64 protein-coding genes (2 of these 64 cut by a window edge) are annotated in these 55,606 nt (G+C 45.9%); 28 read left to right on the top strand and 36 right to left on the bottom strand.

All coding sequences use genetic code 11. The annotated features are described in order from the left end of the window. Positions 1-531, bottom strand: the 5' portion of a protein-coding gene (locus FD963_RS02175) for an HAD-IA family hydrolase (RefSeq protein WP_215362748.1). Its footprint begins 144 nt before the window's first position; only the first 531 of its 675 coding nucleotides appear in the window; its start codon is at positions 529-531; its stop codon lies beyond the left edge, outside the window. 8 nt (positions 532-539) lie between these two features. Continuing rightward, positions 540-1,556 (bottom strand): RluA family pseudouridine synthase, encoded by a 1,017-nt coding sequence (locus FD963_RS02170; RefSeq protein ID WP_215362747.1) that lies wholly within the window; start codon positions 1,554-1,556, stop codon positions 540-542. A gap of 464 nt (positions 1,557-2,020) precedes the next feature. Here FD963_RS02170 and FD963_RS02165 point away from each other — a divergent pair, with 464 nt between their 5' ends. The 5 genes from FD963_RS02165 to FD963_RS02145 all read left to right on the top strand — a co-directional run bounded on the left by FD963_RS02165 (position 2,021) and on the right by FD963_RS02145 (position 8,078). Then, positions 2,021-4,645, top strand: a complete 2,625-nt coding sequence (locus FD963_RS02165; RefSeq protein WP_215362746.1) for an Rne/Rng family ribonuclease — start codon at positions 2,021-2,023, stop codon at positions 4,643-4,645. Positions 4,646-4,738: 93 nt separating this feature from the next. Next, entirely contained in the window at positions 4,739-5,854 is a 1,116-nt protein-coding gene (moaA, locus tag FD963_RS02160) for a GTP 3',8-cyclase MoaA (RefSeq protein WP_215362745.1), read from the top strand. Continuing rightward, positions 5,854-6,459, top strand: coding sequence for a molybdenum cofactor guanylyltransferase MobA (gene mobA / locus FD963_RS02155; RefSeq protein ID WP_215362744.1), 606 nt, complete (start codon positions 5,854-5,856; stop codon positions 6,457-6,459). The genes moaA and mobA overlap by 1 nt, the downstream gene beginning before the upstream one ends. After that, positions 6,456-7,772 (top strand): gephyrin-like molybdotransferase Glp, encoded by a 1,317-nt coding sequence (gene glp / locus FD963_RS02150; RefSeq protein WP_215362743.1) that lies wholly within the window; start codon positions 6,456-6,458, stop codon positions 7,770-7,772. The genes mobA and glp overlap by 4 nt, the downstream gene beginning before the upstream one ends. 12 nt (positions 7,773-7,784) lie before the next feature. Next, the gene (locus FD963_RS02145; protein WP_215348514.1) at positions 7,785-8,078 is read left to right on the top strand and encodes a hypothetical protein; all 294 of its coding nucleotides are present in this window, start codon (positions 7,785-7,787) and stop codon (positions 8,076-8,078) included. A 64-nt stretch (positions 8,079-8,142) separates the two neighbouring features. On the opposite strand, the gene FD963_RS02140 is transcribed toward FD963_RS02145, so the two are convergent. Then, positions 8,143-9,156, bottom strand: a complete 1,014-nt coding sequence (locus FD963_RS02140) for a D-glycerate dehydrogenase (RefSeq protein ID WP_215362742.1) — start codon at positions 9,154-9,156, stop codon at positions 8,143-8,145. 119 nt (positions 9,157-9,275) lie between these two features. Here FD963_RS02140 and fdxA point away from each other — a divergent pair, with 119 nt between their 5' ends. Genes fdxA through FD963_RS02120 form a run of 4 tightly spaced genes read left to right on the top strand, consistent with a single transcriptional unit; the run spans position 9,276 to position 12,006 of the window. Further along, positions 9,276-9,599, top strand: coding sequence for a ferredoxin FdxA (gene fdxA / locus FD963_RS02135; RefSeq protein WP_215362741.1), 324 nt, complete (start codon positions 9,276-9,278; stop codon positions 9,597-9,599). A gap of 20 nt (positions 9,600-9,619) precedes the next feature. Next, the gene (locus FD963_RS02130) at positions 9,620-10,666 is read left to right on the top strand and encodes an NAD(P)/FAD-dependent oxidoreductase (protein ID WP_215362740.1); all 1,047 of its coding nucleotides are present in this window, start codon (positions 9,620-9,622) and stop codon (positions 10,664-10,666) included. A 45-nt stretch (positions 10,667-10,711) separates the two neighbouring features. After that, a complete protein-coding gene (locus FD963_RS02125) occupies positions 10,712-11,506 on the top strand; it encodes a thymidylate synthase (RefSeq protein ID WP_215362739.1) in 795 nt (264 codons plus the stop codon). An 11-nt stretch (positions 11,507-11,517) separates the two neighbouring features. Further along, positions 11,518-12,006, top strand: coding sequence for a dihydrofolate reductase (locus tag FD963_RS02120; protein WP_215362738.1), 489 nt, complete (start codon positions 11,518-11,520; stop codon positions 12,004-12,006). Positions 12,007-12,053: 47 nt separating this feature from the next. Here FD963_RS02120 and FD963_RS02115 read toward each other — a convergent pair whose 3' ends face one another. Continuing rightward, positions 12,054-12,896, bottom strand: coding sequence for a peptidylprolyl isomerase (locus FD963_RS02115; protein WP_251367266.1), 843 nt, complete (start codon positions 12,894-12,896; stop codon positions 12,054-12,056). Positions 12,897-12,974: 78 nt separating this feature from the next. Between FD963_RS02115 and FD963_RS02110 the strand changes: the two genes are divergently transcribed. Further along, positions 12,975-13,601, top strand: coding sequence for an SOS response-associated peptidase (locus FD963_RS02110; RefSeq protein ID WP_251367265.1), 627 nt, complete (start codon positions 12,975-12,977; stop codon positions 13,599-13,601). Here FD963_RS02110 and FD963_RS02105 read toward each other — a convergent pair. From FD963_RS02105 to FD963_RS02090, 4 genes are all read right to left on the bottom strand, one after another. Continuing rightward, positions 13,598-13,924 carry a hypothetical protein gene (locus tag FD963_RS02105; RefSeq protein ID WP_251367264.1) on the bottom strand — a complete coding sequence of 109 codons (327 nt, stop codon included), beginning with the start codon at positions 13,922-13,924 and terminating at the stop codon, positions 13,598-13,600. The genes FD963_RS02110 and FD963_RS02105 overlap by 4 nt on opposite strands. Positions 13,925-13,954: 30 nt before the next feature. Continuing rightward, positions 13,955-14,560 (bottom strand): protein-methionine-sulfoxide reductase heme-binding subunit MsrQ, encoded by a 606-nt coding sequence (gene msrQ, locus FD963_RS02100; protein WP_215362737.1) that lies wholly within the window; start codon positions 14,558-14,560, stop codon positions 13,955-13,957. Between the two features lie 70 nt (positions 14,561-14,630). Beyond that, the gene (locus tag FD963_RS02095; protein WP_215362736.1) at positions 14,631-16,862 is read right to left on the bottom strand and encodes a molybdopterin cofactor-binding domain-containing protein; all 2,232 of its coding nucleotides are present in this window, start codon (positions 16,860-16,862) and stop codon (positions 14,631-14,633) included. A gap of 10 nt (positions 16,863-16,872) precedes the next feature. Next, complete coding sequence (locus FD963_RS02090; RefSeq protein WP_215362735.1) at positions 16,873-17,370, bottom strand: (2Fe-2S)-binding protein; 498 nt, start codon at positions 17,368-17,370, stop codon at positions 16,873-16,875. 142 nt (positions 17,371-17,512) lie between these two features. On the opposite strand from FD963_RS02090, the gene FD963_RS02085 reads away from it, so the two are divergent. Then, positions 17,513-17,728, top strand: coding sequence for a hypothetical protein (locus FD963_RS02085; protein ID WP_068322043.1), 216 nt, complete (start codon positions 17,513-17,515; stop codon positions 17,726-17,728). Here the strand turns inward: FD963_RS02085 and FD963_RS02080 are convergent, their stop codons facing one another. Continuing rightward, a complete protein-coding gene (locus FD963_RS02080) occupies positions 17,729-17,980 on the bottom strand; it encodes a 4a-hydroxytetrahydrobiopterin dehydratase (RefSeq protein WP_251367263.1) in 252 nt (83 codons plus the stop codon). A 49-nt stretch (positions 17,981-18,029) separates the two neighbouring features. Then, complete coding sequence (locus tag FD963_RS02075; RefSeq protein WP_215362733.1) at positions 18,030-18,755, bottom strand: pseudouridine synthase; 726 nt, start codon at positions 18,753-18,755, stop codon at positions 18,030-18,032. A 100-nt stretch (positions 18,756-18,855) separates the two neighbouring features. On the opposite strand from FD963_RS02075, the gene FD963_RS02070 reads away from it, so the two are divergent. After that, positions 18,856-19,389 (top strand): DUF2889 domain-containing protein, encoded by a 534-nt coding sequence (locus FD963_RS02070; RefSeq protein ID WP_215362732.1) that lies wholly within the window; start codon positions 18,856-18,858, stop codon positions 19,387-19,389. Positions 19,390-19,392: 3 nt separating this feature from the next. Here FD963_RS02070 and FD963_RS02065 read toward each other — a convergent pair whose 3' ends face one another. Beyond that, positions 19,393-20,163, bottom strand: a complete 771-nt coding sequence (locus FD963_RS02065) for an SDR family NAD(P)-dependent oxidoreductase (protein ID WP_215362731.1) — start codon at positions 20,161-20,163, stop codon at positions 19,393-19,395. Between the two features lie 56 nt (positions 20,164-20,219). Between FD963_RS02065 and FD963_RS02060 the strand changes: the two genes are divergently transcribed. Beyond that, positions 20,220-21,017, top strand: coding sequence for a hypothetical protein (locus tag FD963_RS02060; RefSeq protein ID WP_251367262.1), 798 nt, complete (start codon positions 20,220-20,222; stop codon positions 21,015-21,017). Positions 21,018-21,046: 29 nt separating this feature from the next. Here the strand turns inward: FD963_RS02060 and FD963_RS02055 are convergent, their stop codons facing one another. From FD963_RS02055 to FD963_RS02035, 5 genes are all read right to left on the bottom strand, one after another. Further along, a complete protein-coding gene (locus tag FD963_RS02055) occupies positions 21,047-21,970 on the bottom strand; it encodes an MBL fold metallo-hydrolase (RefSeq protein WP_215362730.1) in 924 nt (307 codons plus the stop codon). 18 nt (positions 21,971-21,988) lie between these two features. Continuing rightward, positions 21,989-22,549 carry a lipocalin family protein gene (locus FD963_RS02050; RefSeq protein WP_215362729.1) on the bottom strand — a complete coding sequence of 187 codons (561 nt, stop codon included), beginning with the start codon at positions 22,547-22,549 and terminating at the stop codon, positions 21,989-21,991. A 2-nt stretch (positions 22,550-22,551) separates the two neighbouring features. After that, a complete protein-coding gene (gene msrP / locus FD963_RS02045; RefSeq protein WP_215362728.1) occupies positions 22,552-23,514 on the bottom strand; it encodes a protein-methionine-sulfoxide reductase catalytic subunit MsrP in 963 nt (320 codons plus the stop codon). Between the two features lie 55 nt (positions 23,515-23,569). Further along, the gene (locus tag FD963_RS02040) at positions 23,570-23,977 is read right to left on the bottom strand and encodes a BLUF domain-containing protein (protein ID WP_215362727.1); all 408 of its coding nucleotides are present in this window, start codon (positions 23,975-23,977) and stop codon (positions 23,570-23,572) included. 99 nt (positions 23,978-24,076) lie between these two features. Next, entirely contained in the window at positions 24,077-26,311 is a 2,235-nt protein-coding gene (locus tag FD963_RS02035; RefSeq protein ID WP_215362726.1) for an NADP-dependent isocitrate dehydrogenase, read from the bottom strand. 235 nt (positions 26,312-26,546) lie between these two features. Between FD963_RS02035 and FD963_RS02030 the strand changes: the two genes are divergently transcribed. Continuing rightward, positions 26,547-27,743, top strand: coding sequence for an MFS transporter (locus FD963_RS02030; protein ID WP_215362725.1), 1,197 nt, complete (start codon positions 26,547-26,549; stop codon positions 27,741-27,743). Here the strand turns inward: FD963_RS02030 and FD963_RS02025 are convergent. Next, positions 27,740-28,756 carry a DUF6352 family protein gene (locus FD963_RS02025; RefSeq protein ID WP_215362724.1) on the bottom strand — a complete coding sequence of 339 codons (1,017 nt, stop codon included), beginning with the start codon at positions 28,754-28,756 and terminating at the stop codon, positions 27,740-27,742. The two genes, FD963_RS02030 and FD963_RS02025, sit on opposite strands and share 4 nt — an antisense overlap. 87 nt (positions 28,757-28,843) lie before the next feature. Between FD963_RS02025 and FD963_RS02020 the strand changes: the two genes are divergently transcribed. After that, entirely contained in the window at positions 28,844-29,191 is a 348-nt protein-coding gene (locus FD963_RS02020; protein WP_215362723.1) for an FKBP-type peptidyl-prolyl cis-trans isomerase, read from the top strand. Positions 29,192-29,270: 79 nt separating this feature from the next. Here FD963_RS02020 and FD963_RS02015 read toward each other — a convergent pair whose 3' ends face one another. After that, a complete protein-coding gene (locus tag FD963_RS02015) occupies positions 29,271-30,263 on the bottom strand; it encodes a transglycosylase SLT domain-containing protein (protein WP_215362722.1) in 993 nt (330 codons plus the stop codon). Positions 30,264-30,771: 508 nt separating this feature from the next. Here FD963_RS02015 and FD963_RS02010 point away from each other — a divergent pair. After that, positions 30,772-31,794, top strand: coding sequence for a DNA/RNA non-specific endonuclease (locus FD963_RS02010; protein WP_215362721.1), 1,023 nt, complete (start codon positions 30,772-30,774; stop codon positions 31,792-31,794). Here the strand turns inward: FD963_RS02010 and FD963_RS02005 are convergent. Continuing rightward, positions 31,786-32,028, bottom strand: a complete 243-nt coding sequence (locus FD963_RS02005; protein WP_215362720.1) for a DUF3820 family protein — start codon at positions 32,026-32,028, stop codon at positions 31,786-31,788. The genes FD963_RS02010 and FD963_RS02005 overlap by 9 nt on opposite strands. A 151-nt stretch (positions 32,029-32,179) precedes the next feature. Between FD963_RS02005 and FD963_RS02000 the strand changes: the two genes are divergently transcribed. The 5 genes from FD963_RS02000 to FD963_RS01980 are packed head-to-tail and all read left to right on the top strand — an operon-like array spanning position 32,180 to position 35,114. After that, on the top strand, positions 32,180-33,094 hold the full coding sequence (locus FD963_RS02000) for a DUF6662 family protein (RefSeq protein WP_215362719.1): 915 nt from the start codon (positions 32,180-32,182) through the stop codon (positions 33,092-33,094). 12 nt (positions 33,095-33,106) lie between these two features. Then, positions 33,107-33,286: a hypothetical protein gene (locus FD963_RS01995; RefSeq protein WP_215362718.1), complete on the top strand. Its 180-nt coding sequence runs from the start codon at positions 33,107-33,109 to the stop codon at positions 33,284-33,286. Positions 33,287-33,316: 30 nt separating this feature from the next. Then, complete coding sequence (locus FD963_RS01990) at positions 33,317-33,874, top strand: FMN-binding protein (RefSeq protein WP_215362717.1); 558 nt, start codon at positions 33,317-33,319, stop codon at positions 33,872-33,874. Between the two features lie 2 nt (positions 33,875-33,876). After that, entirely contained in the window at positions 33,877-34,698 is an 822-nt protein-coding gene (locus FD963_RS01985; RefSeq protein ID WP_215362716.1) for an FAD:protein FMN transferase, read from the top strand. Continuing rightward, positions 34,695-35,114, top strand: a complete 420-nt coding sequence (locus FD963_RS01980; RefSeq protein WP_215362715.1) for a hypothetical protein — start codon at positions 34,695-34,697, stop codon at positions 35,112-35,114. The genes FD963_RS01985 and FD963_RS01980 overlap by 4 nt, the downstream gene beginning before the upstream one ends. Before the next feature lies 1 nt (position 35,115). On the opposite strand, the gene FD963_RS01975 is transcribed toward FD963_RS01980, so the two are convergent. Genes FD963_RS01975 through FD963_RS01960 form a run of 4 tightly spaced genes read right to left on the bottom strand, consistent with a single transcriptional unit; the run spans position 35,116 to position 37,103 of the window. Next, a complete protein-coding gene (locus FD963_RS01975) occupies positions 35,116-35,631 on the bottom strand; it encodes a DUF6803 family protein (protein WP_215362714.1) in 516 nt (171 codons plus the stop codon). 28 nt (positions 35,632-35,659) lie between these two features. Next, entirely contained in the window at positions 35,660-35,872 is a 213-nt protein-coding gene (locus FD963_RS01970; protein ID WP_215362713.1) for a DUF2892 domain-containing protein, read from the bottom strand. A gap of 45 nt (positions 35,873-35,917) precedes the next feature. Next, positions 35,918-36,229 (bottom strand): metalloregulator ArsR/SmtB family transcription factor, encoded by a 312-nt coding sequence (locus FD963_RS01965; RefSeq protein WP_215362712.1) that lies wholly within the window; start codon positions 36,227-36,229, stop codon positions 35,918-35,920. A 1-nt stretch (position 36,230) separates the two neighbouring features. Then, complete coding sequence (locus tag FD963_RS01960; RefSeq protein ID WP_215362711.1) at positions 36,231-37,103, bottom strand: MBL fold metallo-hydrolase; 873 nt, start codon at positions 37,101-37,103, stop codon at positions 36,231-36,233. Between the two features lie 90 nt (positions 37,104-37,193). Here FD963_RS01960 and FD963_RS01955 point away from each other — a divergent pair, with 90 nt between their 5' ends. Continuing rightward, positions 37,194-38,012: a sulfite exporter TauE/SafE family protein gene (locus tag FD963_RS01955; RefSeq protein WP_215362710.1), complete on the top strand. Its 819-nt coding sequence runs from the start codon at positions 37,194-37,196 to the stop codon at positions 38,010-38,012. A gap of 62 nt (positions 38,013-38,074) precedes the next feature. Beyond that, complete coding sequence (locus FD963_RS01950) at positions 38,075-38,575, top strand: hypothetical protein (RefSeq protein ID WP_215362709.1); 501 nt, start codon at positions 38,075-38,077, stop codon at positions 38,573-38,575. Between the two features lie 55 nt (positions 38,576-38,630). Here FD963_RS01950 and FD963_RS01945 read toward each other — a convergent pair whose 3' ends face one another. From FD963_RS01945 to FD963_RS01920, 6 genes are all read right to left on the bottom strand, one after another. Further along, positions 38,631-39,359, bottom strand: a complete 729-nt coding sequence (locus FD963_RS01945; RefSeq protein ID WP_215362708.1) for an ABC transporter ATP-binding protein — start codon at positions 39,357-39,359, stop codon at positions 38,631-38,633. Positions 39,360-39,389: 30 nt separating this feature from the next. Next, a complete protein-coding gene (locus FD963_RS01940; protein ID WP_215363772.1) occupies positions 39,390-41,318 on the bottom strand; it encodes an ATP-binding cassette domain-containing protein in 1,929 nt (642 codons plus the stop codon). Positions 41,319-41,320: 2 nt separating this feature from the next. Further along, positions 41,321-42,199, bottom strand: a complete 879-nt coding sequence (locus tag FD963_RS01935; RefSeq protein ID WP_072583996.1) for a branched-chain amino acid ABC transporter permease — start codon at positions 42,197-42,199, stop codon at positions 41,321-41,323. A 141-nt stretch (positions 42,200-42,340) separates the two neighbouring features. After that, positions 42,341-43,525, bottom strand: a complete 1,185-nt coding sequence (locus FD963_RS01930; protein ID WP_215362707.1) for an ABC transporter substrate-binding protein — start codon at positions 43,523-43,525, stop codon at positions 42,341-42,343. A 135-nt stretch (positions 43,526-43,660) separates the two neighbouring features. Beyond that, positions 43,661-44,581 (bottom strand): EamA family transporter, encoded by a 921-nt coding sequence (locus FD963_RS01925; RefSeq protein WP_215362706.1) that lies wholly within the window; start codon positions 44,579-44,581, stop codon positions 43,661-43,663. Next, entirely contained in the window at positions 44,574-46,199 is a 1,626-nt protein-coding gene (locus FD963_RS01920) for a GMC family oxidoreductase (RefSeq protein ID WP_215362705.1), read from the bottom strand. The genes FD963_RS01925 and FD963_RS01920 overlap by 8 nt, the downstream gene beginning before the upstream one ends. A gap of 114 nt (positions 46,200-46,313) precedes the next feature. On the opposite strand from FD963_RS01920, the gene FD963_RS01915 reads away from it, so the two are divergent. The 3 genes from FD963_RS01915 to yjgA are packed head-to-tail and all read left to right on the top strand — an operon-like array spanning position 46,314 to position 47,533. Next, entirely contained in the window at positions 46,314-46,616 is a 303-nt protein-coding gene (locus tag FD963_RS01915; protein ID WP_215362704.1) for a type II toxin-antitoxin system RelE/ParE family toxin, read from the top strand. A 52-nt stretch (positions 46,617-46,668) separates the two neighbouring features. Then, positions 46,669-46,974: a helix-turn-helix domain-containing protein gene (locus FD963_RS01910; protein WP_251367261.1), complete on the top strand. Its 306-nt coding sequence runs from the start codon at positions 46,669-46,671 to the stop codon at positions 46,972-46,974. 31 nt (positions 46,975-47,005) lie between these two features. Continuing rightward, positions 47,006-47,533 carry a ribosome biogenesis factor YjgA gene (gene yjgA, locus FD963_RS01905; RefSeq protein ID WP_215362702.1) on the top strand — a complete coding sequence of 176 codons (528 nt, stop codon included), beginning with the start codon at positions 47,006-47,008 and terminating at the stop codon, positions 47,531-47,533. Here the strand turns inward: yjgA and FD963_RS01900 are convergent. The 7 genes from FD963_RS01900 to pcaD all read right to left on the bottom strand — a co-directional run bounded on the left by FD963_RS01900 (position 47,530) and on the right by pcaD (position 54,457). Then, positions 47,530-48,618 carry an acyltransferase gene (locus tag FD963_RS01900; protein ID WP_215362701.1) on the bottom strand — a complete coding sequence of 363 codons (1,089 nt, stop codon included), beginning with the start codon at positions 48,616-48,618 and terminating at the stop codon, positions 47,530-47,532. The genes yjgA and FD963_RS01900 overlap by 4 nt on opposite strands. A 40-nt stretch (positions 48,619-48,658) precedes the next feature. Beyond that, positions 48,659-49,258, bottom strand: a complete 600-nt coding sequence (locus FD963_RS01895) for a cytochrome c (protein WP_215362700.1) — start codon at positions 49,256-49,258, stop codon at positions 48,659-48,661. Next, a complete protein-coding gene (locus FD963_RS01890) occupies positions 49,255-50,490 on the bottom strand; it encodes a sorbosone dehydrogenase family protein (RefSeq protein WP_251367260.1) in 1,236 nt (411 codons plus the stop codon). Before FD963_RS01890 ends, FD963_RS01895 begins: the two co-directional genes overlap by 4 nt. Positions 50,491-50,598: 108 nt before the next feature. After that, positions 50,599-52,731 carry a TonB-dependent receptor gene (locus FD963_RS01885; protein WP_215362699.1) on the bottom strand — a complete coding sequence of 711 codons (2,133 nt, stop codon included), beginning with the start codon at positions 52,729-52,731 and terminating at the stop codon, positions 50,599-50,601. Positions 52,732-52,792: 61 nt separating this feature from the next. Next, complete coding sequence (locus FD963_RS01880) at positions 52,793-52,969, bottom strand: hypothetical protein (protein WP_215362698.1); 177 nt, start codon at positions 52,967-52,969, stop codon at positions 52,793-52,795. Positions 52,970-53,004: 35 nt separating this feature from the next. Further along, complete coding sequence (locus tag FD963_RS01875; protein ID WP_215362697.1) at positions 53,005-53,583, bottom strand: HdeD family acid-resistance protein; 579 nt, start codon at positions 53,581-53,583, stop codon at positions 53,005-53,007. A gap of 58 nt (positions 53,584-53,641) precedes the next feature. Further along, the gene (pcaD, locus tag FD963_RS01870; protein ID WP_215362696.1) at positions 53,642-54,457 is read right to left on the bottom strand and encodes a 3-oxoadipate enol-lactonase; all 816 of its coding nucleotides are present in this window, start codon (positions 54,455-54,457) and stop codon (positions 53,642-53,644) included. A 112-nt stretch (positions 54,458-54,569) separates the two neighbouring features. Between pcaD and FD963_RS01865 the strand changes: the two genes are divergently transcribed. Then, positions 54,570-55,565 (top strand): tripartite tricarboxylate transporter substrate binding protein, encoded by a 996-nt coding sequence (locus tag FD963_RS01865; protein WP_215362695.1) that lies wholly within the window; start codon positions 54,570-54,572, stop codon positions 55,563-55,565. Continuing rightward, on the top strand, positions 55,552-55,606 hold the beginning of the coding sequence (locus FD963_RS01860) for an amidohydrolase (RefSeq protein ID WP_215362694.1). The gene runs 857 nt beyond the window's last position; 55 of the gene's 912 nt are visible here — the first part of the coding sequence; the start codon lies at positions 55,552-55,554; its stop codon lies beyond the right edge, outside the window. The genes FD963_RS01865 and FD963_RS01860 overlap by 14 nt, the downstream gene beginning before the upstream one ends.

Raw genomic sequence — 55,606 nt, 5'->3', positions numbered from 1 at the left:
GTCATGGGTAGTGTCGCCAATCATCAGCATGCGACGGGTCGGCACCTGGGTGACATCCGATAGTTCCAACAACATTCCTGGATGAGGCTTAGAAAAAGATTCGTCAGCTGTACGGGTCTCATGAAAGAGATGGCCGATCTGATGATGCCCAAGCGAGCGATCCAATCCGACGCGTGACTTTCCAGTGGCAACAGCTAGTAAATACTGTTTAGCATGCAACTCTTCTAAGAGCTCTCGAATGCCAACAAACAAATCGAGCTCATGATCTTTGGCTAAGTAGTGATAACGAAAACGCTCAGTCAGCTTTGGGAAATGGGCCGGCTCTATCCAAGGCACTGCTCTGCGCAATGAATCCTGAATTCCCAAACCAATGACTGAACTCGCTAATGTGTCGTCAGGCGCTTTAAAGCCTAAATCGCGACAGGCTTGCTGAATGCAATGCACGATGGTTGGCGTCGAATCCATGATGGTTCCATCCCAATCCCACACAATCAGGTCATAGGGACGATTCGATTTATTTGCTTGGGACATTCTGATATTTACTGCTCAAAGGTTTTCATCATGGCCGCAAATTCTGGGGGCAATGGCGACTCAATCCGCATCTTTTCACCAGTACGCGGATGAGTAAAACCAGCCAGATGAGCGTGTAAATATAAGCGTTTGGATTTAACTATCTTATCCAAATCTTCAAAGCCATATTTATCATCGCCCAAAATTGCATGGCCCAATTTTTGCAAATGCACCCGAATCTGATGAGTGCGTCCCGTCTTGAGTTGCGCCTCAGCAAGAGTGATTGAGGCACCCTCGCTCTTTAGCGCTTTAGTCACCCTTAAAGAGGTGTGACTTGGTATTCCATCTGGATCAACCCGAACACGGCGCTCGCCATTGGGCAGAAGATATTTATGCAGCGGATATTTGAGCTGCATGGTTTGAGCGCCCTGCACGATTTCACCATGTGCAAGCAAGTAATAGCGCTTATCAGTTTGACCCTCACGAATTTGACGATGCAGCTCCACCAAAGCGCTCCGCTTTTTAGCCAAGAGTAAAACGCCTGAGGTATCTCGGTCTAGGCGATGCACTAATTCCAGAAACTTAAGTTCTGGACGGGTAATACGCAGGGTCTCAATGACACCAAGGGCGATACCTGAGCCACCATGGACGGCTAAGCCCGCCGGCTTATTTACTATTAAGAGTGCTTCATCCTCAAAAAGAATCGGCATTTTGTCTGAGTAGCCATGCGCCCGAGATTTGGTTTGGGCGCTATTGACTGCAGCCATTTGGGCAGGCTCAGCAATTCGAACTGGGGGCAATCGCACCACATCCCCCTCAATCAGACGAGTTGTTGGCTCAGCCCGCTTTTTATTGACCCGGACCTCGCCAGATCGAATAATTCGATAAACATGGCTTTTGGGAACCCCCTTGGCCCAGCGCAATAGATAGTTATCTAGGCGTTGACCGGCTTCTTCGGGACCAATGGTCTGAAGGTGCACTGCAGCAGGGGCTGAAGTAGTGGACGTTTTTACCTTTAAAGGCTTGGAAATGGGTTCGGATTTCATGATTTATCTCTCTTGTGACCCCACCAGGGGATGACAAGGGACTCAACAATACCCCATTGTCACGCAACTTGTGCCGTATAATCAACGCTCTAGCCAATTTATTGGCCCGAGACCAGCCTGAAGTCAGGTTTGAATCGTGGAGCTTGGAGTCGCCCTTTAAAAGACTCCCGGGGTTGCCCCTCCCCCGTTGTAATGAGGCGCAGGGTTGGTGTGCCGTATGCCGCGACCCGCGATTAGAAGACAGTTTTCAGGCGCGCGCCTGCATTGATGACCTAAAGGAGGTCTCTGCGGCGATCGTCAAGTGTGGCACCAAATTAACCAACAGTTAAGCTGGTGAACTAGGCAAAAAATGCTTAGATTTGCATGATCCACACTCTTAAACCACCTTGGGCTTAGTCCCAAGCGGTATTTAACTTGTCCCCTAACGCAGCGCGCAGCGACGCCCTCCCCCATAGGAGAGTGTTATGAAACGCATGTTGTTTAATGCAACTCAACAAGAAGAGTTGCGAGTTGCCATCGTTGATGGTCAAAAACTTATTGATATCGATATCGAAGCTGCCGGTCGTGAACAACGCAAAGGCAATATCTACAAAGGTGTCATTACCCGTATTGAACCTTCCCTTGAGGCCTGCTTTGTCAATTACGGCGAAGAGCGCCATGGCTTCTTGCCATTCAAGGAAGTAGCTCGCAGTTACTTTAAAGAAGGTACCGACGTCCGCAACGCTTCCATTAAGGATGCCTTACGCGAAGGTCAAGAAATCATTGTTCAAGTAGAAAAAGAGGAGCGCGGCCAAAAAGGTGCAGCCCTCACATCCTTTATCTCCTTGGCAGGTCGTTATTTGGTTCTCATGCCGAATAACCCACGTGGAGGTGGCGTTTCCCGCCGTATTGAAGGTGAAGACCGTCAAGAACTCCGCGAAGCGATGGCTCAATTAGAAGTGGCAGATGGCATGAGCATCATTGCTCGTACCGCCGGTATTGGGCGCGACGCCACCGAATTGCAATGGGACTTAAGTTACCTCATGCAATTGTGGAAAGCGATTGATGAAGCTGCTAAAGGCAACTCCGCTCCATTACTGATCTATCTCGAATCTAGCTTAGTGATTCGCGCGATACGCGATTACTTCCAGCCTGATATTGGTGAGATCCTCATTGATACCGATGACATCTACGAACAAGCTGCAGCATTTATGTCTGTAGTAATGCCTGACAATTTGCCAAGAGTTAAGCGTTATCAAGACGATGTGCCTTTGTTCTCTCGCTTCCAAATTGAGCATCAAATTGAAACTGCCTACTCACGCACTGTGCCATTGCCATCTGGCGGCGCAATCGTGATCGACCATACTGAAGCTTTGGTTTCAGTCGACGTCAACTCAGCACGTGCAACCCGTGGCTCTGATATCGAAGAGACTGCAACTCGTACCAACTTAGAAGCTGCTGATGAAATCGCCCGTCAAGCACGTTTACGTGACTTGGGTGGCTTAATCGTGATCGACTTCATTGATATGGAATCGAGCAAGGCCCAGAAAGATGTTGAGAACCGCTTACGCGATGCTTTGCGTCATGACCGTGCTCGTGTTCAGATGGGCAAGATCTCCAAGTTTGGCTTGATGGAAATGTCACGTCAGCGTTTGCGCCCTGCACTGTCTGAAGGCAGCCATGTAACCTGCCCACGTTGTAACGGCACTGGCCACATTCGCGATACCGAATCTTCTGCATTACAAGTTCTGCGCATCATCCAAGAAGAAGCGATGAAGGAAAACACGGCAGCAATTCATACACAGGTACCAGTCGAAGTAGCTGCGTTCCTCCTGAATGAAAAACGTGCTGAAGTCATCAAGATCGAGACTCGCTTCAAAGTGAACGTCTTGATGGTTCCTAACAAGCATTTAGAAACTCCGCATTACAAACTAGAGCGTTTGCGTCATGACGACCCACGTCTTGACGACCAAAAGGCTAGCTATGTGATGGCGGAAGAAGCTGCTCGCGAACTCGAGACAGACACGACCGTTAGCAAAAAAGATGCGGATGTAAAAGTACGTCCGGAAGCAGCCGTTAAAGGCATCACTCCAACGCAACCTGCACCAGTAAGCCAGCCACGTCCTGTACGCACTGAAAAAGTGGCGACAGAAAGTTCTGGCGGCTTCTTTGGATTTATTAAAAAGCTTTTCTCCTCAGCTCCAGCAGTTGAAGAGAAGCCTGCAGCAAGCAACCCACGTGGCCGCAATCAAGGCCGTAATGGCAACGATCGCAATCGCGGTCGCAACCGTCGTGGCGAGCGTACTGAGCGCCCAGCAGTTGCCGCAACCGAAGGTACTCCAGTAGAAGGTACTAGCAACAACCGTAACCGCAACAACCGTAACGGCAATCGTAACCAAGGCAACCAAAATAGTCCGAAGCCAGAGCGCCAAGATGCAAACCGCAATCAAGCCAATCCAGCAGCAGTAACTCCTGCAACTGAAGCCGCTCCTGGTAGTGAAGCTACTCCTGGTGCCGATGGTGAAGAGCGTCGTGGTCGTGGTCGCAACCGTCGCGGTCGTGGTCGTGGTCAACGTGGTGAGCGCACAGAAGGCGGCAATGAAGTTGCCGGCGCACCAGTAACCGCTGTGTCCGCAAGTCCATTTGCAGGCCCTCCAGTAGGAATGGCTGGTGCATCTGCAAGCATGCCAATGCAGAACATTGCGAACAGCTTTGGCAACGCTAAACCTGTAGCAGAGAAACAAGAAAGACAAGAGCGCGCACCACGTGCTCCACGTCAATCCAATCGTCCTGCACAAAATTCTGCTCCAGCATCCACCCCAGCACCAGTTGCTGTTGCGGCTGCTACGTTAGAAGTAATCACCAAACCTGCACCAGAACTTCCTAAAGTTGCCTTCCAGCCGCTTGAAGAAACTCCGCTGCATAGCGTTGTGCAATCAGCTGGCATGATCTGGGTCGCTACCGACTCTTCAAAGCATGCTGATGCCCAAAGCCAGATTCAGGCAGAGCCTGTTGCCCATAACTTGGGCAGAGCGCCTAAACCGGCTGCGAGCCTTCCTGATGGTCCAATGGTTTTAGTAGAAACCGGCGGCCAAGAAAAAACGGTTTAACGCTTATTAAAGCTTTTCTCCAGACCGCCATTTATCTCAAAAGGATATTTGGCGGTTTGGCAGAAACCCCGTTTCACAGCCATAATTGAGTACATGGTTGAAAAAGTAATCCCCATCCGAATTGACGAAGGCAAAGGCCTAACGCCACCCATTGGTGCCGAACTCGTCACGCCTCATAGCCATACGAAAGACACTCGGGGACGCACCCTAAGAGATCTACGCATCTCTGTAACTGATCGCTGCAACTTCCGCTGCACCTATTGCATGCCTAAGGAAGTGTTTGATCAAAACTATCCTTACTTGGCCCACAAAGAATTACTGAGCTTTGAAGAAATTACTCGCCTCACTTCTATTTTCGCCACATTAGGCGTTGAAAAAATTAGATTAACTGGCGGCGAGCCTTTGTTGCGCAAAAACTTAGAAGTGCTGATTGAGATGTTGGCCAAAGTACGAACATTAGAAGATAAAGCGTTGGACCTCACTCTCACTACTAACGGCAGCATCTTACGCAAGAAAGCCGTGGCGCTAAAAGCAGCTGGTCTGCAAAGATTGACAGTGAGTCTTGATGGTTTGGATGACGCGATCTTCAAAAAAATGAATGATGTTGATTTCCCAGTTGCCGATGTACTTGATGGAATTGCCGCCGCACAAGAAGCAGGATTCCAGAACATCAAAGTCAATATGGTGGTGAAAAAAGGTACCAACGATCATGAGATTGTTGCAATGGCTAAGCACTTTAAAGGCAGTGGCGTCATACTGCGTTTTATTGAATTTATGGATGTGGGCAGCTCCAATGGCTGGAATATGGAGCAAGTACTTTCATCCAAAGAGGTCATTGCTAGAATTCATGAAGCTTTTCCTCTGGAGCCTGTTGAAGCTAACTACACCGGCGAAGTCGCACAGCGCTGGCGTTATGTGGATGGCTCAGGTGAGATTGGCGTGATCTCCAGTGTTACCCAAACTTTCTGTCACGAATGCTCTAGAGCTCGCATCTCGACTGATGGGCAAATGTATCTTTGCCTTTTTGCCAATGAAGGTTTTGATTTCAAAACCTTGCTGCGCTCTGGCAAAAGTGATTTAGAAATCGCCAATGCGGTAATGAATACCTGGTCAACCCGCGACGATCACTATTCTGAAATTCGGGGTTCACATACCGCGAATCTGTTATCCGGCAACCGCAAGGTTGAAATGTCCTACATTGGTGGTTAATGATTTCTACTAAAGACATTACCGGACTCATACTTGCTGGTGGACGAGCGCAACGCATGGGTGGCATTGACAAAGGTTTAATCCCTTTTCACGGTAAACCACTCATCGAGTCAGCTATCGCAAAGCTCAAGTCCCAGGTGCAAACCATTGTGATTAATGCCAACCGCAACATCACAAAGTATGCGAGCTATGGATACCCAGTAATCATGGATGAAACGCCAGATTTCTCAGGGCCATTAGCAGGCTTCTCTGTAGGCTTGAAGTCCTGCAAGACGGCCTATCTCCTAACTTCACCTTGCGACTCCCCCTTGTTACCCAATAATCTCGCGGAGCTATTAATCGCCGAGATGGGGCGAGGGGATTTTGATTTGGTGTACGCCTCTACCAAGGAAGTTGATGGCAAAGTATGGGCGCAGCCTGTTTTTTGCCTCATGCGGAGTAACTTGCAAGATTCATTGAATCAATTTCTCCAAAAAGGAGATCTCAAAATTGATCGCTGGTTTAAAGAGTTACATAGCAGTACGGTCATTTTTGATGACCCTCAGCTATTTGCCAATGTGAATACTCCTGAAGAGCTAAAGTTACTAGAAGAAGTATCAGCATGAGTCATTCCCCAAACCAGGAAATTCTCTTGACCTCGTCACTACATGTTGATGATGCACGCAAGGCAATTGCTGCGTTGGTAGAAGATCTCATTGAAGAATCTAAGACGATTCATGATCCTGCAGATATTGAAACTGTTGCATTGGATCAAGCGATTAATCGGATATTGGCAGCCGATTTACTTTCACCTATCGATGTGCCAGCTGCAGACAATTCAGCCATGGATGGCTTTGCATTTGATGGCAAATGTCTCGACACTAACAGCATGACCATCTCCTTGAAAGTGGTTGGTACAGCACTTGCTGGCAAACCCTTTGAGGGCAATATTGGCCCTGGGGAATGCCTCAAGATCATGACGGGTGCCGTGATGCCTGCTGGCTGCGATACCGTCATTCCACAAGAATTCACAAGTGCCAAAGATGCGTTCACGATTGAATTCAAGCAAGATCAATTAAAGCCTGGCGAGAACAGACGCCTACGTGGCGAGGATCTTCAAAAGGGTAAATCTGCAATTGCTACGGGTCGCTTACTGCACCCTTCCGATCTAGGTCTAGCCGCATCACTTGGCATTGCCTCCTTACCTGTAAAGCGCAAACTCAAAGTGGCCATTCTGTCTTCCGGCGATGAATTGCGCGCGCTAGATCAAGTATTGGAGGCGGGCAGCATCTATGACAGCAACCGCTACAGTCTTACTGGTTTACTCAATCGCCTGAATTTAGAGATCATTGACTGTGGCATTGTGCGCGATGATCCCGCCTCTTTGAAGCAGGCCTTTATCGAGGCAGCTAGCAAAGCTGATGTATTGATTTCCTCCGGGGGCGTTTCGGTTGGTGAAGCAGATTTCACAAAACAGATCATGCAAGAGTTAGGCGATGTCGGTTTCTGGAAAATCGCTATGCGTCCAGGACGTCCTATGGCCTTTGGAGTTCTCAAACCAGTCGCTGGAAAATCTTCTGCTCGCAAAACCCTTTTCTTTGGTCTACCCGGCAATCCCGTAGCGGTCATGGTGACCTTCTATCAATTCGTCCGTGCAGCACTTTTACAACTCAATGGTGCCAATCAGACTGAACCACCCCTCACCCAGGCTATCGCCGAAGTTCCCATTCGAAAAAAACCAGGTCGAACAGAATTTCAGCGCGCCATTCTGGGGCGTGGAGCGGATGGCAAGCCAACGGTACGCCTGACTGGCAGCCAGGGGGCCGGAATTTTGCGCTCGATGAGTGAGGCTAATTGCTTTGTAATCCTAGGTCATGAGCAAGGAAATGTTGCCGCTGGAGACTGGGTAGATATAGCGCTTTTTGATGGACTGCTTTAAGATTGCGTCATCATGAAACTTAGCAAAAAAGAACTCGTCTTTCTAGACCCAATGCATACCGCCAAAACCTTAGTTTTGGTTTACCTCTGCTTCTCTGTACCAATCGTATTGCTGGCTCTATTTGTAGCCTTCATTCGTGACGGCGCCATTCCAGGATTTACTGTGTTGTCCGCACTCATTCTCAATGCCCTGCTCGGGTTTGGATTGTTATGGATTGCCTGCAAAGTCTATAACTGGGTTGCTGGAAAATTCGGTGGTATTGAATTAGCGATGCGCGAACTGCCAGAAGAAATTGACGCCGAGTAACTAATTTAATATTCGAAGCTAAGCTTCAAGCAATAAAGCCGAGTAATGCTCGGCTTTATTTTTACTAAATTTTGTAAACTTCCGCATTAATGAGGCTGGGTGGTTTCTTTCCATCAAGCGCCGCACGTAAATTATCTACTGCCAAATCCACCATCGCTCTACGTGTTTTTTCTGTCGCGCTAGCAATGTGCGGAGCAAGCACAACGTTACTCAATTTCAATAGCTCGGGATGCACTTTGGGCTCGCCTTCGAATACGTCTAAGCCGGCTGCAAAGATTCTTTTTTCCTTGAGAGCTTGAGCCAGAGCCGCATCATCCACAATGCCACCACGGGCAATGTTTATAAGGGTTGCCGTTGGTTTCATGAGTGCAATTTCTTTTGCGCCAATCGTATGATGACTCTCGGCGCTATAAGGCAACACTAGAACTACGTGATCAGCGGTGCGAAGCAATTCTTCTTTAGAAACATACTTTGCACCACAGGCTTTTTCATCGGCATCCGATAAATGACTGCGATTGTGATAAATCACATTCATCCCAAAACCTAATGCGCGCTTAGCAATGCCTTGACCAATTCGGCCCATGCCAATAATGCCTACTGTACTGTGATGCAAATCCATGCCAAGGGGGTTATTCACAATCGACCATTTATCCCACTGACCTGCCCGCACCCAATGCTCAGATTCAGTTATACGTCTTGCGGTTGCCATCAATAAAGCAAAGCCAAAGTCAGCTGTTGTGTCGGTTAAAACATCTGGCGTATTGGTTGCGATTACACCAGCAGCAGTCATGGCCGGCACATCAAAATTGTTATATCCCACAGAAATATTGGCCACAATTTTCAGATCTTTGGCATGCATTAAGGCGTTTGCATCAATTCTTTCGCTGCCTGCAACTAAAGCCCCTACAACCCCAGAGAGTTCTTTTTGCAACTCTTCAGAGCTGAAAATCCGATCCTCCTGATTGGATCTCACCTCAAAAGATTCCTCTAATTTGGCTAATGCCTCTGGAAAAATGGCTCTTGCAACCAGGATTCTGGGTTTTTGCTTGCTAGTGCGGGTATTTGACTCAGTATTCATAGTGGGAACTTTACCTCAACTAAATAGACCCTTTCGCCTGAAAAATAGGCTACTTCAGCTAAAATTGGGGTTTTATAACTAAGCACCCGGCTTTTTGGGGCTCTTGAAACAAAACCACCATGACTTACGTTGTTACCGAAGCTTGTATCCGTTGCAAATACACCGACTGCGTTGATGTTTGCCCAGTTGACTGCTTTCGCGAAGGTCCTAATTTTCTAGTGATCGATCCAGATGAATGCATCGATTGCGCAGTTTGTGTTCCGGAGTGTCCTGTTAATGCTATTTACGCTGAAGATGATGTCCCTGGTGACCAACAGGCATTCGTCAAACTCAATGCTGAACTTTCCCCTTCTTGGACTTCGATTACTAAGTCCAAAGCAGCTCTTCCGGATGCCGAAGAATGGAAAGACGTTAAAAACAAACTTGATCAGCTAGTAAAGTAATTTTCTAGCCAAAGAAATTTGTGTCGAATAAACCTATAGAAACCGATGCCGTCATCATTGGCGCCGGTCCTGTGGGTCTCTTTCAGGTTTTTGAATTAGGTCTGCTAGAAATTAAAGCCCATGTCATTGACTCACTTCCAGAGGTTGGCGGTCAATGCATTGAGCTTTATCCAGATAAACCCATCTACGATATTCCCGCGATTCCAGTCTGTACTGGTCGCGAACTCACCAACAATTTACTAAAGCAAATTGCACCCTTTAGCGCTCAATTTCATCTGGGTCAAGAGGTTAGCAAGCTCGAATGCCAGGCTGATGGGCGCTTCCTAATAAGCACCTCACAAGACATTCATTTTCTCAGCAAAACCGTCTTTATTGCTGGTGGTGTTGGGGCTTTTCAGCCCCGAACTATCAACCTTGAAGGCATTGATGCCTTTGTAGGGAAACAACTTTTCTATCATGTTAAAAATCCTGAGCAATTTGCGGGAAAACGAATTGTGATTTGTGGTGGGGGTGATGCAGCTCTAGATTGGGCAATTCATTTTTCAGAAATTGCTGCGAGCGTTACTTTGATCCATCGTCGCGATGATTTCAAGGCTGCGCCAAAATCGATTGCGAGAATGCGCGAGCTATGCGCCAGCAATCAGATGCAATTGTTAATTGGTCAAGTCACTGCTTACGAAGCAAAAGATGGTCCGCTTTCTGAGATCACTTTCACCAATATTGATGGCGAATCCAAACAAATTCCGCTTGAGGATCTTTTGGTGTTCTATGGACTTTCTCCTAAGTTAGGCGCGATTGCGGAGTGGGGCCTCAATATCGATCGCAAACAAATCTGCGTTGATACCGAGAAATTTCAAACCAGCATTCCCGGGATTTACGCTGTTGGCGACATCAATGTCTACCCCGGTAAGAAAAAATTAATTCTGTCTGGGTTCCATGAAGCAGCTCTTGCCGCCTTTGCTGCCGCGGCATATCTAAACCCCGAAAAACAGATTCAACTCCAATACACAACCACCTCTCCTAAGCTTCACAAGGCCTTGGGAGTGAAGTCGCCCACATTCGAGTAAGCTATCCCTAATTCGTTAATACATAACCACTTTTAGCCAATCTATATGCGTCAATATCACGATCTCATGAAAGAAGTCCTCGCCAAGGGGGTTCAAAAGTCCGACAGGACCGGAACTGGCACGGTCTCCGTATTTGGGCACCAGATGCGCTTTAACTTGGCTGACGGCTTCCCAATGGTGACTACCAAAAAGCTACACCTGAAGTCCATCATCTATGAATTACTCTGGTTCCTCAAAGGCAGCACAAACAATAACTGGCTGAAAGAGCGCGGCGTATCGATTTGGAATGAATGGGCAGCACCTGATGGTGATTTAGGCCCCATCTACGGTTATCAGTGGCGCTCATGGCCTGCGCCGAATGGTCAGCACATTGATCAAATCTCAGAAGTAGTTGAAACCATTAAAAAGAATCCAGACTCACGTCGCATTATTGTTTCTGCGTGGAATGTAGCGGATATTCCTCGCATGGCTTTAGCACCTTGTCATGCCTTCTTTCAGTTTTATGTGGCCGATGGCAAGTTGTCATGTCAGCTATACCAACGTAGTGCAGATATCTTCTTGGGTGTGCCCTTTAATATTGCTAGCTATGCATTGCTTACGCACATGATGGCGCAACAATGCAATCTAGAAGTGGGTGACTTTATTTGGACTGGCGGTGATTGTCACTTGTATAGCAACCATCTTGAACAAGTCGAGCTTCAGCTATCGAGAGACTTCTTCCCCTTGCCTAAGCTTAATATTTTGCGCAAGCCTGATTCAATCTTTGATTATGAGTTTGAAGATTTCGAAATCGCTGGATATGAATCTCATCCTCACATTAAAGCTCCTGTAGCCATTTAAGAATCGTACTTATGACTCAACCTGCTATTTCTATGATCGTTGCTCGCTCACGCAATCACGTCATTGGCCGCGACAATCAAATGCCTTGGAAGATCTCGGCTGATCTACAGTTCTTCAAGCGCGTTACCATGGGCCACCCTGTGATCATGGGTCGCAAGACTTGGGAATCTATAGGACGCCCACTTCCTGGACGCCGTAACATCGTAGTGAGCCGCAATGCAAGCTATCAAGCTACTGGTGGCGAATTAGTCGGATCACTCAATGAAGCCTTGAATAGCTTAAGTGAGTTCCCACGTGTTTTTGTCATTGGCGGTGAGCAACTCTTCACGCAGGCCTTTCCGAAAGCAGATCGACTCTATATTACCGAGATCGATATGGACGTTGAGGGTGGCGATACCTTTTTTGAAGTTCCCAATGAATCGGATTGGAAAGAAGTAGAGCGCACCCCTGGATCCGAAGGCGACATTACCTTCAGCTTTATTACGCTAGAGCGGAAATAAAAAAGGACTCCCTGGAGTCCTTTTCCACAGTAAAAGCATTACTGCTTTTACTGGACCACAATCTTTGCATCTTTTGCAATCTGACCCAAGAATTCATATTGCTTTCTTTGCGTCATGCCAGCACGAATAGCTGCCTTAGCTTGCTCGAATGCTGGTGGCTTGCTTGATTTCTTATCTTCTAGCTTGATTAAATACCAACCTTGTTGCATCTGAATTGGAGCTGGCGAAACCTGGCCTTTAGAAAGAGTCATCAATACAGAAGCCAATTGTGGCGCTACTTGACCAGGCTGGATCCAACCTACAGCACCGCCCTGAACCTTATTCGGCGCTAAAGAAACACTCTTGGCAACCTTATCAAATGGCTCACCTTTTTTAATACGCGCCAAAGCTGCTTGTGCATCAGCCTCACTTGCTACAGCAATATCGCTTACCTTGTACTCTGAAATCATGCCTTGAGGCCCCAAAGATGCAATCTCTTTGTTGTATTCGGCCTGAACATCAGCATCTGTAATTGGGTTTTTAGCCATGTATGTTGATAGCTCTAGATCTGCCAAATAATTTTGACGAATCATCATCAGCTGTGTATTGGCTTTTTCTGAATTTGCTAAACCATCTTTCTCTGCTTGCTGTGAAAGTAGTAACACTTCAACATACTTCTCAATCACTATTTTGCGCAATTCCGGAGAATCTTTTTGTCCTTGTGAAAGCGCAACCTTAATTCCCTGCTCCACCATGTCATTGGTAATGATAGTTCCATCAACAGAAGCTGCAGCATTAATGGGCAAACCGCTCTGTTGCGCATAAGCACCGCCAACAAACGCGCTAGTCAATACGCCTACAGCAATAAAGCGCACTACCATTGGATTCAATACAGAGATAAAAGGTTTCATAAGGAATATATCTTTCTAAAATTTAGCCTCAATAGTACCAGTAGGCATAGGTCAATTCAGAATAAGCCACAGTAAAATATGCCTATGTGTGTTCAATATCTCACCACCGTAAATGTTGATTGGGTAAAAGCCCACTTTGACCTCGATCTACCTCCATCGAATGCCCATGATGTTTTCCCGACATATCCGGGGCCCATCATCCTCAAAAGTCACAACACTGACCGCACTGCTATTGGCTTGGCACGCTTTGGCCTGTTGCCATCTTGGGCTAAAGAAGAAACCTTCGGCAGAAAAACTTATAACGCGAGAGTTGAAACGGTAGCTGAAAAGCCTTCTTATAAGTTCGCCTGGACTAAGCGACATTACGCCTTAGCCCTGGCGGATGCTTTTTATGAACCTTGTTATGAGTCTGGTAAAGCAGTTCGTACTGCTATCAAGCAAGCCAATCACGAACCGATGGCCATTGCCTCTATCTGGGATACCTGGACTGAACCAGAAACCGGCGAGCTGATTGTTTCATTTTCGATGCTCACTATTGATGCGAGCAGCCACCCAGTGATGAAGCGTATGCATAAATCTGAGGATGAGAAACGTACAGTGGTGCCATTACGAGCTGAACTATTTGATGCATGGCTCAATGCCACACCAGAGGGAGCACAAGCGCTATTACAAATAGACTCTATCCCCGAGCTAACGCTAGCCTAGAAAGTCATCACAGGCTTTGTAGCCTGATATGGATCAGCCGATTGGGTTTCTATAGCCTCAGCCTCTTCTTCACCCTGTGGTTGATTATAAAATTTTGAATCCATTGCTCGCTCTTTAGCTATACGAGCATCTTCCGCTCTTGGATCCACAGGACCAAACGGCCCTTCAACCGGGGATAAAGACTGCCTATTGAATTCCTGAACCTGGCCAGGGGTATATGGGGAATAAGTGGTCGACCCAGGGGGCAAGGGAGGGGTTTGGGAACAAGCCAAAGCACCCATCAACAACAAGAGTGGGCTTAGCTTCGAGACGAATGTATTCATGAGACTCATTGTATGGCAGCAGTCAGCACTTCATCCAAGCGAATTACTTCGGTAACTCTGGAGGATATTTCTGACTGCTGGGATGCGACACATCAGTAATAGAAAAATCACTGCCGCATAAATCGAGACTGTTCCCAAATCATTTTTACCTGCCTTATGCCACCAATAGTGAATGATTGCAGTACATACGATTAAGTACATAAGCTTGTGTAATAAAGCCCAACGCCTGCCAAGCTGACGAACTGCCCAATGATTTGATGTCACTGCCAATGGGACAAGTAATACCAAAGTCAGAAAGCCCATCGTAATAAAGGGGCGCTTTACAACATCATTCCACATGGACTGCAAATTTAAATTCTGATCCAACCAGAACCAAATCGAAAAGTGCATGCAGGCATAGAAGAAACAAAAGAGTCCCAACATACGGCGTAACTTGATCCAAGCAGTCAAACCCGTCATCAAGCGTAAAGGGGTCATTGCCAGCGTAACGCATAAAAAGACTAGTGCCCAAGTTCCCGTTGAGCGAGTGATGAATTCAATTGGGTTAGCACCCAAGCCTTCGTGATCACCAAGCCAAACTAAGCGGGCCAGCGGTAACAAAGAAAGCAAGAAGACCGTTGTCTTAATCAAATTCATAAGCCATATTAAACGACCCCATTGATCCTGAATCAATGGGGTCGTTAATTAATTGCAATCCGATTAAAACTTAAGCCAAACTCAGTCCTTCCTTGCTCAGCGGGAAGTTTCTGACTGGTCTACCGATCGCAGCAGAAATGGCATTCGCAACAGCCGGGCCAACCACACAGATCGTTGGCTCACCCACTCCACCCCAAAAATCAAAGCTAGGAACTAAGACTGTTTCAATCCTTGGTGTAGCGGATAACTTCAATATTGGGTAGGTATCCAAATTCTGCTGTTTGATGCGGCCATTTTCTACAGAGATCTCTGGCAAGAAGATTGCGCCCAATGCCATCGCCACAGAACCTTCAATTTGCTCTCGGGTTAAGTAGGGATTAACGACATGCCCCGAATTTAAGGCAAATACCAAGCGCGTAACCTTCACCACATTATTTTGCACAGTCACTTCAGCAACGCAAGCAGAGTAACTAGCATAACCCATGAACTGAGCAACACCACGATAGGTTCCTGCTGGCAATGGTTTATCCCAATCCGCTTTTTTGGCAGCAGCATTCAGTACGCCTAAATGCTTTGGATGATTTTGCATGAGGGCCTGCCTAAATTTCACAGGATCCTTACCTGCTGCCTTAGCGCACTCATCCATAAAACATTCCATGAAGATGCCGTTTTGGTTGGTATTCACACCACGCCATGGGCCAACCGGCACATGGGTATTTTTCATCACATACTCGGTTAAGAGCGTCGGGAAGGTATAGCCAAGTTGCGCATCAGGACCCTTCTCATAAAAGCCTTGGAGCTGACGCTCATCTTTACCATTCTTAATGGCCTGAGGTGCTAATGTGGCATTAATGGACTGACCCGCAACCTTGATGTGCATACCAGTGACATTGCCAGAGCCGTCAATCCCAGCAGTCATCTTTGCCATCGCTATCGGATGGTAGTAATCATGTGTCATGTCTTCTTCACGACTCCAAATGACTTTGACCGGGACCCCTGGAAACTTTTGCGCCACCTTGGCGGCAAAGGTTGTGAAGTCTTGCATGGATCCACGACGACCCAAGCCACAACCCGAATCTAATTTATATACTTCGCAATTTGCGAGTGGTAATCCAGTGGCTTCAGATAGAGCCGCATGAGAACCCTCACCATTTTGAGTTGGCACCCAAGCTTCTGCACGATCGCCAGTAATTTTGACAGTGGCATTCATAGGCTCCATCGTGACATGAGCACGATAAGGCGTGTAATAAATGGCCTCTACTTTTTTAGCGGCGCTATTGATAGCGGCAGGTGCATCCCCCTCTTTACGCTGCCAAAAGTCACCCTCCTCATCCAAACCATCACGCAACATTTTATTGATGCCATCTTGTGACACTGTGGCAGCTTTGCCCTCATCCCAGACAATGGGCAAAGCATTAAGCGCTGAATTTGCATGCCACCAGGTATCTGCTACCACCGCTACAGTACTGTCATCAATCTTGACTACGCCCTTCACGCCGCGCATCTCTCTAATTTTGGCTTCGTCATAACTGACCAATTTGCCACCAAAAACAGGGCAGGCCTTCACAGAAGCACAGAGCATTCCTGGAAGCTGTAAATCAACGCCATATATTTTTGATCCATTCACTTTATTAGCAGTATCTAAACGCGCATAAGGCTGTCCGGCAACTTTCCAATCCCTAGGATCTCGCAAGGTAATCGACTTTGGATCAGGCGGGGTTAAGGTAGAGGCCAGCTCGGCCATTTTGCCGTATGTTGTTTTACGACCTGTTGCCTTATGAGTAATCACACCTTTGTCTACAGTCAACTCTACAACGGGTACATTCCATTGATTAGCCGCTGCCTGCATCAACATAATGCGAGCCGCTGCTGCGCCACGACGCACATAATCTTCAGAGATCCGAATGCCGCGGCTACCACCAGTACCGTGCTCACCCCAAACGCGTTTGCGCGCCAAACTTTGTCCTGGAGTAGCTGACTGAGTTTTAACCTTTTTCCAATTGCACTCGAGCTCTTCAGTAACTAATTGAGCAAGACCTGTACGTGTTCCTTGACCCATCTCCGAGCGAGCAATTCTGATATAGACGGTATCGTCCGGTTTAATGCTAACCCAAGCATTGACTTCGGCTTCACCTGCTTGCAGTGGTGTATTTGGATCGTATTTAGTGCCTGCTTGAGCAAATGCTAAATCAGGCAAGGCGCCTATGCCCAGCATGAGTCCGCCACCCAGCATGGTGCCCTTGATGATGAAATCACGACGTGAGGTGCTTTCTAAATTGGGAGTTTGATTTTTAGTTGTCATGTTCTTCTCCTTAACCACGTGTCGCAGGAGTGGCGTTGTATTGCGCCAAAACATCTGCCAATTTCTTTTGACCAGAGGCAACATGAATTCCGTCCCGAATCTTTTGGTACGTTCCACAACGACATAGATTGCCCATTGCGTTATCGATATCGGCATCAGTTGGCTTTGGATTTCTTCTTAAGAGAGCGGCGGCAGCCATAATCTGGCCAGACTGACAATAACCGCATTGAGGAACATCGAGTGCAACCCAAGCTTGTTGGACTGGATGGGTATTGTTTTTAGAGAGCGCTTCAATAGTGGTAATTTTGGCTTTACCAACAGCAGACACTGGAATTGAACACGAGCGAACTGGCTCACCATTGAGGTAGACAGTGCAAGCTCCGCATTGCGCAACACCACAGCCATACTTGGTACCTGTAAGCCCCACCACTTCCCGAATAGCCCACAATAAGGGCATATTCGGCTCTACATCAATATTCTGAACCTGACCATTAATGTCTAATTGCATGTTGTCTCCTATGATTTTCTTTTCAAAAGACTATAAATCATTCTGGACTTTTTGCGCTTGCACATAAATACGTTGGTCTAGGGCAAAACCCTATCGAATTAGGCCGTAATTTGCTATCCTGAAAGCTCAATTAAGGATAAATATGACCGAAGAAAACCAAACCCAGAATGATGAAGATTTTGACTATGGGTGCGAGTGCGCAATGACCTTGCTCAACGAGCCAACCGAGGATCGTCTGAACGACTTAATTGATGAGCTCGATGAAGATGGCATGATCTCCACCGAAGTAGTCTATGGCTTACTAGCTACCATCCTCATGAGTATGAATGAGGAAGAGCACGAAGGCGACGAACACTAATCAGCGTTGGTTTACTTGGGAAGCAAAGGCATCCATCGCCTTTGCCAACTGAACATCTAATGCAGTCAAGGCGCCAGCAGAATGGGTGGTGAGTTTGACAGCGACTTTATTCCAAGAGTTTGACCAATTAGGATGATGATCCATTTTTTCAGCATACTGTGCGCATAGCGTCATAAATTCAAAAGCTTGCTGAAAGTCTGCGAAGGTAAATTCCCGCGCTATCGTTATTCCCTGAAGATCTACAGACCACATGGGAATTTCTTTTTTTAAATCAATGTCATCAATTAACACAAGGCCTCCTTTAAACAGCAACGCTTTGGGAGAGCTGTTTTAAGTTTTCTGGATAGAGCCAGCGCCATTCACCCTCTGCCAGATCAGCAGGCATTTGATATGCGCCAATTTCAGTGCGGTGCAATTTGGCAACATGGTTGCCAACTGCCGCCATCATGCGTTTTACCTGGTGATAGCGTCCCTCAACTATCGTCATTGCCAACACGTGATCAGAAATTTGCTTGCATGCTGTGGCATAACAAGGTTTTGGATCATCATCGAGCACTACACCACTCATTAAATGATCGATTTGTTTTTGTGTAATAGGCTCTGGTGTGGTGATTTCATAGACCTTACCAATATTTTTCTTCGGGGTCGTCATCTTGTGAATAAACTGGCCATCATCTGAGATCAAAAGCAATCCAGTGGTGTCATAGTCTAGGCGCCCTACGCATTGCAGCCCTCGCTCAACAAAGGGACTAGGGAGCAAGCTATAGACACTGGGATGGTGTGTCGTTTTATGTGAACACTCGTAGTTCGCTGGCTTATTAAAAGCAAGGTAAGCTTTCTCGTGATACTCCCAGTCTTTACCCTCTACGTTCAGCATCAGATTTTCTGTGGAAATTCTTTCTTCTGGATCTTCAGCTAACACGCCATTTACTTTAACCAGCTCGGCGTATACCAAATCACTGCAATAGCGACGGGTACCAAAGCCTTGGCTAAAAAGAATTTTTTCTAGGGAAATAGGTTTTGCCATATTCTGAAGAGGATACTACAGAGCCAGCCCATATTGAGTTGAGTATATTTACTCTGCAATTCATTATCATTGGACCACCCTCATCAAAAGTCCCATCACCATGCTATCGACCCCAAAACCACGCGCCCTATTACACACTCGAGAAATTACTTTTCAGGGTTACGCACGAGAAGATGGTTTATGGGATATCGAGGGTCATCTCAAAGATTTCAAAACAAACCCATTCCAAACAAGCGCAAAGACCTGGCAACCAGGTGAAGCCTTTCATGACATGTGGGTTCGGGTGACGCTTGATAAAGAGTTTGTCATCAAGGCAATTGAAGCGGTAATGGATGGACAGCCCCATGCAGAATGCACAGCGGCTATTCCACCGATGGACTCACTGATTGGAGAGCGACTAGGTAAGGGTTGGCGCAAAACGATTGATACCCATCTCGGTGGAATCAAAGGCTGCACGCATTTGCGCGAGCTTCTCTTCAACCTTGCTACTGCAGCTTATCAATCTATTCCAGGAGCATTCTTTGATCCGAATGGCGATAAACCGCCACTATACTTGGGCACCTGTAAATCCTGGGACTTTGATGGTCCTGTAGTGATGCGTGTGTATCCCAAGTTTTATCGCTGGAAGCCTTAAAACTTACAAAGCACCTCGATGCAGAGTTGTGCCAGCAAATGATTGCTGAACCGGCATCACTTCTAGGGCATTGATATTCATGTGTGCAGGTAAGGTAGCAGTCCAATAAATTGCTTCCGCAATATCATCCGCACTTAAAGCGTGTACGCCCTCATAGACCTTTTCTGCTTTCTCATCATCACCCTTAAAGCGAACATTTGAATATTCAGTGCCCGAACTTAAGCCTGGTTCAACACAAGTAACGCGCAAGGGAGTTCCCAATAAGTCAGCACGCAAATTCAAACTAAATTGTTTCACAAATGCTTTGGTAGATCCGTACACATTACTGCCGGGATAGGGGTACAAGCCGGCTACCGACCCTACGTTGATGACGTGACCACATTTACGCTCCACCATTCCAGGTAAAAAGGCTCTTGTCATGTGCACTAAGCCTTTGATATTGGTGTCAATCATCTGATCCCAATCAGACACTTTTGCCTGGTAGGCTGGCTCAAGACCCAAAGCAAGGCCCGCGTTATTAACCAAAACAGTCACCTTAGAAAACTCTGCTGGCAAAGTACTTGCCAAAGTATCTACATGAGCACTGTCACAAACATCGAGCACCAAGGTTAAGAGTTTTTTCTGCTGATCAGCAGGCAAGGAGCTCTTGAGGGCCTCTAAACGATCTGTTCTTCTACCAACTGCGACTACCTTGTGGCCATGGGCCAAAAAACGTCGAGCAGTTGCCTCTCCAAATCCAGCAGTGGCACCAGTAACTAATACGGTATGTTCCATACTTCCTCTTCAAATCTTTAGTAAATAGTATTTTGTAATTTAATATTAATGCCTATATGGTATTTTTGCGTGCACTCACCTTCTCCTTGCTAAGCATTCCCGCCGCTTTAGTGCATGCCACAGAGAAACCCTCTTCCACGCCTATTTTAGGACTTGTTAATGCATCTCAAGAAAGATCTCAAGATCACATACTGGAGTTCTGGGACTACCATGCTGCCCAGGGAGCCGGAAATTATGCCGATACGCTTAAATTACGCTATTACAACCCCTTAAATCTTGGTAGCTGGCATGGCACGATGAGGTTGGATACTGCATATACCGCCGTCTATGGGCCAACGCTTGCCGCACAATCCACCGGCACCTATTCACCCAACAATGCAATGCTCACAATTTGGGGTGGTCAAGCTGATTGGTTTGCAAATGTTGGAGCCAGGATATTAGTCCCGCTCGGCAACACGGGTCAATGGCTAGCAGGGCCTCAGGTAAGCACCTCCTTTAAACCCGCAGGTGGTGGTCAAAACATTCTTTCGGATATTTCGCCTCTAGCCAGATACATGATGGGCTTCAATCGCAAGGCGCCCACCAGCGCTAGTTTGCCTCCAGTTGATAATCATCTCGAGCTTTATCCAACGGTAGGTCTAAACCTGGGCCCTAGCACCCAGCTTCGCTTCTGGGATGAAAATGGCGCTGTATATAACTCAGCAGGTGGCGGCTGGTTTGTACCAATCGACGCCATGGTGACTCAGCGCATTAATAAAAATCTTTTAATCGCCATCGGTGGAGCCAAGCAAGTTGTGCAAACTTATCAACTCTACAACTGGACTGTCTACGGAAAAATTTCGCTTAGCTTTTAAAGCAAGTGGTGAAAAAAGATTAGCTAAGATCAGCCAAGGTTAACTAAGGCCTCATTCTCTATTTTTGCTGCACCGGATTTGACCAAGGCTTTAGGTAGCCAATGCGTAAATTCATCTGCGCTCATATTGAGCAGTTTTGCTGCGCTCATTAACGCCGGCGTTTTCATAATCCAGTCATTCACTTGCGCAAGATCACGACTGCGCCACTCTAAGAGACGATATTTCAACAATACTTTGGCGCCGTGGCGGGCATTACGATCTGGATCAGAAGCCAAGTAATCTAGTCTCGATCTTGCTGTGGCAAGGGATTTAGAGACATCTACAAAAGGTGCACCGTGTCCAGGAATCACCAGATTGACTGGCAAGGTCTCTATTAGGTCTAAGGTTTGCGCTACCTCCTCAAAACCTGCCTCTCCCCAGAGCTCAGGGAAAATCACACCAAAGCCCTCTTCCCATAGGGCATCTGCTGAAAGCAAGATGCAATGATCAGCTTGGTACAACATAACAGAGTGTGGATCGTGCCCTGGTGCCGCCAATATCTTCCAAAGATATCTTCCTAGTAATATTTCCTCGCCCGGAACTAATACACCCTGATACGGAAACTGTGGACACTCTTGACCCAAGTTGTCATAACTTAATAGGGTGTTATCCCAGTTTTTAACTGCTAATGCTTCAGCAGCCGGAATATATACCTCACAGTGAAAAGTCTCTACTAAAGCAGCATTGCCACCACAGTGATCTGAATGTAGATGGGTATTTACTATCTTATTTAATTTCAATAGGCCGCGCTTTTGCAAAGCATTCCGAACTAAACCGATAGTCAGCTCTTGGTGGGCGCAATATCCAGAATCTACCAAGGAGACATCATTTTCACCAAAGTGAAAAATATTATTGGCTGAGAGCCAGCCTCTTTCAAAGACTTCAATCCCGGGTGGCAGCAAATGCGTAGTCATGACGTAGCTACTTTGCTCTTACTTTGTCATTGCTTGTGGAGTTAGCTCTAACTTACGCACATCAAACTGCTGCGCCTGTATGCGCACCAAAATGTCCTCATATACTTTTTTATCCAACTGCGGAGTTCTGGACAGAATCCAAAGATATTCACGACGAGGATCACTCACGACAGCCACTTGATACTGAGCGTCTAGGTCAATCACCCAATAATCACCCCATACAAAAGGGATAAAGGCCAACCATGCGGGTGCGAATCGCACTTCAAGCTTAGGGGAGTCCTTTGCCCCAATCTGCCTTGCAGTACCCTCAGCCTCTGATACATCGCCCTCAGCCGTCTTGCAGCTATTAAGCACTTTTAGTGTGCCATCAGCCCTAGCCGAATAGACCGCCTTGGTATTGCTAACGCACTTCTTCTGAAACCAATTGGGGTATTTAGCAATCTCATACCACGTACCTAAATAACGCTGTACATCTAGAGATGAAATCGTCTTTACTGGTGCATCACTTCCCTGGCCATAAGCAGAAAAGTGAAAGAATAAAATGCAGGCACTAAAAAATACTGAATATATTTTGTTCATTGCTAATAGTACTTCTTCAAATCCATGCCCGTATACATACTAGCTACTTGTTCACCATAGCCATTAAACATTTGGGTTTTAATCTTTGGCGCAAACATTCCCTTGGGGTCGCCAATGCGACGTTCAACCGCTTGACTCCAGCGCGGATGATCTACCTGGGGATTCACATTGGAATAGAAGCCATACTCACGTGCATCGAACTGATTCCAGCTGGTCTTAGGCATCTCTTCTGTAAAACGGATTTTGACAATCGACTTGGCGCTCTTAAAGCCGTATTTCCAAGGCACCACTATACGGACTGGGGCGCCATTTTGTTTTGGTAAGACTTCTCCATATAGACCAAAAGTCAGCAGCGTTAATGGATTCATGGCCTCGTCCATACGCAAGCCTTCACGATAGGGCCAATCAATAATATTGCTCTTGACTCCCGGCATTTGCTTGCGATCAGCCAAGGAAATAAATTCCACATACTTTGCGGATCCCAGCGGCTCGACTTTAGTAATAAGCTTTGAGAGAGAGTAACCATCCCAAGGAATGACCATAGACCAACCCTCAACACAGCGCATCCGATAAATTCGCTCTTCCATCGGAGCCAACTTCAGGAGCGCATCGATATCGAGCGTCATCGGCTTTTTTACCAAACCCTCAATTGAGATAGTCCATGGCCTTGTCTGTAAAGTATCTGCGTACGCAGCTGGATCAGTCTTATCAGTGCCAAACTCATAAAAGTTGTTGTAACTGGTGACATACTTCAGGGCAGTCAAATCATCTTTATTCGCATAGGCAGGATTAAGTGTAGCGGCCAGCTTATCTGGGCTAGCAGCAAGCGCCTCTCTAGAGAACCAAGGCGCAAGCGCCATTCCAAAACCCCCTGCAGCAGCAGTCTTGATAATATTGCGGCGGTTTTCAAATACGGCTTTTGGAGTGATGTCGCCTGCAAGAATGGTCTTATCAGTAAAACGCATGTTGCGCTCCCATGAATGTAATAAACCTATTTTGCTACCGATGAAAATTTCTTGCTTAAAACTGACTTGCCCGCATTTGGTTCATCAAAGCGAGGCTATTTTTATCCATACCGCCAACCATTTCAGCCAAGTCGGGGTAGTCTTTAACTAAAGACTCGCCACCATAAAAGCGGAGTAGCCAATCTGGATAGCTTCTTTCGGAAATTTCTTTAATCTCCAATAATTCAATACGATGATGCCGTTTATCATCCTGGATTCTCTTCCATACCTTCATAATGTTCGCACGCTCACCTTCAATCACCTGAGCAAACTGCTGGTTATCGTAAAAGAGAATGCCGGTAACACCATTTTTTTGATTAAACGCGCGCGCCGACTCGAGCAAGCGCATTAAGCCCAGAAAAGACATATCCGAGACAGCCTCGCTCAGATAACTCAATTCAATCAGGTCTTTTGGTTTAGGCATGTCTCAAAATAAGATTTAAAAATAAAAAAGGCAAACCCGAAGGTTTGCCTTTAAATACTAAAGCTATTTTAAAATTTAAATACTTATCGCTTATACCTATTATGCGTTTGCTGCCTTTAAAGCCGCATTCAAAGTAGCGCTAGGACGCATTACTGCTTCAAACTTCTCAGAATCAGGCATAAAGTAACCGCCAATATCTGCCGGCTTACCTTGAACCTCTTTAAGTTCGGCTGCAATCTTTTGTTCATTCTCAATCAAAGATTTTGCCAAGGGAGCAAAGTGCGCTTGCAATTCTTTATCTTCCGTTTGAGCGGCCAATGCTTCAGCCCAGTACATTGCCAAGTAGAACTGGCTACCGCGGTTATCCAACTCACCAGTACGTGGTGAAGGTGACTTATTGTTATCCAACAACTTACCGGTCGCCTCATCCAAAGTGCGGGCTAAGATTTTTACCTTGTTGTTGCCTGTCTTATCACCGATGTCTTCAAGAGATACGGCTAAAGCCATGAACTCACCAAGTGAATCCCAACGCAAATGGTTTTCTTCTACCAATTGTTGAACGTGCTTAGGAGCTGATCCACCAGCGCCCGTTTCGAACAAACCACCACCGGCCATCAAAGGCACGATAGACAACATCTTTGCACTAGTACCTAATTCCATAATTGGGAATAAGTCAGTGAGATAGTCACGCAAAATATTGCCAGTCACAGAAATCGTATCCTTGCCACGAATCACACGCTCTAAGGTGTAACGCATTGCACGAGTCTGAGACATGATTTGAATATCAACACCCTTCAGATCGTAGTCTTTAAGGTAGGTATTGACCTTCTTGATCAATTCGGCTTCGTGCGGACGGTATTCATCGAGCCAGAATACTGCTGGAGTATTAGAAAGACGCGCGCGATTGACGGCCAACTTGACCCAGTCACGAATTGGCGCATCTTTAACCTGACACATGCGCCAGATATCACCCTCTTCCACATTTTGCTCAAGCAATACAGTGCCATCATCAGCAACGATACGCGCCACACCAGCTTCTGGGATTTCAAAAGTCTTGTCGTGTGAACCGTACTCTTCAGCTTGTTGAGCCATCAAGCCGACGTTGGGCACCGTACCCATCGTCGTTGGATCAAAGTTACCGTGCGTCTTACAGAAATTAATCATTTCTTGATAGATACGGGCAAACGTACTTTCTGGAATGACTGCTTTCGTGTCGTGCAAACGACCATCAGCACCCCACATTTTTCCACCAGCACGAATCATTGCAGGCATAGAAGCATCTACGATCACATCGCTTGGGGAATGGAGATTGGTAATACCTTTAGCAGAGTCCACCATCGCCAATGCTGGACGATGCTCGTGGCAGGCATGCAAATCTTGAATGATTTCTTCGCGCTTAGATTCTGGCAAAGTTTTAATCTTTTCGTAGAGACTGCTCATACCGTTATTAGCATTCACGCCCAACTCTTCAAACAGCTTGGCATGCTTTTCAAAAGCATCTTTGTAGAAAATCTTTACTGCGTGACCAAACACGATTGGGTGAGAAACTTTCATCATGGTTGCCTTAACGTGCAAGGACAACATCATGCCGGTCTTATAAGCATCTTCGATTTCTTTTTCATAAAAATCACAAAGGGCTTTTTTACTCATATACATACTGTCGATAATTTCGCCAGCCAATAAAGAGACTTTGGGTTTGAGGACAATGTTCTTGCCACTCTTCGTTACCAAGTCCATCTTCACATCACAGGCCTTAGTCATCGTCATGGACTTCTCGCCAGCATAAAAATCGCCGCCATGCATATGAGAAACGTGAGTGCGTGACGCCTGACTCCACTCCCCCATCGAGTGTGGATTTTTACGAGCGTAACGTTTGACAGCTGGAGGAGCTCGGCGGTCAGAGTTGCCTTCGCGCAATACTGGGTTTACCGAGCTACCCAAGCATTTGGAATAACGGGTCCGAATGGATTTTTCTTCATCCGTTTTTGGATCTTCAGGGAAATCAGGAATCTTGTAGCCTTTGGCTTGCAACTCTTTAATGGCTGCGAGCAGCTGAGGTACAGAGGCGCTAATATTTGGCAACTTAATGATGTTGGTATCAGGCAATAAAGTCATTTTGCCTAGCTCAGCCAAGTTATTAGGGACCTGCTGCTCAGGGGTCAGGCATTCAGGAAACTCAGCCAAGATACGAGCGGCGACTGAAATATCACTCGTCACAATCTCCACGCCAGCAGGAGCTGCAAAAGTACGAATAATTGGCAGAAATGCGCGAGTAGCCAAAAGTGGCGCCTCATCTGTCAGCGTATAAATAATCTTTGATTTCTCTGAAGCCATGAATGTTTCCTCAATATTGAAAAATTACAGAGTCAGGTTTTTACCCTGCCGCCCTCAAATCCACATTTTGCAAGTCGCTTTTAGCGCACCTTTTGCCAATGAGGCGAGTTATCCATTTTAAATCATCAGGCTTGGTAAAAATGCCGGTTTTGCACCTTAAAGCGCCTAATAAAGGGCAATTTAAGGGAATCCACCAAGACAACTTCAGCCTCAAATTCAACGTACACTGCAAGCCATGACCAGCAAACATCCTTTACTCAATAAAAATCTGGTGCTGCTGATCATTTGTCAGGGGCTCTTCCTCACCAATAACGTCACTTTTATTGCTATTAATGGGCTGGTGGGGCTCAGCCTCGCGCCAGCTAGCTGGATGGCCACCCTACCCGTCATGGGCTATGTTGTCGGGGGCGCCTTTTCTACCTCCATTGTGGCCAAATCTCAAAACTACTTTGGGCGCAGAGTCTCTTTCCAGTTAGGCTTGTTAGTAGCAATGCTCTCAGCGCTTCTATGCGCGTACGCCGCCATTACTGGAAACTTTTGGCTGTTGGTCTTGGGCACCTTTATTGCAGGCTATTACAGCGCCAATGGGCAGCTCTATCGCTTCGCCGCAGCTGAGCTGACAGACCACAGTCAACGCGATAAGGCGATTTCCTGGGTATTAGCTGGTGGCATCCTTGGCGCAGTCATTGGACCCAATCTAGCCTCCTGGACGCGAGATCTGTTTGATACCGCCTTTCTGGGAGCCTATCTCACCCTATCGATTGCCGGGTTCATTGGCATCTTCGTGATGCAGTTCATTCGTTTTCCACAAGAGCTCAAGACCCAGCATGCACTTACTGATGGACGCCCCTTAAAAGTCATTCTCCAGCAACCCGTCTTTATGGTTGCCATCATTGGTGCAGCATTAGGGTACGGGGTTATGAATCTGCTGATGGCTGCGACACCACTAGCAATGCAAATCTGTGGGCTACCATTTTCGGACACTGCATTAGTTCTGGAGTGGCATGTGATTGGGATGTTTGCTCCCGGATTTTTTACAGGATCACTCATCCAACGATTTGGGGTATTAAAAGTGATGGGGACTGGGGTGCTTCTAAACTTCATCTGCATTGCAATCGCTCTTACCGGAACCGATCTCCACCAATTCTTTATCGCTTTATTTTTACTCGGCGTTGGCTGGAACTTTTTATTTACTGGCGCCACCTCTTTAGCGATGACTGCCTATCAACCCAATGAGCGAGATAAAGCACAGGCTGCTATTAATTTCCTTGTCTTCGGAACGATGGCCTTCACTTCCTTTGGATCGGGCGCCCTAGTCACATCGCATGGTTGGAGCATACTCAATTGGGGATCACTCATCCCTGTTGTAGTAAGTGGTCTTGCGATCTTCTGGCTTGCTCAGCAGCGAAGAAAATCACGAGTACAGGCCTAAGAAGTTTTAGCTAACGGCAAGTTAAACAATAAGTTTTGGGGCTTTAATTTAAGCTGCTGGTGGTCGTTCATGGCAATAGCCATATATACCGGCTTGCCAGCCTGCGCTTGAGCTACAGCAGCCTCATCGATAAAGTCTAGGCGGAATAAACAAATTACCTTCTGTAACTCATCTGCCTCAACCAACTCTTTGTTGTAAAGCTTATTCAGTATTTCGGTAGCGGCTGCATCTAAGCCAACATGCCATGACCACTTGGGATCAGTAATTTGCTGCATGGGGGTAATGCGTACGCTAACGCCCAGAAAATGCTTTATCCACTTCTCTAATACGCGACAAAAAAGATTGATAGGCTCATGCCCAAAATTTAACTGTACCGCCAAATCAAAATCTTCGTTTCGAGTCCAATAGCTATCAGCATTGTCTTCATGAAGCACATCTAGATCGGCTGAGCGCATCGTCATTGACTTGCCTTTAAGCAAATCCATGATGTTGCCGGTATCACTAGCTTGGGCATTGCGAGCAACCACCTCATCATCTGCGCCCATCACGATGCCATCTTCGATAACGGAAATCTTCTGAGTTCTGAAAAAGAGCTCGCCCATACGGGCTTCCAGAGGATGCACATCACTACCCAAGATATGCCTAATGAAAATTTGGGCGAGTTGAGCAATAAATAAAGGCGGCACATCTACTCCCTCGCCTTTAAATAAACTCATATAAAAATTCTCTAGGGAGCTTGCCGCTAATAAACGCTTGCGATAACGCAGCCAAACTCGATAGTTCTCCTGAATATCCTCATCCGCCATTGCCGAGATTTCATCATCAGCAATATCTGTGCGAGGGTTTTCAGTTAAGCGCCGATGGAGTGCGCGTTCGATAGGGCAGGATTCAGGAACCAGCTTGAGCTCCGGTCTCTCCATATAAGTACGCAAAAAGTCATCTGTCACCAACAACTGATCATTGGAACTGATGGCTAGATTGCTATACGCAGAATTTGGCCAATAATTTGTCATACGTTTTTGCTAAAGCATCATTACCAAAGGAATTTACAGAGCTCAGAATATACTAGCCAATCAATTTGTGTGAAATAGGAAAACATCATGAGTGAACTCAAAAAAATCGATACCGTTGTTGGCGAAGGAAAAGAAGCTACAAAAGGAAATCATGTGGATGTACATTACACCGGCTGGCTGTTTGATGAGAAAGCTGCTGATCATAAGGGTCAAAAGTTTGATAGCTCATTAGATCGCGGTCAACTCTTTAGCTTCCCTTTGGGCGCTGGACATGTGATTAAGGGCTGGGATGAAGGCGTTGCGGGCATGAAAATTGGTGGAAAACGCACCCTTGTCATCCCTTCTGAGATGGGTTATGGTCCTCGCGGTGCGGGTGGCGTAATTCCTCCAAACGCGACTCTCGTGTTTGATGTGGAGTTACACGGCGTTAACTAAGCATTCAGATACCAGCAAAACAAAAGCCACCCGAGGGTGGCTTTTTATATTTTCTTAGATCAAGCAACGATCTAGTTTATTAAGAACGCAAATCCTTGCCGTTCAGCGTCAAGCGATTAGGCGAACGGTTTTGACACAAACCAATCAGACGATTTCTTTCAGCCATCACTTTATCTGCGTAGCCGCCATCATCCTCAGCGTTCGCAGCGCCAACGTAGTACTTTAGGCCATTACGCAATGAACCGGCTGTAGCAATGAGGTATTTCAAAATATAGGCGCCAACACGGATATTGACTTCAGGCTTAGCCGCTTCGGAAGTTCCGCCAAAGATTGCATACTTATCTTTATGTACTGAAGTCATCACTTGCATGAGGCCTTCGGCACCGGCGTGACTTTTGGTGTTTGGGTTGAAGTTAGATTCCACGGAGATCACTGCTAACAAAAGTACTGGGTCTATGTTGACCTCTTTTGCAATTAAGATCGTGTTTGAAACATACTCTTCAATCTTGGCGCGATCGAGACTGTATTTCTTCTCAAAGAAGTCTGCTACAGCACGTTGATTCTGAATTGAGCCCATTAAGTTACTATCCAAGGCCTGTGGATCCATCTTGGATGTGGGGATACGATCGGACAGATGAGAAATTGACTTCACCTGCATTTGCGCCACAGAGGGCATTAACAAAGCTACGTTCTGCTGCTTTGCGCTAGTCAAACTAATTGCAGCAGGAATCTTAGACTTGCCATAAATCACAGCAGCGATCTCAGTATCAGCAACCTGGGCGGTCGATACTTCATTGGACTCTTTATATTGATTGAGCATGCCAAAACCGTTGCTCCAAACCATATGGCGCGCTTCATCAGGGACTAGGATGCGGGCAAGATCAAAAGCGCCGGCATTAGTACCATTGCCTGAGAGCCAAAGCCCAACCACCATAAATACAGTTAAAACGAGTAGGCCATTAATGACTCGATAGGCAGGAGCCATGGCGTGCGCTAGCAGCTCTTTAGCAGTCAAAACACTTAACTGTGCATTCTGCATATCGCTCAAATTGTTAGGAAAACATTTACTCATTCATTGTTTGCAAGGCCTCAAAAAACGAGACTACTCTTTTATGCTGCATTGCAATATTTAAAAAACATGGGTCATCCTAAGAAGTTTCTTATATCAAGTCAAGAATAAAGAAGTAGAAATCAATAACTTATTGATCTAGGAATCCGGGAGATCCCGCATATGCAACTCCATAAGCATATATATCTTAATATAATCAATGACTTATAGAAGTTAGGGGGCACTAATTTCACTCTATAAAAAAATGGCCTGATCAGGACTTTTTTGTGTTTTTGACCAAAAATTCAGTCAAAAAAACCATACATCTAGTGCTATGACTCCTGTAATTTTCTAGGGGTAGTAGCAAGACGACGCTTATTGCCAGGCACTATTTACAAGGCATTCCCCAGGGGAAAAATGCATTTTGATGGGCAGAAAAAGATCAAGAGAGCTCAGATTCTTATTGGCTCTGGAGCTAGTCCAAGATAAAAAAATGGGCACATGGGAATTGGAGGTCATACACTAAGAGCCCATGAAATCCCTTCGCCATATTCTTGCCCTTTTAGCGATTTCCGCCTCATTCAATGCGCTTGCGGCTTTCGAAGACTGTAAAGATCTATTTCCAGCTCAGCAAATACCAAAGAGTCAGCAAATGGGGCGCGACCTTTGCTTTGATAGTTTCGCCATCTACTACTCTCCTCAGGATAAAAAGCCAATCTATACCGTTGAGAGACTCAATCGGGAGCAGCTCTCTACCCCACATCCAAAAAGAAGCAACCAGTTTTATGAAGAAGCTAGACTACCCTTCTCCGAACGAGCCCTGCTCTCGGATTACCGTGGCAGCGGCTTTGATAGGGGTCATAACGCCCCAGCAGGTGATATGAGTAATGAACGCTCAATGGCTCAATCTTTCTCATTGGCCAATATGATGCCGCAGGCAAGGCAAAACAATCAGGGACTATGGGCTAAGAACGTCGAGGAGCCAACTAGAGCTTATGTCAAAAGATCTGCTGGTGACATTTACGTTTATACAGGCTCGATTGGCAGTAGCGGCAGCATTGGCAGAAGTCGCGTAACGATTCCTAGCCATTTATACAAGTTGATATATGACTCCAACAAAAATACTGCTTGGGCCTATTGGATTGAAAACACCAATGAGGCAGCCATGACTCCTCCCATCTCCTATCAAGAATTAGTGCAAAAGACAGGAATTGACTTTCATTTACCCGTAGACGAAGGCAGCAACTCAAGGAATACATCGGCAAAGGCCAATGAAATCAAGGGGCAAAAGACTCTTGTTGGTGGATGGTACCCAGTATTTTTTGACGATTACTCCCCAAACAAGCTCAATGACGTCATTAACAACATCAAGTCGGGCAACGTGGCAAGTATTCAGATTCAATATGACCGCAATGAAACTCTTGCAAAACAGATTTCTTCGCAAATTGAATCGCAGGCCAAGTTAAAGGTAAGCCTAATTCAAAGCAGCCCGCCAGAATCATCCACCGTGACTTACGAACGTAACCGCGTCACACTGATTATTCGCTCAAAGTAATTTAGATTTAGCTTGCAGGCCATGTGCCCGCTGAATTGGCGCCAAGAGACCACGCAAACCATTGTGATCTAAGGTGTGCATTAATTCCAGTAATTCACCAAGCTCGCTCTTAGGAAAACCTTCGCGAGCAAACCACGCCAAATAATTACCTGGCAAGTCAGCCAAGGCACGCCCTGCGTGCTTGCCAAAAGGCATCTTCATTAAAACCAATTTTTCTAAGGACTCAGCGTTCATTTGGGGAAATCTTACAAGCAAAAAGAATAGGCCTATAGATTTCGCCATTTCTTAGGTCATGGTTATTTTATTTAGTTGAGAATCATTCTCATCTAGTGATATATTGAGAACCATTCTCATTTAGATGGATAACCACCAACCTCAAGGGACCATGAAATTGACCATTAATAGACTTCTTGCCTTTAGCCTCTTCTTAGTTGCCACACTTCACTTCTCTTTAGCCCAAGCGGGTGAGGGAGTATTTGGCTGGATCTACACCTTAGATTTGCAGCCTAAGGGCAAGTTGGAATTTGAGCAGCGCCTGCAACTCAATCAACAGCAAGCAGCAGGAACGTACGATGCATTAACCGCCAGGACCGAACTGGAATATGGTTTGACTAACGACCTGCAAGTAGCTGGCTATATCAACTCTTACTACACTAGTGCAAACCAAAATTACACCAATCCAGAAGCATGTGGGGAGACTCCAACCTGTACCGGCGGCTACGGTGTGCCTTCTTCGCATGACCCATCTACAGCATATAAGAAAAGCGGTATTGAAGGCGGCTCTCTAGAAGCGATTTATCGCATCACCAATCCAGTGACTTCACCTGTGGGTGTAGGGCTTTATTTAGAGCCGACATGGGGAAGAAATAAAGATGAGCTCGAGGCGAGACTTTTACTGCAATCTAATTTTATTGATGATCGATTAATTTTGGCGGGCAACGTTGTGGCCGCGAATGAGCGCTTAAAGTTTATTGAAAACGGCAACGTTCCTGAATCGATGCTCGATTTCCTGGTGGGCGCGAGCTATCGCTTTGCCCCCAAATGGTCGGCCGGTGTAGAGGCTCGCTTTCATAATGATTATTCAGAGCTGAATTTACGTAATCAAGTTCAAAGAGCCACTTTTGTAGGCCCCAATATGCACTACGCAGCCAAAGACTGGTGGGTTACTGGTGCTTGGCGCTATCAACTCGCTGGCGGGACTTGCATGGGTGGCGGAGAGGCTGAATGCTCGGATGCTCGCGTCTGGGATAGCCACTCAGTAAATGAATTCATTGTCAAAGTTGGTTTCCCACTTAATTAAGCGAAAGAACTTATGGAAATTCAGAACCTATTAGTTGCCGCTTTAAGTCACTTAGTGAAGTTTCAATCCAATCAATGTCAAGCCGCCAAGGAAAGAGCGCTGATGATGTTTGAAAAATTATCCACCCTCAAAGACATTAGCCCAGAAATTCTAGCGCTTTGTAATGAAGCAAATGAATTGCTGACTGCCTAAGATTTCATTTATTACTCTACTAATTACTCAATGAATTGGAAACCAAACCCACTTGTAATCTTTAGCTTGGCCATGATGAGCACACCCATCATGGCCCATGCAAAAATTTACGTTTCTGCAGAGCAAGCTCAAAAAATTCTTTTCCCCAATAACATACTGACGAAATATCCCATCATCATTACAGATGATCTACAAGAAAAGATGCGTATCGCATCCAGTATTCGTTACCCGTTTCAGGGCGATCGTATCTGGAGGGCGGGTGATGGCAGCTGGTTTGTGGTTGACGAAGTCATAGGCAAACATGAAATGATTACCTATGCCGTTGCTATCAACCCAAATGGCAGTATCGCTGGTATCGAAGTTTTGGAATACGTTGAGTCTTATGGTTATGAAGTAGTGGAAGCGCAATGGCGCAAACAGTTTGTAGGCAAGACTGCAAACGACCCCATCAAGCTCAATCAAGATATTCAGAATATTGGTGGCGCCACTTTATCTTGCAAACACCTCACCGATGGAGTGAAGCGGGTAACCGTTTTATATGACCTAGCCCTGAAGAACTTTAATTCAAAACCAAATCCTGGAAAGTAATAATGCTTCGCTGCAAACCGCTTCTTGGCACCTTTGTAGAGATCTCCATAACTCAAGATGATGGGCAAGAGGCTATTAATAATGCTTTTGCAGTCATTCAGAATATTCATGACCTCATGGGATTTCATAATCCTCAAAGTGAGCTAAGCCAAATGAATCAACGCGCCCACTTAGAGGCCATTGAAATTCATCCGTGGACTGCGCAAGTCATCCGAATTGCGAAAGAAGTTCATCTTGAATCCGATGGCCTATTTAATTGTGGAATCGGTCATCGCCTTGTTGCCGCAGGATTATTACCTCGCCACATTAACTTCTCCAATCATGAGCTTGGTGGCGTTGAAGATATTCACTTCCTAGCACCTGACTTGATACAGTCCTGCCGCCCAGTCTGCCTTGATCTGGGTGGAATCGCCAAAGGGTTTGCGGTAGATATGGCAGTAAGAGTCTTAATATCAGAGGGCATCACATCCGGATCAGTGAATGCTGGCGGTGATCTACGGGTTTTTGGGAATACCTCCCTACCAATTCAAGTTCGCCATCCTGAGACACCTGGGGAGTTAATTGATATTGGTTCTTTGAAAGATGGAGCTATTGCTACCAGCAGCCTTTACTTTGCAAAAAGAGATGGTCAGAAGAGCCATATCATCAACCCTCTAGCCCAGAATTTTTCTGAGGTTCATGTGGAGATTGCTGGGTCATTCTCTATTCTTGCAAAAGAGTGTGTTTATGCAGATGCACTCACTAAAGTTTTGGCTTTATCCAATAATGAGAGGCACCGTTGCTTTAGTCGATTCTCTGCACAAGCCTTGAGGATTGCCGCATGAGTCGCCTTGGGAAAATGCCGAGCTTGCAAAGAGCGTTTGTCATCTGCGGCATGATGGCTTGTTCTATCACTGGCCTGATGTATCTTCTAGGGCATGAATTTCAGATACAAAGATCTACTCTTGGCACCCATAGCATTCTCGCGGCTCATGGCATTGCTGCAATACTCGCCACCTTAGCTCTTGGATCGGTCATGCCCTTCCACATAAAGGCGGGGTATAAGTCCAGAAAGCAGTTATGGAGTGGCTTTAGCCAGCTGGGCTTCTTGGCAACGCTACTCATTTCTGGCGCCCTACTATATTACGGCCCTGAAGAGATGCGAGATGGCGCAATAGAGACCCACTGGATAGTGGGTGTCCTATTTTTTACAATTTTTATACTGCATGCTTTTACTAAACTTCGTAAAACTAGCCCCTGAATTAGTGCCCATGATTAGCTGGCATAGTTGCATCCATTGAATGAGTAGTCTGATGCCCAAGTAGGGTTGGATCTAGCATGCCACTGATCATCGCTACGTGCCCAAAAACCAAGAAGAGGGCTACACAGATTGCATGAATCTTGAGCTTACCCTCTCGATCTAATTTCTTGTTCACGAAACCCATCTCTTGTAAGGCAATCCATATTAGTGGTAAGCCGCCAATCAAATACGACCCTACAGCCAGAACATCAATGACTGTTCTCCACTCACCCGCTTGAGTAATTGGAATAACAACAGTAAAGAGGAGGTACCCAATAACACCAATGAAGTAAATTCCAACTGCAGTACCAGCAAAGCGATTAAGGCTCCACCCAAAACCATGAAATTTTCTGGTAAATAAAATATAAAGCTCGGTAATCGCCAGAGTTTCGGCAAGAACAATCGGAATGGCCATAAAGATCATGAGATTCCACGGCTGATTGTCTGCCAATAACTGCATGTAATGAGTCATATTCATAGATGAAATCCAATAAGGTCCAAAAAAATTACTTACAGCATGAGTCTTTGCCAGAGGAGGCTCCACATGAGCTAATGCCTAGCAAGGGATAGGCAGGGCAAAAACGGAATAAACCCGTCGCAAGTGGAATGCAGCCAAGCCAGCCCCACCAACCCACTACGCCATTTGCAGCCAGGCCCACCAATAGTGCGCCTATAGCAATTCTGAGAATCCGATCAATACCGCCGACATTACATTTCATGTTGAACTCCTTTTGATAAAAAATTACTTGAATAATGTTAAAGCACTACCTTTTGCAATAGTATTTGTAGAGCAAGCCCATGACAGCTACAGCTACCTCACTAGCTAAGGAATAGTAAATCTGCTTACCTTCTCGGCGTGTTTTAACTAACTTTTCTTTACGAAGAACGGTTAATTGCTGAGACAGGGTAGGTTGGTGTAGATCTAAGGCAGCCTCTAGCTCACCGACACATTTTTCACCTTGGCCGATTTCGCATAACAGCATCATGCGGTCACTATTGGATAAGACTTTCATTAACTTGCAGGCATCAGCTGCTGACGCCTGCATTTTCTTGAGCTCAGATTTAGTAATCGCCATATCAAAGAGTGTTCAAAGGTATTTTTAAGTAAGATTTTCCATTCGCCTCTGGCTCAGGTAAATGACCTGCGCGTATATTGACCTGAATGGATGGCAGGATGAGGTTCGGCATATCTAGAGTCGCGTCACGTTTATTACGCATTTGCACAAATTGCCCCTCACTAATGCTCATATTCACATGAATATTGGACCTCTTCTCCTCACCAACAGTTGTGCAATAAGCCGCATCACGATCTGCAGGCGGATAGTCATGGCACATGTAGAGCCTTGTCTCATCGGGATAGGACAACACCTTCTGAATAGAGCGGTATAAGGTCTGGGCGCTACCGCCCGGAAAGTCACAACGCGCCGTACCAACATCAGGCATAAATAGAGTATCTCCAACGAAGAGAACGTCTCCAATTTCATAAGCCATACATGCAGGCGTATGGCCAGGCACATAAAGCGCTTTTAGCGAGAGGGCTCCAAATGATAGGGATTCACCATCTTTCAATAGGTGATCAAACTGGGATCCATCAACAGCAAATTGCTCATCCAGATTAAAAACACCCTTAAAAACGTTTTGCACATTAGTGATGTGATCTCCGATGACAATCTTCCCACCCAACTGACTCTGGATATAAGCTGCTGCTGTGAGATGGTCAGCATGTGCATGGGTTTCTAGAATCCAATCCAAATGCAATTGCTTGCTTTGAATAAAGCCAAGGACTTCATCAGCAGAACGAGTAGAGGTTCTACCCGACTTGGAGTCATAATTCAGGACCGAGTCTATTACTACGCAGGGGCTTTCTTTGCCTGCATAAACAACGTAAGTAAAAGTCCAGGTTTCTGGATCAAAAAACGCTTTAACATCAGCATGAGGGCTTGGATTCACAAAGGCCTTTCTTGGCAATACTGCATTTATTCTTAAAAAGAGTAAATGATATATGTATTTATATATTATCTTAATATAAAATTAATTGCAATGGACTACTCAATCTTCATCGGCCCCTGTTTGGGTCTTATTGTGGGCTTGCTAATGGGCTTGACTGGAGCTGGCGGAGGGATCCTGTCAGTTCCTTTGCTGGTGTTTGTCCTGCATTTACCGGTAGCTGAAGCGGCTCCAATCTCCCTCGCTGCAATTGCGCTCTCGGCAGGGGTTGGCGCCCTACTGGGACTGAAGAACAAGATTCTTCGATATAAAGCTGCCGGATTCATGGCGATGTTTGGGTTAATACTTTCGCCAATCGGATTATGGTCATCAAAACGCATTCCGAATGCTCCACTATTAATTCTTTTTAGCTGCACTCTGTTCTACGTTTCCATTCGTCTTTATCGGCAAGCTTACAAAGAAATTCACGGCATACCTGATTTCGAAGCAAAGCCTCCGCCACCATGTTTACTCGATTCCTCTAGAGGTAAGTTATCTTGGAATGTGCCCTGCGCTAGAGCATTAATGTTGTCAGGTGGTTTGGCAGGCTTTCTATCGGGGCTCCTGGGCGTGGGCGGAGGATTTGTGATTGTTCCTGCGCTCAAGCGCTATACCGATTTACCCATCAACTCGATAGTTGCAACATCATTAGGCGTGCTTGCCATCATTGCTGGGGGCGGCACTCTTTTCTCAGCCATGTCTGGAAGTCTTGACCTTGCAATTGCAGCGCCTTTTGCATTAGGGGCCTTGCTTGGCTTACTGATTGGTAGGGGGTTCGGCAAAAAACTCAGCGGTCCAAGATTGCAGCAAATCTTTTCCGTTTTGACATTTTGCGTTGCTGTCAGCCTGATTGTTAAGGGATTTTCAAGTTGATGAAAAGATCTTTGGCATCGTTTATCTTTATTCTTATATTCAGCCTTTTGGGAGTCTTGCTGATGTCCATTACTAAGCCAAGTATTTTTCTATCAAACTCAATTAGCTCCATCTCTGGAACAGTCAGCAATCTCAACAATGAGTTACTAGAATACGTGAATCCTGAAAAGCCTACTCACGATCATTCTTCACAGTATTACCAATGCTTTTTTATCTCCAAATTTAATTTGGGTGATACAGCAATCGAAGCAAAGTTTTCATCTCCCATGAAAATTGCTGATGGCGATCAGATCACTGTAGCAGGATACCCAAAGGGTGACAACTTTCAGGTTCTTGCCTATAACAACCAAACCCAGCAAGTAGCCAGTAATGAAAATTGGGTTGTATTGGGCGTGGGCGCGCTCTTCTTTCTTGCGGTAGCCATAGGATTGCTGAATAGCGAACTGGTAGCTGAAGGCGCACTCATTCCCAAGCTCTTTATATTTGGATTTACTTTGGTTGCCCTTTACATGGGCTATCGCGCTTTACTGATTCAAGAGGCTATAAAACTCTTATCCACCTAAAGAAAAAGCCCTTATTACTAAGGGCTTTTTTATTACTTTCAGCTTAGAAAACTACTTAGTGGCCACCAGCACCACCCAAGTAAGCCGCCTTCACTGCAGGATCATCCTTGAGCTTTGCAGCAGGTCCGTGAGTGGCGATCTTGCCGTTCTCCAGAACATAACCATAATCGGCTACGTTTAAAGCAGCAGCAGCAAACTGCTCAACCAACAACATCGTTACGCCTTGTGACTTGAGGTTAGAGATGATCTTAAATACTTCCTCAACTAAGATTGGTGCTAGGCCCATTGATGGCTCATCTAGAAGAATGATCTCTGGGTTCAGCATCACAGCACGAGCCATTGCTAACATCTGTTGCTCACCGCCAGATAGTGTTCCTGCCAATTGATTGCGACGCTCTTTAAGACGCGGGAACATTTCAAGAGACTTCTCTAAGTCACTCTTAATATCACCTTTTGGACGACTGCCTGTAAAGCGTGGAAATGCGCCAAGCAACAAGTTGTCAGTTACAGACATCGTTGTAAATACGCGGCGACCCTCGGGACTGTGAGCCAAACCTAAACGTGCGATCTTATGAGAGTCGTAACCATCAATTTTTTCGCCGCTTAATGTGACTTCACCGGCTGTTGGCTTAATCATGCCGGTAATAGCGCGCATAGTGGTGGTTTTGCCGGCACCGTTTGAGCCAATCAAAGTAATCACTTGCCCCCTAGGAACATCAATATTGATGCCATGAAGGACTTTTACTTTGCCGTAGCCTGCTTCAAGATTCTTAATAGATAACATGGTATTTACCGATTCAATATGTTCTAGTGATTAAGTACCCAAGTAGGCATGAATCACCTTCTCGTCTGCCTGAACTTCAGCTGGTTTACCTTCTGCAATCTTCTGACCGAAGTCCAATACAGAAACAGTATCGCAAACTGACATCACCACATCCATGTGATGTTCAATCAGGATGAAAGTAATACCGCTATCGCGGATCTTACGAATAATGCGCAAGAGTTCTTTGATGTCTGGCGCAGTTAAACCAGCAGCTGGCTCATCTAACAAGAGCAACTCAGGATCCAACGCCAAGGCACGAGCAATCTCCAGCAAACGTTGCTTACCGTACGGCAAGTTACGCGCTTCTTCATTCGCTAAATCATCTAGGCCAACGAATTTGAGCAATGCCATTGCACGAGCATGGGCCTCAGCCTCCTCTTTCTTATAACGCGGCAGATGTAAAGCAATCTCCACCATGTTTGACTTGAAGGTGTGATGCAAGCCAACCAAAATATTTTGGATAGCAGTCATCTCGCCGAAGAGCTGAACGTTTTGGAAGGTACGCGCAATGCCAGACAAGGCGATATCGGAAGAAGTCTTACCAACAACACTTTCGCCTGAATACAACACGTTACCGGCTGTAGGCACATAAATACCAGTCAACACGTTCATCATAGTGCTCTTACCGGAACCGTTAGGGCCGATCAAACCATGAATAGTGCCGCGCTTAATACTGAGATCAACATTGTTCAATGCCTTTAAGCCGCCGAACTGCATCAATACAGAGTCCACTTTCAGGAGCTCAGCACCCGTATTTTGATTGGCAACAGTACTAATAAAGCTAATGGAATCATCCACCGCTTCGTGATCACCGCCGCGAGTAGTTTTAGCCTTGCCAACCATCGCTTGATAGAAGCTTTTCGCGAAACCAACGATGCCGCTTTGCAAGTAATACACCACTAGCAAAATCATGAAGCCGAAAATACTCAAACGCCAGTCAGAAATGCTATTCAACCAGAATGAAAATGCTGCTAAGCCCACTACACCAGCGATAGGAAGAGCCACACGTTTAGGAGTCGTTATCTTCTTGGATAGAGCCATGCCGGCACCTACCACCACCACGATTGCAATAACCGAAGCAACAATGCGGAATAGATTGATGTCATCCAAGAGTTTTGGCAACAATACGATGATGGCAGCACCAATCAATGCACCCAAGCGAGACTTACGTCCGCCCATAATGATGCCGAGCAAGAAGAGAACAGCCAATTCATTGTTATAGGTGTTTGGTGAAATATATTGCTCTGAATAAGCGTACAAGCAACCAGCCAAACCAGCAAAGCCGGCGCTAATCACAAATGCGATCACCTTAAAGCGATAAACGGATACACCCATACAGTCACAAGCAATTGGGGAATCGCGCAAGGCTTCAAATGCACGACCGATTTGAGATTTCACAAAACGGTCAACTACGATCAGAGAAATGATCAAAACCGCAGAAACCAACCAGAAGTACTCCGCCTTAGTCATTGGCACACCCATTAACTCTGGCTTTGGAATCTTGATGCCCAAAGGTCCTTCGGTCAACCAAGTCATCTCATTAATCAGAATCTGTGCGATCGTACCGAACGCCAAGGTCACCATCGCTAAATAAGGTCCAATCACCTTCAATGCTGGCAAAGCTAAGATTCCACCAAAGATAGCGGTAACAATAATAGAGGCTGGAATATTGATCCAAATTGGCAAGCCAAAGTGGAAATACAAAACACCAGCGGTATACGAGCCAATTCCGAATAAGGCTGCATGCCCCAAAGAAACCTGACCAACATAACCGACAACAATATCCAAACCATATAACAAAATGGTGTAGATCAGAATCGTTTCAACTAAGTGAATGTAGTAAGGGTTGTGAATAAAGAGGGGCAAACAAATCAGGCCCGCAATCGCAATTAATATGGGTAATAGAGACTTCAATTTCATCATTAAACTTTCTTAATTGCAGATTTGCCGAAGAGACCAGATGGTTTGTACGCCAACACGAGCAATAACAAGATCAAACCGGGCACGTCTTTGTAACCAGTAGAGATATAAAAACCGGTTGCTGTTTCTACGATACCGAGAATCAAGCCACCAACAATAATACCGAGGCCACTAGATAAGCCGCCAATAATCGCAACTGCGAAAGCCTTCAGGCCTAGAGCACCGCCCATGGTTGCGCCAGTCAGGGTTAAGGGTGCAATCAATACGCCCGCGAACGCTGCAGTTAAAGAAGAAAGTGCATAAGAGAAGGTAATTACTACGCTAGTATTAATACCCATCAAGCCAGCTGCATCTCGATCGTTTGCTGTCGCAACAACCGCTTTACCGTAGATAGTTTTGCGGTTAAAGAACTCCACCAACAACATCATCACCAACGCGCCAACGACTACCAAGATTTCCATGGGAAGAATATTTGCACCTAAGAAACTCATTGGCTCCATTGGTAACGGCGATGGGAATGGCAATGCATCGCGACCCCAAATATTTTCAGCCACGTTCTTGAAAATAATACCGAGGGCGATGGTGGACATAATCCAACCAAACTCCGATTTAATCTTGATTGCAGGACGTACGCCGATGAGCTCAACGAAGCTACCTTGCAACATACCAAACAAGCAAACCACTGGAATCATCACCCAGTAATTCATGCCAAAAGTATCTACGCAAGTTAAACCTACAAGAGCACCTAACATCAGCGCTTCACCCTGACCGAAGTTCAAGGTGCCAGATGTGGCAAATGTGAGTTGAAAGCCGAAAGCGATGACCGCGTAGATCATTCCCACTGCTATGCCGCTCGAGAGGATTTGTGCAAACATGTCCATGTTATTGGCCTAAATATTCTTAAAACTGTTTTATTAACGAATCCGACATTGTAAGCAAAACGCCGCTTGTGGGCGGCGTTTTGCTTTATCTAATGCTGCAGTGCAAAATAATTATTTAGATTGCCTGCCCTAGTGCTTAAATTACTTCTTTTTCGCTGTTGCGTCTTCAGCATTCAAGAACTGAACACGGCCGCTCTCAACCACGCCCATAACTACGTCTTTTGACTTGATAGCCTCATGGTCAGTCGCAGTGAATGGCTTGTTATAAGTAATCACAACGCCTTCAACAGGAGCCTTCAGATCTTGCAAAGCTGCCAAAATCTTTGGTCCCTCTGTGCTGTTTGCCTGCTTGATAGCAGCGGCTAACAAGTAAACAGAGTCGTATCCTTGAGCAGCAGAAACCGGAGATGCAATGATGCCATTCTTAGGTTTGAAGTCTTTCAAATAAGCCTCAACGAAAGCTTTGCGCTTTGGAGTTGTTGCAGGCTGCTGAATGAAAGTTTCTGGCATAGTTGCGCCATCACCATTTTTACCGGCCGTATCAATAAAGCTAGCCATTGACAATGTCCAGCTACCGATCATTGGTTTTTTCCAACCCAACTTCGCCATACCGTTAGCAATTTGTGCCAACTCAGGTCCGATTGCATATGTCAAAACAACATCAGCACCAGCATTTTTTGCTTTGAGTAATTGTGAAGTCATGTCCACGTCACCAATGTTGAACTTCTCAACAGCAACTGGAGTTACGCCGTAACCTTTCAAGGCCTTCTCTAAGTCCTCGCGGCCTAACTGGCCGTAGTTTGTTGAGTCAGCCAAAATGGCTACTTTCTTCAGGCCACGCTTCTCAACCGCTTCTTTAGCGATCATTGGCGCTTGAATATTGTCAGCTGCAGCATTACGGAAAACATAGTTTTCAGCAGCATTTGGGAACTGGTGAGTAATCAAAGAACCTGTAGCAACGTTGTTCATTACTGGAATCTTTGCATCTTGATAGAAGCGCTGTGAAGCCAATGCAACACCAGTATTGATGTAACCCAAAGTAGCAACTACTTTTTCATTGTTAATCAATTCTTGTGCAATTTGTACGCCACGTTCGTTTTTCGCTTCATCATCGCGCTCAACCAAAACGATTTTGTTGCCGTTAATACCACCAGCAGCATTAATTTCTTTTGCAGCAAGGCGAACACCGTCACGCATACTGACACCCATTGAGGATGAACCACCAGTAAATGGACCTGCAACACCAAGTTTGATATCGGCAGCATAAGCGCCGGTTGTAAGCATTGCAGCAGCGGCTACTGCAAAAATGTGATGACGAATGTTCATAAAGTCTCCATGACTAAAAATTGCTAATTAATAAATACTTTTTTATAGGTAAAACCGAAACGAATAGTTATCTTACTGTTAATACAAAGGCAAAAAAAGGGCTTTGCATTAGGGTTTTACATTAGCCACCAAGACTTAGGAAAGCCAGCGCTGCTGAAGGATTCGCTGAATGTTGGGCCAAAAAAGGTTGATGATCAGCCCAACGATCACCAGGCCCGCTGCCAAGATCTTCCATAGCGGCAAAGACTCCCCCAAGAAATAGGCTGCTGCCCCCATGCCAAAAATAGGTACCAGCAAAGGCGCAGGCGCCACCACTGCTGCCGGATGCTTAGAAAGGAGCCAGGCCCAAGCCGAATAACCAAAGATGGTATTACCCCAAGACTGCCAAAGAACACCAGCCCATGCCCCTACTGGGGCTGAGGTTAAAGAAGTACTCATATGACCCCACCCGCCCTCAAAAAGGAAGGAAATTGCAAACAAGGGAGGAATCGCAAAAGCACTCGCCCAAACTACGTAGGCCAGCATATTAATAGAGCCCGCTCTCCGGCTAACCGTATTGGCAACCCCCCAAGAAAAGCCAGTAAATACCACCAAGGCAAGACCCAAGAAGGTGGTTGTGGCATCGGTGTGCAGCGCAATAATTCCCAATCCAGTCATAGCAACCAATACCGCCAGCATTTGATAAGTACGTAAACGCTCTTTAGCAAAAAACATCGCAAAGCCGATAGTGAAAAATACCTGGGTCTGAATCACTAAGGATGCCAGACCTGGAGAAATGCGACCATCGATCGCAAAGTACAGGATTCCGAACTGCCCCACACCAACCGCCAAGCCATAAATACAAAGATTGACCCAAGATGTTTTGGGTCTTGGCACAAAGAACACCAGCGGAAGAAATGCGAAGGTATACCTGAGCGCAGCAAATAAAAATGGTGGAAACGCTGCGAGCGACAATTTAATGACTACAAAGTTCGTACCCCACACTGCCACAATAGCCAACGCTAGCAATAAATGACTAGCGGGTAATGAATAGCTTTTCTGTGAAGTCTTAGGCACGTGTCAGTAATTCCGCCACGCGTTCAGCAATCATCATCGTAGGGGCAGCAGTATTACCCGAGGTAATTGTTGGCATCGCCGAGGCATCGACTACACGCAGATGATGAATGCCTCTTACGCGCAATTCAGAATCGAGTACTGCCATCGGATCATCCGCACGCCCCATCTTGCATGTGCCTACCGGATGGAAGATGGTTGTACCAATATCCCCCGCCGCTTTAACTAACTCATCATCCGTTTGATATTGCATGCCTGGTTTGTATTCTTCAGGAGCGTATGGACCTAGGGCGGCCTGCTCAACAATCTTACGAGTTAAGCGCAAAGACTCAGCTGCCACCTTGCGATCTTCATCGGTCGACAAATAATGAGGACTAATCACTGGTGGCGCTTCTGGATCAATTGAGTTGATGTGCACACTACCGCGCGAAGTGGGACGCAAGTTACAGACACTCGCAGTAAATGCATTAAACGAATGCAAGTCTTCGCCAAACTTTTCTAATGACAGAGGCTGTACGTGATATTCCACATTGGCACGCTTTTGTTCCGGAGAACTATAGGCAAATGCGCCGAGCTGCGATGGCGCCATCGACATTGGGCCAGAACGCTTGAAGAGATACTCCAAGCCAATCATCATCTTTCCCAAAAGCGTATTGGCTTTGGTATTCAAGGTCTTAATGCCATTCACCTTGTACACCATACGCAGTTGTAAGTGATCTTGTAAGTTCTCGCCAACGCCTGGGAGATCGGCAATAACAGGGATACCTAATTGATTTAAATGTGCAGCAGCGCCAACACCAGAGCGCTCCAATATTTGTACGCTACCAATCGCGCCTGCACTCAATAACACTTCGCCACCCTGCTCAATGGCACATAAGGCTTCGCGAAATTGACCATCCTTGATGTATTCAACTCCAAAACAATTTTTAGTAGCAGGATCAATTTTGAGCTTGGTCACAATAGCTTGAGTTAATACTGTGAGATTAGGGCGCTTGGCAGCATCCCTTAGAAAAGCTTTGGAAGTATTTAAGCGCCAACCAGCACGTTGACTCACATCGAAGTAACCCACGCCAAAGTTATCACCGCAGTTAAAGTCCTCTGAAGCCGGAATACCCGCTTCAACTGCCGCCTCTTTAAATCGATCCATGATGGGCCAACGTAAGCGCTGCTTTGAAACAGTCCACTCACCATCCTTACCATGCCATTCATTTGCAGCGCTGTGGTAATCCTCAAATGACTTGTAACGCTTAAGGGCATTTTCCCAAGACCAAGAATCGTCACCAGTTGCCTGAACCCAAGACTCGTAGTCACCTGCTTGACCACGCATATAAATCATGCCGTTAATCGATGAACATCCACCTAAAACACGGCCACGCGGATATAACAATGAACGGCCATTCAAGCCTTTTTCGGCAGCTGTTTTAAAACGCCAATCTGCCCTTGGGTTATCAATGCAATATAAGTATCCAACAGGAATATGGATCCAGATGTAGTTGTCATTCTTACCCGCCTCAATCAGCAGGACTTTTTTACTAGGGTTCTCAGTCAAGCGCTTAGCCAGCATGCAGCCAGCACTACCCGCTCCGATGATGATGTAATCGTAAGTATTTGCTTGAGTCATATATCCGCTGCTTGAAACAAAGTTGATCCTATTATTTACCAATACAAAAATTCAGGTACTTGTTGGTATTTTTGTTGATTTGTTATAGAATCACATTTGATCTAATATTAGATCATGAGAACCACCTATAAAAAATCCTTTGCCCAATTTGTCAAAAAGGCCTCCAGGCCTCTGCAGTTAACAATTGAAATGAGGATCGCTGAAGTTTGCGATAACCCGAGGATAGGCCAACAAAAGCTTGGTGATCTGCAGGGGGTATTTGTTTACAAGTTTCGCTTTAATGCTCAGGAATATTTGATGGCTTACCAGTTTGATCATTTTGCCGATGAAATAAAAATAACCTGGATTAAGTTTTGCCAAATTGGATCTCATGAAAATTTTTATACTCAATTAAAAAAATCTATTCGACTCAAATGACGACTTCAATCTACCTCAATAGAGAAAGTGAGTACCACATATGACTCAATCCATGACAGCAGAGGATCTATATGCTCACGTGCAAAAAATGCCCTCAAAAGAACGTATTAAATTTTTCTCATTAATTGCTATCAATGCGTTTCAGGAGAATGACTATACGCATGAGCAAGTATTTGGACACCTCCGAAATGCGACTTTCTCAGCAGAAGAGGCAGCAGAATTTTTAGAAATCTCACTTCCCACCTTGCGAAGGTACGTTCAGGCTGGCAGATTAAAGCCTACATCATTCATTGGAAGAAGCCAGTTATTTTCTAGTGCCGATCTGAAACTACTAAAGCAGAAAATCAACAAAGAATAGCCAAAGTCTAATACCCGTCTAAAATAGCGATATGCATATTAATGAGAAGAATCGCACTCCCAAGCTAACTGACCCTGATGATGGGCCCAGTAAGTCTGAGTTAAAGCGCCAAATGACCGAACGCCAGAAGTTGGCTGAAGTTCTGGCAGCTTTGAGCAGTGACGCCTTAAAAACGATCCCCATGGATGAGGCTATTAAGGCTGCGGTTGCAGAGACCAATAAAATTAAAAGCTTTGAAGCGATTCGTCGGCATAAGCAATATCTTGGCAAACTCATGCGCTTCTTAGATGAGGAAGAATTAGATGCCATTCAGAAGCGTTTAGATGCGATTCAGGGCGTTAGCAAAGCTGAAACTGCCAAGCTACATTTTTTAGAAAGCTATCGCGATAGACTGATTGCGAATGATGAAGCTTTCACTAAGATGATTGAGCAATATCCTGATATGGATATTCAGAATATGCGCACCTTAATTCGGAACGCACGTCGTGAGAAAGAGCAAAATAAACCGCCTAAGGCCTACCGCGAAATTTTTCGTGTTCTGAAAGATATGGGTCTTTAAAGTTTAATCTTCCGGGCTGGCACTTCCACCCACCGATAAAGATAGGTTGCCACCAACCAGCTAACTACTACAGCAACCAACATCAAGGCAAGCGCCATGACACCGTCATGGAAGCCGCCCATTCCCCAAGCGATATACAGCGTATTTGCCAGCAAGACAAATGAGAAATGCACTAAGAAAGCGCAGTACGATCTTCTGCTTCCCCAGAGAATGACATTGACCAACTTGTGTTTTCTAGACTGATGTTGGGGGCGCCTCTGATCCTGCTTCTGATCTTTATAGGCCGAGTCCCCCCATAGTATGAGGGCAATGGCGACTACGTAGGCCAATATGTTTCTGGGCCAAATTTGGTGAAAGCTTGAAGCAACAATGACTACACCAACCCCTACAAACATGATTCTGGCAAATCGATTTATCTTAGGGTCGGGATAGTTCTTGCAAAGCTGCGCCAGCACCCCAAGTCCATAAGCTCCTATGAAGTAAATGAAGTAGTTTTCATAAGCGCCGGAGCGATTAAAAAATAGCAAGGATGCTACACAGAGTACTAACAACATCCATATCAGGGAACGAAAACCCGGAAACATTCCCAACATGATTGCCAGAATGGCGTAAAGCTGCCAATCAATCGCAACATACCAAACGCCCGCAGAAATCGAATCTAAGCCTAAGATTCCTTGGAGGAAAAATAAATGGGCCAGGAACTGCCCCAAGGTTTCTGATTCGCCAACAAATTCATCTCGAACCCAAAAGCGCGCAATCCAAGCGCAAATAATCGTGAGAATGAGAGCTACTACATAGGGCGCAAATAATCTCAAATAACGATTAAAGATTGTTTTCAATACATTACGGGCATTCTTCAGATCGGTGGAGCGAGTCAGTGATTGGGCTGCAAGATATCCGCCCATGACTAAAAAGATTTGCACTGCGTAACGACCATATTCAAACAACCAAGTCATCACCCCCGGGAGTAGCAGCCTTGCATCCTCTGCAATTTGCCCATAACTCGAGAAATGATGCAGGATGATAATTAAGGCTGCGAAGGTCTTTAAAAAATCGACGAGAAGAAAATGGTTTTTGGACTGCAATGAGAATATTGAGTAAAGAGTTGATCAGGGACTGCTGGAACTACTTCAAAGAAGCAGCATATGAAGCCAAGGCATCAATATCATCATCACTGAGACCGCGTGCCGCACTTCCCATTGTGCCATCCATATCAATACGAGCGCCAGAGCGAATATTCTTCAGCTGAGTAATGAGATATTCCTTGGATTGCCCAGCCAATCGTGCAATGTGTTTCTGACCTTGAAGCTGCGGACCATGGCAGGAATTGCAATACTGGGTACTAGAGATTTGCTGCCCCTTGGCAATTTGATCGGCATTACCTGATTTTGCAGGCGGCGCAGGTAAGCTAGCAAAGTAAGCCGCGATGTCACGCATGTCTTGATCACTGAGTGGTGCAGCAAGCGCCTCCATTGCCCCACCCTTACGCTGCTGCCCCCTAAACTGAATCAACTGATAGGTAATGGACAACGGTGGTTGTGCAGCAAGATTGGGGATATCTGGTGATATAGAGATGCCATCCTCACCATGACAAGCAAAACAAGTTTGTGCTTTTACTTTCCCAGCCGCTGCATCAGGAGGTGCTCCATAGACAACTGACGATACACAAAGGGTAGTAAAAAAGGCCACCCCGAGGATGGCCTTAGTGTTGATGACTAATTTCATTTACCGTAAGACACGCGGAAGATTGCGCCGGTCTCATCATCGGATACCAGCATAGAACCGTCTTTGAGCATTTGCACATCTACTGGACGACCCCAGAATTTGTCGCCCTCAAGCCAACCTGTAACAAACGGCTCAGACTTAACAACCTTATTCTGAGAATCCAAGACCACACGAACAACTTGATAGCCTACGCGCTGAGTTTTATTCCAAGAACCATGTTCAGCAATAAAGATATTGCCTTTGTAATCTGCCGGGAATTGTTTGCCGTTATAAAAACGCATACCTAGAGCCGCTACGTGAGCACCTAAGTTGTATACCGGCTTATCAAACTCCTCGCATGAACGACCCTTACCAAACTCAGGATCCAAAAAGTCGCCTTGATGGCAGAACGGATAACCAAAGTTCATCCCTTTAGGGCGCACCAAACGATTCAATGTGTCGCCTGGCTTATCTTCAGCAGCCCAGTCACGTCCATTGTTTGTAAACCAGAGCTCTTTGCTTCCAGGCTGGAAATCCATGCCCACACTATTACGTACGCCAGATGCTACTGTTTCCAAAATATTGGTTTTGAGATTCAGTCTTACGATCGTGGCATGAGTCACTGGTTGCACAACAATATTTGCAGGCGTGCCAATTTGGAAATACAAATATTGACCATCAGGACTGAGCCTCATGAACTTCCAGCCATGTGGCTCATCTTTAGGAAGCGCATCAAATACCACCACCGGTGCTGGTGGGCTATCTAAATTCTGCTCAATATTGTCATAGCGAATGATGCGTGAAAGTTCAGCTACATAAAGTGAGCCATTCACAAACGCAACACCATTAGGACGATGCAAGCCTTTGGCAATCGTCTTTACTTCACGCTTGCCATCTTTAGTTACCACTGCATAAACGTTGCCAGTAAAGCGAGTACCTACATAAACCGTTCCACTTGGAGATTCTGTCATTGAGCGGCCATTAGGCATGCCAGAGGCCCAGAGCTCAACCTTAAAACCAGCCGGTACCTTGAGCTTGCTTACAGGGATTTCATCCGCAGGCATAGCAGAGATGCCAGGAGGATTAGGTGCCAATGAAGGATTCATACCATCGGCCGTTCTACCTTGTGCCCAGGTTGGCGGAATACCGCTAGCTGGTGCAGCAGGAGCTTGTGCGCCAGCAATACTAACGATTGCCATGCCGGCGGCAAACATTAATGCGTGAAGAGCGCTGTTCTTCATGTTGTGCTTCATTCTGAATCTCCTATGATTTTATTTATTTTATTAATAAAGCAATGCTATAGCATTTATGTGCATCTAATTTAACCCATTCAATCTACTGCAGTGCAACAAATCAATTACTTAAAACTGAAGTCGCGCACCCACGGTAATTGCCTGAGGCATGCCAGCCTGATAAGCCGACGCTTGAGAGGCAATGTTGAAGGTAACGTACTGACGATTGAATAAGTTCACCACCGAAGCAAAGACTGAAACCTGTGGTGTGAGTTCATAGTTTGCTTTGAGGCCAACAAGTGCATAAGCCGGTACCGGCAAAGATCCTGTGGACATCCATGAATTGCCAACATACCGAACGGTCGTAGTCAAACTTGCTCGAGGAACCGGGTAATACGTTAGTCCAGCATTCGCCATATTTTGCGGAACACCACCCACTTGCGTATTAATCGGGTCACTAGTCGCGCTCCACGTTAAGACTGTTCTCGTATAGGTATAACCGCCATCAACGGCCCATTGAGCATTCACATCATGGTGGTATTGCAATTCAATTCCGCGACTTAATAGATTTTGTTGATTGGTATAGTAACTAACATTGGTATAGCCGCTACCACCCACATTATTCACGCAACCGGTAATGCCTGAAGCGCTACACAAGCTATTAGCAAATGCCGCATTAGCGCTGGTTATTTTGTAACTCGTGATTGCATTCGTAATGTAATTGTTAAATGCGGTGAGCTGAGCAAAGCCACCCCTCCAGCGGTAGTCTGTACCAAGCTCATAGCCAGTCATAGTCTCAGGCGTGAGATTGGGATTAGCCAGGGAATATCCGCTTACCGAGTTACCATAACTGCGCAAAGTGTTGTTCATGCTTGGCGCATGAAACGCCTGGTAAGCGGCACCCCTAAAGTCCAATTGCTCCGTCGCTTTATAGAGCAGACCCAAAGAGGGGCTAAGCTGAGTTTTACTTTTATTAGGTACCGCCTGATATACAGCAGATGAACCCGCATTGGCATTGTAATAAGTCGGTGTTTGGCTACTCCAAGAATCTACTCGAGCACCCAAAGTAGTCTCTAGCGGAATGGCAGTCGCATTTGACTTTAATTGTCCTAAAAAACCATAAAAATTTTGCTGACCCTGCGCGTAGTTCACAGAACTCACTGCGCCTGTGGACGCCAAATTATTCGTTTGATTCGATGCGGAGATATTTCTGGCATCCACCCCAAGAATATATTGATCAATCCCCGCTGCTTTTAGAGCATGCGTGTATTGCGCTGATGCGCCTACAGTCGAATAAGGATCAGTATAGTTAGCATTGATATAAGGCTTATACGGCGCTGCACTCAAATTATTTGCAGTTTGCTTGTAGAAATTAGTGGCCTGGTAATACACATTGACTTGGGCTTTTTTATCGGCATCCAAATTGGTGGTGGACCCAGCAGCCACATCGGCTGTTTGTATTAAATTAGGGGCAATGGCATAGTTATTACTGAGATCGGCCATCGTGCTGTACCCCAACCTCAAAAACCCATTGGTATCTTGCGTAGGCTTAAAGTAATTTTGGAGCCGGACATTGGAATTCTTAACGGCATCAGTGCCCATACCATTTTTAATATTGCTAGGTGAGCCTGGAGATATCGTAGCGTAGTTCTGAAAGCCTTCACTAGAGAAGTAGTCTGCCGAGAAACGCATTTGCATCGCATCCGAAACAATCAAATCCTTTGAAGCTGCGACATTACCAGTAGCAAATGATCCGTAACTAGCAGATATATCTTGTCCGCTGTTTTTAGGCGTTTTAGTGTTGATGTTAATCACGCCGCCCATGCCATAGTTTCCCCACAAGCTAGAGACTCCCCCGCGCACAAACTCAACCGATTCTATCGATGACATAGGAACCAGGTTCCATTGCACCGTTCCATAGAAGGCATCATTCGCTGGTAGACCATCAATTAATACCAGGGTGCGCCCGTAGCCCAAGCCCCGCACGTTAATACTCTGACCTGTTGGATCTTTTTGGTAATACGGTACGTCGTTTAAGAAAACCCCAGGCACATTCTTCAGAACTTGATCAATGGTTTGGTCGGGAGAGGACTCTAAAACTTCTTTTGTCAGAATGGTTGTATTTAAAGACATCTGATCAAGCGGCGTACCAGAGCGAGTCGCATTGACTACAACATCGCTGAGTTTTTGATCGTAATCTGGCGGGGGCGCAATTTGCGCATTCACTGCGATGGGTGCAGCAAGCATAATCAACGTCGACACGCAAAATTTGAGGCGTGCCCTCTGATACATATCCAATGCCCCTCTACACCTAGGTAAACAACTACTTAGATTTGGTCTTACCCATCAAAGAAGCTAGCAAGGGATTAGTGCTTGCTAGTTCTTTTTTGGATTTTGCCTTCTCATCCGCGCCCAGCTTAGGAGCCTTAGCAGAATTTTTCATGCCCTGCGCAGTTTTCAAAGCCAAGTTTTTATAGAGATCGGTTTTTTTCATTGTCATGCTGAAGTCTCTTTTCTCTGCTGTTCTTAATCAAATTACTTAGTGAGGGAACGTGCTGCTAAACCCATGAACAACAATGACCAACCCTGCAGGAGCAATTCAATCGCAATCAACATACCCGGAAGCCAAAGGCTAGACTCTGGATAGCCGTTCATGATCAGAACGCCCATCAAGATAGAGATTGCTGAAGACAGTACTAACCAGAACCATTCGCGGAAGTGGCGGTGCTGAAATGCCGAGATCAAACGCAATACGCCAGTCACAAAAAAGATGGCAGCAAGCCACAATGTAATGGCCTCAAGCGCTGGAATTGGAAAGGCCCAAGTAAAGATTGCAGCCACAATGTAAAGAGCGGCTAAAACGAGCTGCACTCCAACACTTTTCCAACCTTGTGATTTCAAAGCATGAGCGCCTTGCAAGATGCCGCCAGCAAATAAGAAGATCCCTAAAATATTTACTGAGATAAAAGAAAACAATGTCTGACCTGCGATACCAATCATGCCCAATACGATAAATAAAATACCGAGGCCAATTAAAGCGCCTGGAATTTTGGCAGCTGCGCCCAACACTTTTGTACGGAGCTCTTGAATCTGTGCGTTTGATAGTTCGGCCATAAAGGTGCCTTCTTTTCTAAATGAATACTATTAATAAAACCTACTTGATACCAACGTATTACAAAGTGTCCTGAACGGAATCTACAAATTGACGCACCGTCTTATTAAATGCCGCTGGTTGCTCAATATTCGATAAGTGCGCCGCTTCCTCTAGTATCACCATTTTGGAGTGATCTATTAAGCGATGCAAAACAATACCTTGATCAACAGTGCAGGCTGGATCATCGCGGCCTGACAGCACTAAGGTAGGAGCCTTAATCTTTAGCAACATTGTACTTTGCGCCATATCACGCACAGCACTGCCGCAAGCCATATAACCATCCACATTGGTGCCCAAAATCATTTGACGTACTTTTTCGATTTCCTGAGGAGCGCGCTCAATAAATGGTGCGGTAAACCAGCGCTTAATCGTGCCATCCACTAATCCAGCAATTCCTTGTGATCGGGCAATTTCAAAACGCTCTTCCCACAAACTACGTGGTGGCATTTCTGAAGCGCTATTACAAAGTGACAATGAAAGAATTCGATCTGGGAAGCGGGCCCCTAATTGCTGACCAATCATGCCGCCAATAGATAAGCCCATAAAGTGAGCCTTCTGAATTCCAAGGGCATCCAATAGACCAATTGCATCATCGGCTAATTGGGCAATGGAGTAAGGGCCAGCGCTAAGACCGGAGCCACCATGCCCTCTTTTGTCATAGCGCAATACGCGATAGCGGTCCGCTAACGCAGGCACATTACCATCCCACATACTGCTATCAGCCATCAAGCTATTCGCCACTAATAAAACAGGGCCGTCTTTTGGGCCATCAAAACGATAGGCAAGATCGACACCGTTTACCTTAATCATTTTCTGATCCTGCATTTGAGTCATTTATCTCCACCCTCTCTCAAGTTCTGCTTATCTTCTATTTAACTTCTATTTATCTATTTGTCAGAGCATGTTAGATTATCCAACGAAACTATAAAAATACTAAGGAGACAAGATGTTTACAACACCTAAGTGGGGGAGAGACACCCATAAGCGCAATAGTCTTATCCTTGCGCTTTGCCTTGCTTTTGGGGTGAGCATTGCCCACGCGCAAAGCTACCCTAACCGTACAGTCAAAATGATTGTTCCCTTGACTACTGGGTCTGGAGCAGACATTGCAGGTCGGGTTGTAGCAAAAAGCCTTACCGAAACCTGGAAACAACCCGTCATTATTGAAAACCGGCCTGGTGCTGGCGGGCTCATTGGCACTGGCGTGGTTGTGAACGCTGAACCGGATGGATACACCTTATTAGTTCAATCAGCCTCCTATGCTGCTAATCCCGCAATCTACAAAAAGCTGCCGTATGACCCACTCAAGAGTTTGGTCGATGTCGCTATTTTGGGGCAAACACCCTATGTCATGATTACTGCGGCAGATAGCCCATATCAAACCATTCGCGATCTTGTCATTGCAGCCAAATCCAAACCAAATGAAATTACTTTTGCCTCTGCTGGTGTTGGTAGCTCAACTCACCTAGCCGCTGAGTATTTCAATCAAGTCATGGGCATCAAACTCATTCACGTTCCCTATAAAGGATCACCTGAGGCCATTCAAGACACCCTGTCTGGGCGCACCGCTTTTTATATGGCTCCTCTAGATACTGCTATTGGTCAACTCAAAGGCGGCAAACTACGCGCCCTAGGAGTCACCAGCAAAACTCGCAATGCTGCAGTTCCCGATATTCCGAGTGTTGCTGAACAAGGCTATGCCAATTTTGAAATTGGTTTGTGGTTTGGTGTGTGGGCACCAGCAGCCACGCCCCCTGCAATCGTGAAAAAGATTAATCAAGATATTAATCAAGCAATGCAAGACCCTGAAGTCAAAACTGCTTATGAGACCAAGGGCATTAAGGCAACCCCAATGAACCCCGCAGAATTTACCAAGTTTGTTCGTGAAGAAATGGGTAAATATCAAAAGATCGCCAAAGAAGCAGCCATTGAACCTCAGTAATTCTGCGCCACTGTGCCAGGCTCCAAGTAGTGAAGTCCGCT

It is taken from the genome of Polynucleobacter sp. JS-JIR-II-50, from assembly GCF_018687895.1.
Taxonomy (GTDB): Bacteria; Pseudomonadota; Gammaproteobacteria; order Burkholderiales; family Burkholderiaceae; genus Polynucleobacter.
Note: the sequence above shows the minus strand (reverse complement) of the source record. Positions and strands in the feature narration are given on the sequence as shown.

Excerpts from the sequence above, each read along its gene's own strand:
- FD963_RS02170 (WP_215362747.1), bottom strand. The coding sequence starts at position 1,556 with ATGAAATCCGAACCCATTTCCAAGCCTTTAAAGGTAAAAACGTCCACT.
- FD963_RS02165 (WP_215362746.1), top strand. The coding sequence starts at position 2,021 with ATGAAACGCATGTTGTTTAATGCAACTCAACAAGAAGAGTTGCGAGTT.
- moaA (WP_215362745.1), top strand. The coding sequence starts at position 4,739 with ATGGTTGAAAAAGTAATCCCCATCCGAATTGACGAAGGCAAAGGCCTA.
- mobA (WP_215362744.1), top strand. The coding sequence starts at position 5,854 with ATGATTTCTACTAAAGACATTACCGGACTCATACTTGCTGGTGGACGA.
- glp (WP_215362743.1), top strand. The coding sequence starts at position 6,456 with ATGAGTCATTCCCCAAACCAGGAAATTCTCTTGACCTCGTCACTACAT.
- FD963_RS02145 (WP_215348514.1), top strand. The coding sequence starts at position 7,785 with ATGAAACTTAGCAAAAAAGAACTCGTCTTTCTAGACCCAATGCATACC.
- FD963_RS02140 (WP_215362742.1), bottom strand. The coding sequence starts at position 9,156 with ATGAATACTGAGTCAAATACCCGCACTAGCAAGCAAAAACCCAGAATC.
- fdxA (WP_215362741.1), top strand. The coding sequence starts at position 9,276 with ATGACTTACGTTGTTACCGAAGCTTGTATCCGTTGCAAATACACCGAC.
- FD963_RS02125 (WP_215362739.1), top strand. The coding sequence starts at position 10,712 with ATGCGTCAATATCACGATCTCATGAAAGAAGTCCTCGCCAAGGGGGTT.
- FD963_RS02120 (WP_215362738.1), top strand. The coding sequence starts at position 11,518 with ATGACTCAACCTGCTATTTCTATGATCGTTGCTCGCTCACGCAATCAC.
- FD963_RS02115 (WP_251367266.1), bottom strand. The coding sequence starts at position 12,896 with ATGAAACCTTTTATCTCTGTATTGAATCCAATGGTAGTGCGCTTTATT.
- FD963_RS02110 (WP_251367265.1), top strand. The coding sequence starts at position 12,975 with ATGCCTATGTGTGTTCAATATCTCACCACCGTAAATGTTGATTGGGTA.
- FD963_RS02105 (WP_251367264.1), bottom strand. The coding sequence starts at position 13,924 with ATGAATACATTCGTCTCGAAGCTAAGCCCACTCTTGTTGTTGATGGGT.
- msrQ (WP_215362737.1), bottom strand. The coding sequence starts at position 14,560 with ATGAATTTGATTAAGACAACGGTCTTCTTGCTTTCTTTGTTACCGCTG.
- FD963_RS02095 (WP_215362736.1), bottom strand. The coding sequence starts at position 16,862 with ATGACAACTAAAAATCAAACTCCCAATTTAGAAAGCACCTCACGTCGT.
- FD963_RS02090 (WP_215362735.1), bottom strand. The coding sequence starts at position 17,370 with ATGCAATTAGACATTAATGGTCAGGTTCAGAATATTGATGTAGAGCCG.
- FD963_RS02085 (WP_068322043.1), top strand. The coding sequence starts at position 17,513 with ATGACCGAAGAAAACCAAACCCAGAATGATGAAGATTTTGACTATGGG.
- FD963_RS02080 (WP_251367263.1), bottom strand. The coding sequence starts at position 17,980 with ATGTGGTCTGTAGATCTTCAGGGAATAACGATAGCGCGGGAATTTACC.
- FD963_RS02075 (WP_215362733.1), bottom strand. The coding sequence starts at position 18,755 with ATGGCAAAACCTATTTCCCTAGAAAAAATTCTTTTTAGCCAAGGCTTT.
- FD963_RS02070 (WP_215362732.1), top strand. The coding sequence starts at position 18,856 with ATGCTATCGACCCCAAAACCACGCGCCCTATTACACACTCGAGAAATT.
- FD963_RS02065 (WP_215362731.1), bottom strand. The coding sequence starts at position 20,163 with ATGGAACATACCGTATTAGTTACTGGTGCCACTGCTGGATTTGGAGAG.
- FD963_RS02060 (WP_251367262.1), top strand. The coding sequence starts at position 20,220 with ATGGTATTTTTGCGTGCACTCACCTTCTCCTTGCTAAGCATTCCCGCC.
- FD963_RS02055 (WP_215362730.1), bottom strand. The coding sequence starts at position 21,970 with ATGACTACGCATTTGCTGCCACCCGGGATTGAAGTCTTTGAAAGAGGC.
- FD963_RS02050 (WP_215362729.1), bottom strand. The coding sequence starts at position 22,549 with ATGAACAAAATATATTCAGTATTTTTTAGTGCCTGCATTTTATTCTTT.
- msrP (WP_215362728.1), bottom strand. The coding sequence starts at position 23,514 with ATGCGTTTTACTGATAAGACCATTCTTGCAGGCGACATCACTCCAAAA.
- FD963_RS02040 (WP_215362727.1), bottom strand. The coding sequence starts at position 23,977 with ATGCCTAAACCAAAAGACCTGATTGAATTGAGTTATCTGAGCGAGGCT.
- FD963_RS02035 (WP_215362726.1), bottom strand. The coding sequence starts at position 26,311 with ATGGCTTCAGAGAAATCAAAGATTATTTATACGCTGACAGATGAGGCG.
- FD963_RS02030 (WP_215362725.1), top strand. The coding sequence starts at position 26,547 with ATGACCAGCAAACATCCTTTACTCAATAAAAATCTGGTGCTGCTGATC.
- FD963_RS02025 (WP_215362724.1), bottom strand. The coding sequence starts at position 28,756 with ATGACAAATTATTGGCCAAATTCTGCGTATAGCAATCTAGCCATCAGT.
- FD963_RS02020 (WP_215362723.1), top strand. The coding sequence starts at position 28,844 with ATGAGTGAACTCAAAAAAATCGATACCGTTGTTGGCGAAGGAAAAGAA.
- FD963_RS02015 (WP_215362722.1), bottom strand. The coding sequence starts at position 30,263 with ATGAGTAAATGTTTTCCTAACAATTTGAGCGATATGCAGAATGCACAG.
- FD963_RS02010 (WP_215362721.1), top strand. The coding sequence starts at position 30,772 with ATGAAATCCCTTCGCCATATTCTTGCCCTTTTAGCGATTTCCGCCTCA.
- FD963_RS02005 (WP_215362720.1), bottom strand. The coding sequence starts at position 32,028 with ATGAACGCTGAGTCCTTAGAAAAATTGGTTTTAATGAAGATGCCTTTT.
- FD963_RS02000 (WP_215362719.1), top strand. The coding sequence starts at position 32,180 with ATGAAATTGACCATTAATAGACTTCTTGCCTTTAGCCTCTTCTTAGTT.
- FD963_RS01995 (WP_215362718.1), top strand. The coding sequence starts at position 33,107 with ATGGAAATTCAGAACCTATTAGTTGCCGCTTTAAGTCACTTAGTGAAG.
- FD963_RS01990 (WP_215362717.1), top strand. The coding sequence starts at position 33,317 with ATGAATTGGAAACCAAACCCACTTGTAATCTTTAGCTTGGCCATGATG.
- FD963_RS01985 (WP_215362716.1), top strand. The coding sequence starts at position 33,877 with ATGCTTCGCTGCAAACCGCTTCTTGGCACCTTTGTAGAGATCTCCATA.
- FD963_RS01980 (WP_215362715.1), top strand. The coding sequence starts at position 34,695 with ATGAGTCGCCTTGGGAAAATGCCGAGCTTGCAAAGAGCGTTTGTCATC.
- FD963_RS01975 (WP_215362714.1), bottom strand. The coding sequence starts at position 35,631 with ATGAATATGACTCATTACATGCAGTTATTGGCAGACAATCAGCCGTGG.
- FD963_RS01970 (WP_215362713.1), bottom strand. The coding sequence starts at position 35,872 with ATGAAATGTAATGTCGGCGGTATTGATCGGATTCTCAGAATTGCTATA.
- FD963_RS01965 (WP_215362712.1), bottom strand. The coding sequence starts at position 36,229 with ATGGCGATTACTAAATCTGAGCTCAAGAAAATGCAGGCGTCAGCAGCT.
- FD963_RS01955 (WP_215362710.1), top strand. The coding sequence starts at position 37,194 with ATGGACTACTCAATCTTCATCGGCCCCTGTTTGGGTCTTATTGTGGGC.
- FD963_RS01950 (WP_215362709.1), top strand. The coding sequence starts at position 38,075 with ATGTCCATTACTAAGCCAAGTATTTTTCTATCAAACTCAATTAGCTCC.
- FD963_RS01945 (WP_215362708.1), bottom strand. The coding sequence starts at position 39,359 with ATGTTATCTATTAAGAATCTTGAAGCAGGCTACGGCAAAGTAAAAGTC.
- FD963_RS01940 (WP_215363772.1), bottom strand. The coding sequence starts at position 41,318 with ATGAAATTGAAGTCTCTATTACCCATATTAATTGCGATTGCGGGCCTG.
- FD963_RS01935 (WP_072583996.1), bottom strand. The coding sequence starts at position 42,199 with ATGGACATGTTTGCACAAATCCTCTCGAGCGGCATAGCAGTGGGAATG.
- FD963_RS01930 (WP_215362707.1), bottom strand. The coding sequence starts at position 43,525 with ATGAACATTCGTCATCACATTTTTGCAGTAGCCGCTGCTGCAATGCTT.
- FD963_RS01920 (WP_215362705.1), bottom strand. The coding sequence starts at position 46,199 with ATGACTCAAGCAAATACTTACGATTACATCATCATCGGAGCGGGTAGT.
- FD963_RS01915 (WP_215362704.1), top strand. The coding sequence starts at position 46,314 with ATGAGAACCACCTATAAAAAATCCTTTGCCCAATTTGTCAAAAAGGCC.
- FD963_RS01910 (WP_251367261.1), top strand. The coding sequence starts at position 46,669 with ATGACAGCAGAGGATCTATATGCTCACGTGCAAAAAATGCCCTCAAAA.
- yjgA (WP_215362702.1), top strand. The coding sequence starts at position 47,006 with ATGCATATTAATGAGAAGAATCGCACTCCCAAGCTAACTGACCCTGAT.
- FD963_RS01895 (WP_215362700.1), bottom strand. The coding sequence starts at position 49,258 with ATGAAATTAGTCATCAACACTAAGGCCATCCTCGGGGTGGCCTTTTTT.
- FD963_RS01890 (WP_251367260.1), bottom strand. The coding sequence starts at position 50,490 with ATGAAGCACAACATGAAGAACAGCGCTCTTCACGCATTAATGTTTGCC.
- FD963_RS01880 (WP_215362698.1), bottom strand. The coding sequence starts at position 52,969 with ATGACAATGAAAAAAACCGATCTCTATAAAAACTTGGCTTTGAAAACT.
- FD963_RS01875 (WP_215362697.1), bottom strand. The coding sequence starts at position 53,583 with ATGGCCGAACTATCAAACGCACAGATTCAAGAGCTCCGTACAAAAGTG.
- pcaD (WP_215362696.1), bottom strand. The coding sequence starts at position 54,457 with ATGACTCAAATGCAGGATCAGAAAATGATTAAGGTAAACGGTGTCGAT.
- FD963_RS01865 (WP_215362695.1), top strand. The coding sequence starts at position 54,570 with ATGTTTACAACACCTAAGTGGGGGAGAGACACCCATAAGCGCAATAGT.